The following is a 57671-nucleotide window of genomic DNA, read 5'->3' as shown; positions in this document are numbered from 1 at the left end:
AAAAATCTGGTGACGAGATTTATCAGGAAAACGGGTAATCTTATCTTCAAAACTTGGACAATAGCGTGGCCCTCTCCCCACAATATTACCCGAATACATTGCTGATTTTGTTAAATTTTCCGTAACTAACTGGTGGGTTTCATCATTGGAATGAATTAACCAGCATAATTCTTGTTTTGCAAAAGGTAAAAAATCTTTTGTTGAATACGAAAATGCCAGGGGCATATCGCTTCCCGGTTCTGGTTGAGTTTTGCTAAAATCAATTGAATCACGTTTAATTCGCGCTGGGGTTCCAGTTTTCAAACGAATTAAGCGAAATCCTAAAGCAGCTAATTGTTCGGAAATCCCATTTGTCGTAATTTCACCATCTGGTCCTGATGATTTTTTTTCTTGTCCACGTAAAACAACTGATGCCATATAAGTTCCCGTCGTTAAAATAACAGCTTTCGCAATAATTTGTTCTCCCCCAACAACAACCCCATAACATTGCTGTTGGTTATTAACTAATAATTCATCAACAGGCAATGTTAAAAGATCCAAGTTTGCTTGGTTACTAATAATATCTTGCATATATTTTCCATATTTAATTTTATCGGATTGGGCTCGTAAAGCTCAAACAGCAGGGCCACGCGATGAATTTAAAAGTTTCATCTGCAGGGCTGTTTTATCAGCGGCTTTCGCCATTTCACCACCAATGGCATCAATTTCACGGACCACAATCCCCTTGGCTGGTCCACCAATTGAAGGATTACATGGCATACTAGCAATTTTATCTTTGCTTAGAGTTACCATTAAAGTTTTTTTACCCATTCGGCTGGCAACAAGAGCTGCTTCCACCCCGGCATGACCACCACCAACGACAATCACATCATATTCTTTCATTTTTATTCCCCTATTCACTTTTTAATTCGGTTGTAATTTGTTCCAATTCTTTTTTAATATCAAGACGGTTAAATAAAATATCTTTTTTACTGATTACTTTGTCATAAATAATGTTTTGGTTAGTTAAATCAGCAAATGATAAATCTTGTAAATTAATACTAAAATGATCAGCAATTTTTTGACTACTATCAATTAAAACTGGTTGTAATAAGACTGCTGCTACTACAATTGCATATGATAACCCCGCTAAAATTTCATGCAACTTATCCATTGCATTATCTTTTGCTAATTCTCATGGTTTATTATCTTCAATATATTTATTGGCATACTGACATAAACCTAACACTTCGGTTAGTGCTTTGGAAATTTGATACTTATTCATCGCCAAATGATAATTATCAATTGTTTCTTTAACCTTAGCTATTAAAACATTGTGGAATTCACCTGTGGCCCTTAGTTGACCATTAAAATATTTTGTTACCATGTTAGTAACTCGCGAGACTAAGTTTCCAATATTATTAACTAAATTAGTATTATAAGATTCTAAATACATTTCATAAGAAAACTTTCCGTCGTGATCGGTTGGAATTTCATAACATAAATAAAAGCGTAAAGCATCACGGCCATATTTTTTAATTAAGTATAACGGATTAACGACATTTCCGATTGATTTACTCATTTTTGTATCCTTAAATAAAATTCAACCGTGCGAAAGTAACTTATTGGGCTGACGTAATCCTAAACTTTCTAACATACTTGGTCAATAAATCATATGAAAACGAGCAATTTCTTTTCCTAATAATTGCACAATTTCAACATCAGGATTATTTCAAAATTTCTGGAATAATGTTTCATCATCTGACAAATATCCTAACGCGGTAATATAGTTTGATAAGGCATCAATTCAAACATAAATAATATGGCGGGGATTTTCTAATGTTTTAATTCCCCACGTAAAACTAGTACGAGTTACTGATAAATCAGTTAACCCTGGTAAAATAAAATTATTTAACATTTCATTTTTACTACTTACTGGTTCAATAAAATCTGGATGGTTATTATAATAATCAATTAAAAATTTGCTATATTTTGAGACACGAAAGAAATAGGTTTCTTCTTTAACAATTTTTAAAACATTATTACAAATTAAACAGGTTAGATTTTCTTTGTCAATTTGTGATTCAGTCACAAATTCTTCACAACTAACACAATATAACCCTTCGTATTCACCCGCATAAATATCACCATTATTATATAACTTACTAAAAATCTTCTGGACCGCAGTTTCGTGTTGCGGGTCAGTTGTGCGGATAAATTTATCATAGTCAATGCCTAATTCTTGTCATAGCAATTTAAAATTATCAACAATTTTAGTAGTAAATTCTAGAGGGCTAATGTTGGCCTCCTTGGCTTTTTTTTCAATTTTTTCCCCATGTTCATCACTACCCGTTAAAAAAAATGTTTCGTAATTATCTAATTTTTTATAGCGTTTTAAAACATCTGCTAAAGTAGTAGTGTACGCATGCCCAATATGTAATTCCGCACTTGGGTAATAAATTGGGGTAGTAACATAAAATCGTTTATTGTGATCCGCACTCATTAAGACTCGCTCCTTTGTTTAATAAAACTTATTTACTTAAATTATATCGTAAAGTAAATAAATCTGTTTTACTAATCTTATTCCTAGACATATTTTAAACTAAAATTATAAAAAATAAAAAAAGAATTTTATTCTAATCAATAAATTCTTTTTTATATTGCCTTGTTTATTAAGTTTCTGTTAATAAGATAAGATCCTTCATTATATTAATAACCAAAAGTATTAATATCTAAACAAACTTAAACAAACCTTTTTAATATTCCATTTTTACGTAAATATGTTTCCTTTGATAGTTTTCTAATTTATTTTTTTCCACACAAACATTATTTCACTTTTCCAATAATTTTTAAGAATAAATAAACCTTTTAAATCGCTTAAAAAAATATTAATAAATTAATATTACTAAAATATTAAATTGTTATTAATTATTTTTTATGTGCTCTTTTTAATCAGTTTAATCATTCTCAGATATATTATACCCATAATTACCAAAATTAGGCAAAAAAGTGTTTCTCAATTTTAAACAAAAAAAATGGATAAGATTATTAATGTTAAATTATAATTTTCTAATTTATGAAATTACTTTTTTTTCATAAAATATTAACATATTATATTAATAGGGAAAGTAAATCCGCCCAACATATTTTCTTTCCCATTGATTATCAACTTAATATAAATCTCCATTAATAATCTTTTACCAATGGAATTATATTAACTTCTCAACTCTCAAAATAAATAATAATAAAATAAGTTATGGTTTTCAAACCATAACTTATTTTTTGTTTATTCTAATCCATTTGGGAATTTTAAATATCCATAGGTTGTTAAACCAATAAATACTAATCCAAAAATTGGAGTTAATATAATTAGGAAAACAGCTCCTATTCGGGTTTGATAAAATGCTCTAGTAAAATCAGGCTTATAATAGTCATTAACTGTTGCTGTTTCTTTCCGAGTAACCTTGTCAGCACTTTTATCATAACTTCCTAAATTATTAGTAATTCATGTTTGCGAGTTAGTCGTAAAAGGTGATAATGCAGCATTATTTGCTTTAATAATGTTATCAATTTGGGTATTTAAAAATCATACTTTGTTGTTAACAATATAAGTTCCTAAAGATGCTGTAACAGGAATATTGGTTGGGATAAATCCTGTGGCATCCGTTGTTCCTCCAATAATATTAGCATCGTAGTTATTTTGGTCAAGGATTATTTGTTGATGACTTGCATCTTGGTAAGTTGCACTATCCTTATAATTAGTTTTCAATAAATCACCAAGAGCATGATGACTAAACCATTGAATTCCTGAATGTGTATAACCATAATTATGAAATTTTTTAGCAACACTAATATCAAATTGTACTAGTTCATGTGAAAACTCATTTAAATCAATGTCTTTTTTATCAGTCCCAAAATAAGCTCCTCAGCGACTATCAAAAGAATCATCAGCATATTTTAAATATTCATCTTTAATACCACTATTAATTTCTTGGGTTGTTAAAGTTGAAATTGCATCACTTTCATAGGCACTTTTTAAGGTATCTTTTGCGATCCCAAAAACAGCTCCTTTTGAATCTAACACCACTTTCCCTTTTGGTAAATAATGATCAATTGATCGTTCAACACTATTAATAAACTTTTGTGATTCCATTCCCATTCCAAAGGCACTTAATCCGATTCCTAAACCTAACATTAGAATAAACATCAATAGGGTAACCCCCATTAAAAGGTGCTTAAATTTACTCTTTATAAATGTCATAAAGTACTCCTCTTAGTTCTATTTTTAGTTTTTTTCATTAAATTAAAATTGTTTTAATTAATTAGACAAGTAAAAGGAATTTCTGTCCTAATTAAAAGATAATTATATAACGATATAATTATCTGCTTAATTTTACCAAAAAATTAATTAAATTAAATATCTTGTGGTAATTATTCATCATTAACTGTAGCTAATAATTGAACATTCATTGCTAAGATTTTTTTCGAAGAAATTATAAAAGTAATCGCAAACATAAACATTACAATTACAAACACAATTGGAATAATATAATAACTCATTGTGAAAGGAATTACTAACCCCACATTTAATAAAACAGCACTAACTGCTTCTTTAACAATAACTCATAATAATCCAAATCCTAATCCCCAACCAATTAGCACAAATGGAATAAACATTCCTAAAATCATACTGTTAATTTCTCGCACCGCATAACCTTGAATCCGGAGAGTGGCAATAAATTTGGTGTACTTCGCTAAAAAGGCATCTGTCATTAAGAAAATAATAATTATAGCGGTAATAATTGTTAATACAATAAATAAGGTGGCAATTTCAATAGTAATTGAAGTTAATTTTATTAAAATTTGTTGCTTCATCCCCACATAATCAGCATTCGTGATTGCCGGGGCAAAGTTATCTTTAAAGTTCAACATTGAATAATTTCCATTCGTTGAATTTAAAATATAACGCTCAGTTTGATCAACTGGGTTTTCATTTGCGGAATATTTTCCGTTAAACCAATATGGTTGATTATTAGTATTAACATCCGTTGGATAACCTAACACCTGATTAGCATATTGCTGGTCTAAAAAAATCCGGGGGTGATCATAAGTATTTTGGATGCCAACAACTTGATACTGATAATCTGACAAGTTATATGTTGGAATTTTATCTAAACTAGTAGATTTTAACAACCCTAATGTCATTGCACTGTTATACCATGTTGTTGGGAACCCCGAAGATACTAAATCTCCTAAACTATTTAAACTATGATCAAACCCTAAGTCATAGACCCTAATTAGATAAGAATCACCAACACTTGTTACAATCCCATTTTCAGCACAATCGCCAGTCTCATTACAAAAGAGATGGGTCTCTGTTTGACCAGTATTACTATTAATTTTAATTGGCGTTTTATTTCAAAAACTAACATCAATTGAATCCTTTGGAATTTTTAACATAATATCTTTCATTTGATGATAAGGAATAATGTTTGGATGGTCTGTAGTTCCAATATTATAACCCCAGACTTGTTGACTATTGTCATTTTGGGGTGAATAAGTAAATTTACTTAAATCCATCTGATAAATTTGTTGGTTCCCCATGGCATCATCAGTTTTAAAATATCACCACTCTGGTTTAATATCATACATTTTATTATCTTTTCCTAAGTATTGCAAAGCATTACTCATTGTTCCAAAATTAATTTTATCCCCCACGCCAAGACCGTAAGTTTTAACAGCAGCTTGGTTAATTAAAACCGGAATTGTTTTACTATGAGGATCATATTTAAAAATATCATCATTATTCAGATTCATTTTGTTATGGTCACCTTTTGTATACCCATAACTATTAATTAAAATATTACGATCTTGAACATCGCTCCCATTAATATTCATTAGTTTTGCTTGATAACCGGTATATAATTCATCATGTTGGCGGTCAAATGGTAACGAACCAAAACCAAATGAAAAACGGTTTTTAACGGTACTATCCCGTGATCACATTTCTTTAATTTCCGAAGGTAAAATTGTGTTAGTTGCTTTTTCAACACAATAAGTTCATTTTTGTAAATAACTACCACTTGGAACATTATCAATTGCTTCTTGGCCAAAGATTTGGGGTAACATATTGCAGACAATTGTTTGTAATAAATTAGCAACATCATCTTGTTTAGCCACTGGTGCTTGTTTAACAATATAGTCCAGCATTGCTAGCGAAATGTTAGTTCCCTTTAATTGGGCAATGTTATACAATAACATATTTGTCACATATTCACTATAATATTGTTGAAACTCCGGATCATTCACACCTTGCCAAGAATCCCCACTACTATTTCGCACATACTGGGCAAAAGCCATATCTTCGCCAATCGGATCAGGAGTAGGATTATTTTCATCAAAATCTGGTAAGGGTGAGGTCATGTTATAAAGGGCATAACGAGATAGTGGGTTATTATATTGAACATTATTTAGATTATATTCTGTTTTATATTTAATATTTTTATAATATTCCTGGGAAATATTATTAATTGTTGTCGGAATTAGTAATGATAAGGTCAAAATAGCTGTTGCAACAATAAATGTTAACATAAATAACATAATATTTTTTAAGGATACAGAAATTAAAATTAACCGAAATTTATTAGTAAACCGCTTAAATTTAATCCGACTAACTAATCTACTCAAATACAGGTTTGGTTTAATATTTTGGTTAGCATTTACTAATAAAAGGACGTTTTTTCCTAACATTGTATAACAAGTCAAGAAAACAATTAACCCAATTAAGATAATAAATAATAAGAAAAAGTATAACAGAGGAAACGCATTAGCACTAAATTTAATTGGAATAATAAAATAATTGTTAAAGATATCCATAATTGGGATTTGCAATGCTAAGCCCAAGGCTCATCCGATCGGAATACTAATAATAATTGGGATTAATAAATATAATAAATAGGCAGCCGAAATTTCAAAAGTAGTATACCCATTGGCTTTTAAAATCCCGATTTGGGTTTTTTGTTTTTCAATTATTTTTTTCAATAAGACAAAACTAACAAAACTAATTACTAATAAGAATAGAATAACACAAACAACAGCAATCACTAAGTATAACTTAATTGTGGAATTTAATAAAGTATAACGACGGTTAACATTTGTATTATCAGCATAGGTTTTAAAAATTGAATTATTATGAAGGTTATCATCAGTATTATTATTAATAGCGGTGGTAACATTTCTTAAATTATTAACATTATCCGCTAGATATTTTTTAAAATTAAGAAAATCGGAATCCTTATTTTTAATATCACCAGTGTGCGTTAATAATCCCCGGGAAACATCCTGAAATTCACCATCCAAATAACCAGTGCTATTATTTTCCCCAAATAATTCTTGAAACATTGGATGGGAAATATATAAAATTGCTTGGGAAGCAGTCGAAGGTATCACATCATCATCATAGATTGTTGGATAAATATCTTGGGTATCCCCCCCATAAGCACCAATATATAATTCCTGACTTTGCCCAACACTAATCTTTGAATCAAACGGTAGATCATTAGCCTTAGCATATTGGGGTGACACAATTGCTGTATCACGCATTCCTTTTAGACTATCCCAATAATTTGACTGCTGAATAATCTTCATCTGATCAGGATCATCATAAATAGGAATAAATTTTCCTTCACTATCAATAATTGATGACCATGCCGCAATAAAACGATACTTCTTCCCCGTTGCTGATCACACCACCGCTTGGTTTCTTGTTGCAATTTCAAAATTTGTTAAAAATCCAATTAAGTTATAATATAAGTTAAAGAAATTTTGGTTTTTATAACCACGAAATGGGGCAAATGTATCAAAGAAATCATAAGTATCTAAATTACGAACACGAAATGATCCTTTTTCTAAAATTGCTTGGTTTGATTTGATAATTTCTGGATTTTGGCTATTAGCATAATAAAATTCAAAATTAGATGGCTTTTGGACTGTTTTATTAATAGTATGCACAATAACACCAATATTTCCTCGTAATCCTCATTTTTCTGAACTACTATTATAAGTTAAAACATCATTTCTGATTTCTTTATTTGTTGATTTATCATATGCTATTGTTGGAATATTTTGGGTATCATTTAAAATATTTTTAACTTCCCAACTATCAGTTGGCTTAACAAAAGCGGTGGGGTTTGCGGGATCTCAAGTGGAACCATTAATAAATTTATTGGCAAACTCAGCGGCTTGGTTAAGATCTCAACCAGCAGTTTGATAGTTTTGATTAATAAAATCAATAATTGTTAATTTTAAATTTGTTGTAATTTGGGAATTATTAATCATATCCATATAATTTGAAATTAAAGTAAGTGCTTTAGTTTTTTGCGCACTAGATGGTTTGCCCCAAATATCACGTTGGTAAATTTGTCCAATTGTTGAATTTAAAAAACTTGTACTTTTAAAATTAAAACGGTATAAACTACCAAAAACACCATTTTCAGGATCTTTTTTATCCCACTGTAAATCTAAATCGCTTACTAATGTAGTAGGAGTTTTCCCTGGTGTAAAATTAGTTGCTACTAAGTTAATTGGTAACAAGGCAGCGTCAGCTTTTCCAATTGTTAAAGTTGGAAAATCAAGTTCGGCTACCCCATCACCTGTTGATGCATAGTCTGCATCAAAAGTATATCATGGTGATATCGTTTGCACATTATTAGCATCATAACCTGAAGCAATATAATTAAAGGAGTAATCATAATGAAAATTACCATAGCCCATATAATTATTACCATCAATTAGTCTACTAGAAGTTACATAAAATGTTGTTCCTAATAATGAAGATAATAAAATTAAAATTGTAAAAACAATCATTTGGGCCTTATTTTTAAAAGCAGATATAATACACTGTTTAATCAATAACATTTATAAAAACTCCTTTTTTTCATTTATTATAATTCATTGGCTAAAATACCAATAATAATTTAAAGTAATCTTATCATTACTTTAAATTATTACTGACATTTTAAATACTTAAATATTTAAATTAGTCAGTAATTCTGAAAAATTCTAATATATATTAATACATATTATAGAATTGTTCTACTTTACCATTTGCTAAATCAAAGTTATCAATAGCAACAATTACCCAATAAGGATTATCAGGACTGTTTGAAACATTTTTTCATGTTACATTATAACGGTGATGAACTTGTTGGTAATCTTGAAAATTACCTAACCCATCATAGTTCATATATTCTTCATCAGTCCCATCAACTAATGGTTTTGCATCTGTTCCTTGTTGATATGGATTAAAGTGTTGGTCAATTTTTTCTTGACCTTTTTTATATAATTTAGCAGTTGGATCTCCCATTCCGTTATATTCCATTGTATAACTCATTGTTGAGTCAATAGCCTTACTATCTCCTTTTATTTTTACATTCGAAATATCTCAGTTGTCATCTCCAATTGCATTAATTAAGAAATTATCATGCACTGGTTTCATATCATCAACAACCATAGTTTGAAATGGGGCATCAGGATTATAGAAAATTTTGGCCATTGTATCATATGCTTTAGATGAAGGATTAGTAAAAGAATCTGATAATACTTTAAAAACTGAACCCGGTCTAAATTTTCCATTCTCATTTCCCAATTGTTTTGCCATATATACCTTATCAACATTATTTAAATCACCATAATTTTTATTTTTATATTTTTCTCCTAATTCTAAAATTGTTGATTTGTTATTTTCAAAAGTTTCAGCTGTTGTTCCTAACGCTGATAATAAATCTAAAATATTTAATTTCGAAACAAAGTCTTTATTGAATAAATTATTAGTTAAACTTTTTGATAGACTATTAATTGAACCACCAAGTTTGTCAACTAAATATCCGTGAGTTTTTCCACCATCATTATAACCAACAAAATCCATTTTAAACATTTCTTTTTGTTTATCATTTCATTTTTTTGCAATATTTCCAAATTCAGAAATTAACTCACTCATTTTTCCAAAAATATCATATTCCCCTGACAAAAAGGCTGGTAAAGTAACATTATCTTTAGGCATTGTCATTTCTAATTCAAGACTTAAAAAACCAATAATTTTATCAACTGATTTTTTAAATAAATCTAAATAATCTTTTACTATTTTTTGAAAATTAACATCATCTAATCCTAAACCTTTATATTTTTCTTTATCTGTAGTCCCCATTTGTTGCAATGCATAACCAACTGCTTGGGCAAATAATAAAAATAAATTAAATCCTTTGTGATTATATAAATTATTTACAATTGGGAACATTTGACTCATTAATGCTGTTCCAACAGATGAACCCATTTGCGATTCTGTAAAATTTTTAACCAATGACACATACTGACTCACAGTAGAAGCAATGTTCAATTCTCCCCCCCGTTCAGTTATAAATGATTGTAAAGAACCAAAATATTGTTTATTATTAGGTAGTTTATTTTCATCCGTTGTGGCATCTAATAGTTTCACTCCATAGTGTTCTTTATCCTGCACTAATTTTAAACCTGCAGGATTTAATTTACCATTAACATTATCTTTAATCTTACCATTTAAATTTGGTTGCGGATTAAATAAGTGGCTATCATAAAACAAATATCCATCATAATTTGTTGGAGCTTTTGCCGAAGAAGCAGGACCACGGCTAGCAGCAGTTCCACCTGGGTTTCCTCCTTGATATCCTTTTGTCAAGAAATAATTTGTTAACGCGCCAGTGTCTTGAATTCCTCATGCTAAATTACGACGAGTAATTTCATCACTTAATATTAAATTTTTTCCTGCATTATAACCTGCAGGATTAGAAGTATCATTGCTATCTTCTGCATCAGTAAAATCATTAAAACGTTTATTTTTAAAGAAATCTTGGTAAAACTTATCACCATACATACCCATGACATAACTAGCATAAGTTGCCCCATAGCCATTATAACCTGTTGAGACTGACCCGATTGGCGACATATTATTTAAAAATCCATTAACATATTTCCCTAAATCTACTGAATAATTTTGATCTTTTTTAGTCCCATGTTGACCGTTACCCTTAACACTATAAGAAAATGGAATCCATTCAGCAATTGAGACTGGTGAAAGATACATTGATAAAATTTCGTTGATATTATAGTTTAAATTTTCATGGCGACCTAATAAAATTAATTTTGTAATAAAATCAGTATTGGTAACCATTTTACGAATTTGATAAGGTAACTCATTTAGTTCTTTATCACCAAATGGTCCCTCTTCAAATACTTCAGGATCATAAAAATTATCTCCTGATGTTTTAGCTTTACAGCTAACAATTGATGTTATTGGAGCACTGACTAAAGTAGCAGCTCCTAGTACACTTAATAACTTTCTCATAATTAATATACATTCCCTTCAAAATTTTAATAATTTTTTATAAACATCATAAATTGTTTAAATTAGTAAATAAGTAAAAAAATAAGCACAATAAAATAAACCTCATATCTCAATCAGGATATACAAAAGATTATTTAATTGTTATTCATTGCATTCCTGTTTTCAACCATTAATTACAATAAACTTATCTTTAATAGTTTTGTTGTTTAAAATATTATGAACTAAGAAGAAATGACTAGGGAAAGTTGTTATTAAGTTATCATTATTTTCTAAGTTATTTTCTTCATCGCGCATACTAATAAAATTATTTAAAAAGAAAATAATTAAGTTATGCAAATTATTTAAAATCAGTTCAAAAACAATAACGATACTAATAATGTGTTTTAAAATAGCTCATGTTAAATAATTACTATCAATTTTTGGATGGTTAAAATAACTTAGTTGGTTAAATTTGTTTAATAGCGGTAAAATAAAAAATTTATTAAATAGTTTCTTTGAAGATTTTAAGCGATAATCAGAAACACCTACTACTACAACAAACCACAGACTTAAAATTAATAAGTTAGTTAAAACATATAAATTATCACCAATTTGACTATTAATTAATAAGATAAAGTTAAAAAATACATAACCAATTCCTAAATACAAAATTATAAAATTGATATTATTAACAAGCTTTCAAATCTTTTTATTAACAAACAGCGAAATTACGGTTGAAATCAATTGGAGGAACAATACTCCTTCTAGAATTAAAGCAAACCGAATTGGTAAAACTCAAAAATTACTAAAATTAATTTTAATGGATAAAATTCCTCAGGCAATTAACTGAATCATTAAAATAAAAATTTGAATAATAATACTATTATAACGTTGTAAAAAAGTCATTTTAAAAACATAAGATACTAATTTAAAAGCAATAAACGATCCAATAATTCATAGCGCAAAAACTAAAATTAATTTTTCATGTTGAAAAAGACTATTTATTCTAAAAATGCCAGCATTTTGTGCTATTAAATCCATTTTTAACTTCCTCACTTTTAACAATATGTTTTTGTTCGCTTAAATACTTATTTCATTATTATTTTATATACTTTTTTTATTTATAGCAATTCTTTTTACAACAATTTTGTTTCTTAAAGATAATAAAAAAACTAATCTTTATTAATTACAATAAAGATTAGTTAAAACTTAAGACATCTTTTAATAGATATTATAGAATTGTTCTGGTTTACCACTCGCTAAATCAAAGTTATTAATACCAACAATTACCCAATAAGGGTTATCGGGACTATCCGAAATATTTTTTCAGGTTACTTCATAACGATGATGAACTTTTTGATAATCTTGGAAGTTACCTAATCCATCATATTTAATGTAATCTTCATTACTCCCGGCGACTAATGGTTTCGCAGTTGATCCTTGTTGATAAGGGTTAAAATCATCACCAATTTTAGGTTGTGCTTTTTTATATAATGAAACTGTTGGATCACCTAAACCAGTGTAGTCCATTGTATAACTCATTGTTGAGCCAATCGCACTACTGTCACCCTTAACTTTGACATTTGAAATATTTCAATTATCGTTAGCAATGGCATTGACTAAGAATTTATCATGCACATCTTTCATTTGATCCCCCACCATTGTTTGAAAGGGCGCATTAGAATTATAAAAGATTTTCGCCATTGCATCATAGGCATCTGCTTGGGGATTAGTAAATGAATCTGATAATACTTTAAAAAGCGATCCTGGTTGATATTTCCCATTATCATTTCCAAGTTGACTAGCAATATACATGCGGTCAGTATTGCTTAATTGCCCATATTGTTGACCATCAAATTTTTTCCCTAAAGCTAAAATTTGGTCTTTACTATCACTAAGCGCTTTGGCTGTTGTTCCTAATCCCGAAAGTAATTTTAAAACATTCAAGGATGCTACAAAGTCTTTATTAAAGAATGAACTAGCTAAGGTTGGTTGAACTAAAGAAATTAAATTATAAAATTTAGTAGCTAAAAAGCCTTTTGGTGTGCCATTTTCTTGATAGCCAATTAAATCTAAACTAAATTTATCTTGTTGTGTTTGGTTTCAACCTTGGGAAATTGTTTTTAATTGGTTAATAAGAAGATTTAATTTCCCAAAAACATCCGCATTATTATCCATAAACTTTGGAATTGTAATTCCAACTGATGGACTTAATAATTGGGTTACTCAACTTGTACTATCATTATAACTTCCCATCATTTTTGTCCCGGCTGTTTTCATTGCATCAAGATAATTTTGCACAGTTGTTTGAAAACTACTATCACTTAGGCCCAAATCTTTATATTGAGGATATTTATTAATATCGCCCATTTCTTTTAAGACTTCACCAACAGCAGCGGCAAACATTCCAAATAGTAAGAACCCTTCATGAGATTGGGTATTTTCAACCATCGGAAACATTTGACTAATTAAAGTAGTACCATAAGTAGCTCCAGTTACAGACTCTGTAAAGTTTTTAACTAATGAAAGGTATTGGTTAATCTTTGAAGCACGGTTTAGTGATCCACCTTGTTGAGTAATAAATGATTGCATAGAACCAAAATATGGTTGGTTTTCTGGCAGGACATAATTCCCACTCAGATCAGTTAAAGTGACACCATAGTTTTTGCTATCTTGGGCAACTTTTAAATTTTGTGGTTTTAAAATATCATTAATTTTTTGACCATCACCAATTGTTGCTGAATTTTTATCTGGATTAAAGAGATGACTATTGTAAAATAAATAACCATCATAATTGGTAGTTCCTTTTGGTGCAGAACTTGGTCCAGGTGATGCCCCAATTCCCTGGGGATTTCCTCCGTGAAAACCATTATTTAATAAATAGTTTGTTAAAGCACCAGTATCTTGAATTCCTCAAGCCAAGTTCCGACGATTAATGTCATCACTTAATTGTAAACCAGCTCCAGCATTATAACCAAGTGGTTTTGTAACATCACCATTCTTATCAGAAAAATCACTAAACATTTTATTTTTAATAAAATTACGGTAAAAATCATCACCATACATTCCCATGACATAACTAGCATAGGTTCCCCCATAGCCATTGTAACTAGCATCAATTGCTCGTAAGTTAGTCATGTTATCTAAAAATCCATTAATATATTTTCCTAAATCAATAGCATACTGTTTCCCTTTAACCGTACCATGGGTTCCATCACCAGTAACACTATAAGAAAATGGTAATCATTGGGCTGTTGAGACGGGGGTAATATACATTGATAAAATTTCGTTGATATTATAATTTAAATTTTCATGGCGGCCTAATAATATCAGTTTGGTAATAAAATCAGTATTGGTAACCATTCTTCTAATTTGGACTGGTAAGTTATTTAATTCATTATCCTCAAAAGGATCATTATTATTTGTTGAATTTGCTTTTGGCTTACAACTAATAATTGTTGTTACCGGAGTACTTGCTAAGCTTAATACTCCTAATGCACTTAATAATTTTCGCATTTTATCGACTCCTATCTTTTTGAATTATGTTGTCAAAATAGTTAATAATAACTACACCTAATTATTCTAAAACTTCCTGTTTTCAACCATTAATAATTACAAACTGTTCTTTAATTGTTTTATTATTTAAGATATTTTTTAATAATAAAAATTGGCGTAAAAATCATTGTTCAAAATTTATTGTAGCTTTGTTATGGTGTTCGCCATTTTTTTGATAGTGCGCATTAAAGTGAGCAATTAAAAAATTAATAAACTGGTAAAGATTATTTAAAATTATTTTAAAAACTACAAATAACTTAATAATTTGAATTAAAACAAGTCAAGAAATATACTGAAAATTAAATTTATGATGATGATACGAAGTAATCATTTTTGCATTTTTAACTAATGGTAAGATTAAAAATTTAATTAATAATCCTTTGGAATATTGAAAACGATAATCAATAATTTGGATAATTATAAATGCCCAGATTAAGAACACCATTAAGTTTAGTCCCGTTACTAATGGACGGTCTAATTGTCCGCCGACTAAAATAATAAATTTAAAGAACAGGTAAATAACGCCTAATAATAAAATTACGAAATTAATAATTCGAATTGTTTTTCATAGATTATTATTAGTAACCATCAAACTAAGCATTAAAATTAGTTCACAAAAAGTTATTCCTGTTAAAAGAATAAAGATATTAATTGGTAACGTATTTGCTGGTGAATAGTCAAAGCTAATTGCTAAAAACCCATAGATAAATAACTGTCCTAAAATGGCACTACTACGGGTTAATAATTTATACTGTTGTTTAATATTTTTTAAATTAAAACTATAAAAGATTAACTTTCCACTAATAATAAAAGTTAGTATTCAAATGGTCGATAATAAAAGAACTTGTTCAGAATAAAAAAGATGCTTTAAATCATTTGTAAAAAAAATATAGCCAAGATTATTACTCATTTAATGAGCCCCCTTAGTAAAACACCTTCATAGATTTTTTCATAAGTATATTGTTATTATATCAAAGATTAATTATTTAGTTTTTGCTGGTCAATAATATTTTTAATTTTTAAACTAATATTTCCAAAGGGCAAAACAATAGTATTCTTAATAATTTCCGGATTTTTTAGTTTAAACTTTGTTTTTAGCAATGTTAAATCAACATCATCTAAATTTTTAACGGTTACTTTTAATCTGGTTAAGGTTGCTCTCACTTCTTCAATATTATTAATTGAACCTAAGATACTAATTAAATCATTTACAGAAAACGGAATTTTTGTACTGGGGGTAAATGCCTTACGATAATTAAAAATTTTTTTTCAAAAAATCATCATTAAAATAAATAAAATCATAATTATCATTGCAACAACAATTAAAATAATTTTTAGCGGATCCATCAAATTCCTCTTTTCTTATATTACGCAATGCGCAAATAATGATTTCATTTTTTCTGTCATTGATAAATCATTATCTTCATCATAAACAATATTTAAAGTTTTTTCACTAATTTTAATTTCTAATTCATTGGCACTTAGTTCAAATTCAAAAGTGTCAATAATTAACCGTTTGTCAATTAATTCACCTTCTAACACAATAACTTGGCTATCATCTAAAATTAATGAGGCATTAATAGTAATAAAACGAACATTTGCCACCGGAGCAATTTCTTTCAATTGTCACAGTTTATATTTGTTAGTCGCAATAATTGAACCATTAATAGCACGCATATAACCAGTTGAACCAGTACTTGTGGCAAAAACTAACCCACTACCGCGAAAATATTCGAGTAACTCATCGTTAATAAATATTTTTGTGCGCAAAGTTTTAACATGGTCAACAACTTTAACTTCATTTAAGGCATAGTTAATCTGATTTTTATTATAAGTAACTTCTAGTAATGGTAATTGTTTTAGATGACAGCGATCATTGACAATATCGGCAATTACTTTGGGATAGGTTTCTTTGGTATAGTTTGCATAAAAACCTAACGAACCAGATTTAATAATAACAAAACAAACTTCATCAATAATATCTTGAAATTCATTAACTGCTTTTAGTAATGTCCCATCCCCACCAATCACAAAGACATAATCTGGGTTAATCACATCTTCAACTAAACCATGACTTGTTAATTGTTGGTTAATTTCGTACGCTAAGGCTTGTGATTCTTCATACTCATTAACAATAATTGAAAATTTAAACATTTTAACAACTCCCAGTCTTTATATGTGATTATTATATAACAAAAGTTAAAATAAAAAATATTAGTTATTCACTAATATTTTTAACATCTGTTGGGAACGCTAATTGTTGCTAATTCTTTGTTTCTAAGACATTTGAAACATAATAACGCTCAAATTCATACTGGCGAATTGCTTCTTGAATTTTATTATTTGGTAAGAAAACAAATTTAAAAGTTAAGGTAATAAATTTAAACCCATGTTTTGATTTAAATAATTGTTTCTCCGCTTTTGAAACTTCCTGAAAAGTTTTTGTTTTGCGATCATAATGGTATGATTGGGCAAAATAGAACAACATAATATGTGTCAATGAAATAATTGACAACCCCAAAAAGAACATTGGAATTCATGAGAATGGTCATAAATATTTACCACCCAAATAATTAGTATTTCAAGGCCCAACATTAAAACCACCTTTATTTCATTCTTCACTACCATTTGGGCCAACATATAACATGTTAGTTTGGAAAACACCATCTCAAATTACCGCGACAAATGAAAACATCGTTAGCCATAATAATTGTCAACGTAACATTAACCCACTATAGCGGTGTTCTACTAGACCATATTTATAAACATAAATATAAGCAAAAATAATTAATGAATGTAAGATAAAATAATTATAAAAGAAGAAATTATCTGGTGTTCAATAACCATTAACTGGGGTTATAATTGCTAAGATTGGTAAGATTAATGCTGAAGGTGCACAAATTTCAAAAAAGCGTGCCGAAGGAAAAATTAAAATTAAGCCTGATAAAATTTGGTGAATACTACATAAATGTAATGGCATCATTTCACTTAAACTGCGAACTTGGGAAGGATCCATTGGACCAGTTAACCAGTTGGTATGCAGCACTGTTGCTAAATAAATTGCCATCATAATATAATAAGCAAAATATGAAGCGATTTGATATATTCCAATTGAAATTCGAAACCATTTAAAATTAACAGTCTTTTGATAATATCTTTTAAAAATAAATAAGGAACCAATTAGCAACAAAAAAATTGCAATCCCAATCAACTGGTAAACATAGCTGTGACCTTTTACAAATCACTGTTCACCTCAGGGAACATTTGGCATATAATTACCCGCGGGGTCAAAAAAACCTCATGGTCCTTTGCTTGACGGTATAAAGCGCATTGACATCTCTCCTTATTTATTACTTTTAGTTGATAAGCAATCTTATTTTACTAAAAAATAACATTGATGTAAATAACAAAAAAATCACTCTTCAAGGTGATTTTTTATTTAACAACCAAGTTAACAATTTTATTTTTAACAACAATTTCTTTAATAATCTGGCGATTTTCTAAATATGGTTGTACATTAGAATGTTGTTTGGCAAGAATTAATAGTTGATCTTCACTAGTATCTTTTTTCACTTCTAATTTTGCCCGTAATTTTCCATTAACTTGAGCGGCAACTACGATTGTATCTAAAACTAAGAATTTATCTTCATAGTTTGGTCATTGACTTAAACTAACACTGTACGAATGCCCTAACATGAATCATAATTCTTCTGCTAAATGGGGTGCAAAACAACTTAATAATTTAAGGAACCCTTCCCAATATGGTTGGTAAATTTGTTCTTCATTTTTATAGCAAGCATTAATAAAAACCATTAACTGTGAAATTGCGGTATTAAAGTTTAAATTTTCTAACATCTCAGTAACTTTTTTGACCATTGTATGGTAAGCATAATCTAAAGTTCCATCATTGACCGGGGTAAAATTAGTATTTTTTGCTAAGCGATAAACACGATCTAATCATTTTCGAGCGGAATCTAACCCTTTGGTACTTCATGGTAGTGATGCCTCTAATGGTCCCATAAACATTTCATATAGTCGGAGCGCATCAGCACCATGTGATTGAATAATATTATCCGGATTAATAATATTACCTTTTGATTTACTCATTTTTGTGCCATCTTCACCAAGAATCATCCCCTGGTTAACCAGTTTATAAAAAGGTTCAGAAGTCGGAACTACTTTAATATCATATAAAAACTTATGCCAAAAACGAGCATACAATAAATGTAAAACGGCATGTTCTTGACCCCCAATATATAAATCGACTGGTAATCATTTTTTAAATAACGCGTGAGCTTCCGAACTTTGAATGTCTAACATTGTCCCATCCGCTTGTTTTAGAAGGTATCCTAAATAATATCAGCAACTTCCTGCTCACTGCGGCATAGTATTAGTTTCCCGACGTCCTTTTTTCCCGGTACTATCAACGACTGTTAATCATTCTGAAACATTTGCTAGGGGTGACTCACCAGTTTGGGAAGGTTTAATATTATCAACTTTTGGTAATGTTAATGGTAAATCTTTTTCATCCACTAAACTAATTGAACCATCTTCCCAATGGATCACCGGAAATGGTTCTCCCCAATAGCGTTGGCGAGAAAATAGTCAATCACGTAATTTATAGCTAACCTTTGGACTAGCAACATTTTCTTTTTCTAATACTTCCAGTGCTTTCGTAATCGCAGATTTCGTGTCAAGCCCGTTAAGGAATTCCGAATTAATATGTTCACCATCCTTGACATAAACATTATTATGATGTTCTCCGGCAATTACATAGCTAATTGGCAAATGATATTTTACTGCAAAAGCAAAATCCCGTTCATCATGTCCAGGAACTGCCATCACAGCACCCGTCCCGTAAAATGGGAGCACATAATCCGCAATTCAAATTGGGAGCTTTTTATTATTAACAGGATTTATCGCATAAGTGCCAAGAAATACCCCACTTTTTTCTTTGCTAGTATCTTGGCGATCAAGTTCGGTTTTATTTTTAACATTTTTAATAAATTCACTAACCATTGGTTTATTATCAGTAGTCGTTAAAATAGCAACTAACGGGTGCTCAGGAGCTAATACAATATATTCAACCCCAAAGATTGTATCTATTCTTGTTGTGAAAACATTAATAATTTCTGGGCGATTTTCAACTGCAAATTTAATTTCAGCTCCCACTGATTTTCCAATTCAATTGCGTTGTAATTCTTTAACTGAATCTGGTCAATCTAATTCATCTAAACCCGCTAATAATTTTTCAGCATAGTTAGTAATTTTCAACACCCATTGCTTCATTGGTTTTTTAACCACCGGAAAATGACCGCGTTCAGAAACCATCTTGCCATCAATTACAAGGACCTCTTCATTTGCTAGGACGGTCCCTAAATCAGCTGATCAGTTAACATCAACTTCACGCATCTCTGCTAAATCATGTTTATATAATTGTTCAAAAATTCATTGGGTTGTTTTGAAATAACTTGGATCAGAAGTATTAACTTCTTTCGCATAATCATAAGAAAATCCCAATGCTTTTAGTTGACTGCGAAAATGATCAATATTTTTTAAAGTAAAAATTGCGGGATCATTTCCCGTTTGAATAGCATATTGTTCAGCTGGTAATCCAAAAGCATCCCAACCAATTGGATGTAATACATCATAACCTTGCATACGGCGCATACGACTAATAATATCAGTTGCCGTATAACCTTTGGGGTGACCAACATGTAGCCCCGCTCCCGACGGATAAGGAAACATATCTAAAATATACGCTTTTTTACTACTATTATTTGTTGTCTTGAATACTTCATTCTCTTCTCAATATTTTTGCCATTTTTGTTCAATTGCTTTGTGTGAAAATTCCATTAATTCTAGTCCTCTCTAATCATTGTTTCACTAATCTTATTTAAGATTATAACATTTAAACCTTGAATTTCGGTGGGAAAAATAATTTAATCCGAATTTTCCGCTTAAATTTATCTTTCGCTGCTTTCCCTGATAATCAAACTACAATCTCTTAATAATTCTAAGATTCCTAAATTTTATTTAATTTGATAATGCTATAATAAAAACAGTACTGAAAAGTTATAAGGAGGAACATAGGTAAAATGAGTGTAAAAAGTGCAATTGAATTTCGAAAATCAGTGCGGGTATATGATCCCAATAAAGAAATTAGTGCTAGCGATTTTCAAATGATTATTGAAGCGGGGAGATTAGCTCCAACTTCAAATGGTTTAGAACCCGTAAAAGTTGTTTTCTTAAAAGATAAAACATTAAAAGCAAAAGCGGCCGAACAATGTTTTATGGGACCAAATATTAACCGGGTGAAAGAAGCCCCAATTGCGGCCCTAATTTTAGTTGCCAATGGGAATTATTTAGCATCCCCAGAATTTTTAACTAACCGCTTAGGGAGAATTTTTCAAGGGGATGCTTTAAAACAACGCGTGGAGGGGATGAGTAAATATGTGAAAGGGCAAAAAAATATGGATATGTATAGTGAAGAACAAGCCCATATTATTGCTAGTTTCATGAGTTTACAAGCCGCTGACTTACAAATTGGAACTTCAATTATGGGGGGAGTAATTGAAAGTAGTACCGCCCAGTTCTTAGCGGATAATAATCTTGTTGATCCCCAAAAATATCACATTGCCTTAGGAATGGTCTTTGGATATTTTGATGAAACAAAACCCGGGACTTGTTATCCCCGCGTACGCATCCCCCAAGAAGAATTTGCAATTATTAAATAAAAATGATAAAAATTATGTAAATCTGCATAATTTTTTTTCATAAAATTAAAAATTATTATTACGTTAAATTACTAATCTAAAAATTATTTTATGTTAAAATCAAAAAGTATAATTTTAAAAAAAGAAAGAGGTGTTTGATAAGTGAAACAAGCAGCATATATTATGTTAATTTTATCATGCTGTACCATTGGATTATTATTAATTCCGTTGGCCTGACTAATTCCAATGACCTTGGCAGCAAAAAGAAGAATTGGAAACTCAGAGTCAGCAGTTGGGTTGGGAGTTTGTTCAATTTTATTTGCCGGATTTTTTGGTCTTGTGGCCGGAATTTTACTATTAATTCCCGGTGAATAAATGTTCACCCCAAAAAAAGAATTTACCGACCATGTAAATTCTTTTTTTGATTATTAAGATAATTGATAATAATATGTTAGAATTAACTTATGAAAAAAGAAATGCGTAAATACTTAACAATTTATTGAATTGCCAATGGTATTTTCTTATTATTACAAGTTATTTTAACAATTATCTTGTTAACACTGCAAGATAAGATTAAATTAGCCCACGATACTATTTCAAACATTTTTTTTGGAATCCTTGTCTTTGTTGTTTTATGTGTTGTTTTATACAATTACTTTGGGATCAACCGTCCGAATAAGAAGATTGCCAAAAAAGAAGTTTTGTCAGATTATGAAGAAGAAATTGGATTTGAGGTGATGAAACTACATCCCAAAATATTAGATGAAAAAAGTGGTTATATTAACTTTAATAATCGTCGGGGTTATCTTTTCCTCCTAATTAGTAGTCTTAATATTTTTTACAGTTTAATCCTAGCAATTATTTTACAAGTAATATAAAAAAATGGTAATTAAGATAATTACCATTTTTTATTATTTTAATTTAATTGTTGTTCCTGATTTACCATTTAAAGCATCTTTTGCTAATGAAAGTTCAGCAATTACCGCTGCTTTTTTAGCATCAAGTTGCGCAAATTTCATGGCAGCTTGTACTTTTGGTAGCATACTTCCGGGAGCAAATTGGTTTTCTCCAATGTATTTTTCGGCTTCCGCAATTGTTAAAGTATCTAATGTTGTTTGGTTTGGTTTTCCGTAGTTAATGGCTACTTTAGGAACCGCTGTTAAGATCATTAATTGATCAGCATCCACTAGTTCAGCTAATTTCGCACTAGCAAAGTCTTTATCAATAACAGCATCAACACCTTGATAACCATCTTTACCTTTCACAACAGGGATTCCCCCCCCACCCACGGTAATTACAACATGACCTTGTTTAATTAGATCTTTAATAATATCTTTTTCAACAATATCAACTGGTTGGGGTGAAGCAATAACTCTTCGTCATCCCCGCCCGGCATCTTCTTTTACAGTAAAGCCGTTTTTACTTGCTAAATCTTTTGCTTCTTGTTCAGTATAAAATGAACCAATTGGTTTCGTTGGGTTTTCAAATGCTTTATCGTTAGCAGCAACTTCAACTTGGGTTACAATTGTTACCACATTTTTTTTGATATTTCTGTTGTTTAACTCATTTAAAATCGCATTTTGTAAATGGTAGCCAATATAAGCTTGTGACATTGCCCCACATTCCGGGAATGGCATCATTGGAATTTTACTATTTACTTTAGATGCTTCCGCAAAAGCATTATTAATCATTCCCACTTGTGGACCATTTCCATGGGCAATCACAAGTTCTTTACCATCCGCAATAATATCCACCATTGCTTTGGCTGTTACTTTCACTATTTCATGTTGCTCAGCGGGAGAATTTCCTAAGGCGTTTCCTCCCAGAGCGACAACAATTCTTGACATATAATCGTTCCTTTCTGATATTAATTAACATCATTTGATTTGCTATTAATTTAAGCTTTTAAAATTAGGAAAAGAAAAGATATTACCATATCTTTTCTTTCAATTTTATTAAATATTAATCTGTTGTCCAAATTAGAATCACATTCCACCGCGTTCAATTGGTAATTGTGCTCCAATTACCAGCAAGACAATTGCTAAGGCAGTTAATCCGATTAAGTATGGCCACGCCACTTTTAGATATTTATCTAATGAGACTTTACTAATACTTAACGCTGCCATTAAAATAAAGCTGGTTGGACTGACAAGGTTAATAATTCCGTTTGCAAACGAGAATGCCGTAATTGAACCTGACCATAATCCTGGTTGAATTCCTTCCGCGACTGGCCCAATAATTGGGAATACTGCGGCGGCAAATCCCGATGTTGATGGAATAATAATTGAAATAATTAAGAAGAAGAAGAATCCAACAATAATGAACCCTGTTGTTCCTAATTTTTTCATTGGCGAAGCAAGCGCATTAACTAAGTTAATCTGCATTCCAGTTTTGTCTAGAATTCATCCAATTCCAGCAGCAGTTGCAATAACTAAACACACTGATAGGATATCGCTTGACCCCGCGATAAATGTTTTAACATATTCTTCTTCTCCTTTTCAGTCAATTGCCGCAATAACAATTGAAGAAATTAAGAAGATAACCGCCACTTGTAATAACGAGAAGTCCCCAAATGGACTAAAGAATCTCGCAATATAAGGAGCATGTTCTTTAATTCAATCATTAGCATTGGTTGTCGCATTATAACCAAATGAACTCCATGATACTAATGAGAAGATCATGACGATAAACGTCAACATAAAGACAATCATAATTGCTTTACGTTTTTTAGTGAATTCTGGAATACTATCTGGCATTCCAAATTCTTTTAAGTAAAATTCACGTTCAGCATACACCGGTGATTTTTCAGGATTTTTTCTAACACGCATCGCATATCACATTACAAAGGCAATTGTGCCAGCTGTTAGTACTAATCACGCAATGATCCGTCATACAATCCCCGCTGAGTTAGTAATTCCAAAACTTGCAGTATCGGCTGGTGTAAATGAAACCCCAATTACGAATGGGTTTAAGAATGAACCAACACACCCTACTCCAGCTCCTAGTAAGATTGTCATAACTGATGTTACAACATCAAATCGAGCTGCTAGCATTACGGGAATTAAAACAGGATATAACGCAATTGTTTCTTCTCCCATTCCGTAAGTTGTTCCTCCAATTGAGAATAAGAACATTAAAGCGGGAATAATTCAAATTTCTTTCCCTTTCATTCTTATAATTAAACGACCAATCCCCGCGTCTAACGCTTCGGATTTAATAATAACGTTTAAGAATCCCCCTAGGACAAGAACAAATAAGATGGTGTCTAATTTACCTCCAAAACCTTCTAAGGGTGCTAAGAATAGGTCAAAAACCCCGGCCTTCCCATATTCACCAGTTGCTGGATCATATGGTTTGGCTGTCCCTGGAATTCATGACACAATAATTACAATAGCAATAATGAAGAATAAGATGGTAATTGCCGCAGGCAATTTAAATTTTCTTCGTTTGCCACTTTTAAGAGCAGGCATTTAATCCCCCTCCTTTCATTAAATTAATTTTTCAAATCAAAATAATAACAATAAGCAAATGTTTAAAAATTCACCATTAACCTCTTAAAGTTGCTAACATAATTGCTTTAATAGTATGTAATCTATTTTCCGCTTCTTCAAATACTTTTGAGTATTTTGAGGTAAATACTTCGTTAGTTACTTCTAATTCACCATTTCCCCCAAATTCTTTAATAATATCTTGGGCAGTATCAGTATTTTCATCATGGAAACTTGGTAAACAGTGTAAGAAAATTACATCTTCTTTCGCTTGTTTAATTTTTTCCATATTAACTTGGTAAGGTGTTAAATCAGCAATTCTTTGTTTTCAAACTGATTTATCTTCTCCCATTGATACTCAAACATCAGTTGCAATAACATCAGCGTCTTTGGCAGCTGTTTTGTGATCTTCTGTTAAAGTAATTGATCCCCCATTTTCTTTCGCAATGTCTTGACATTGTTTTAATAGTTTAGCATCTGGTCATAAATCTTTTGGGGCACATGCAGTAAAATGCATTCCTAATTTTGCACTAATAATCATGTAACTGTTTGCCATGTTGAATCTTGAGTCACCAAAGTAAACAAATTTAATTCCTTTAACATTTGGTCCTTTAACTTCTTGGATTGTTAAAACATCAGCTAACATTTGCGTTGGGTGGTATAAGTCTGTTAACCCATTTCACACTGGTACTCCTGAATATTTTGCTAAATCTTCAACATCACTTTGTTTGTAACCTCTAAATTCAATTCCGTCAAACATTCTTCCTAAAACTTTTGCAGTATCTTCAATTGATTCTTTTTTCCCCATTTGGCTTCCTGAAGGCCCTAGGTATACTGCGTTCATTCCTAAATCAGCAGCGGCAACTTCAAAAGCACAACGAGTTCTGGTTGAATCTTTTTGGAATAATAGCACAACATTTTTTCCTTTTAAAGGTTGTTGTTCAGTTCCTGCATATTTAGCTTCTTTTAGCATTCTTGATAAATCTAATAAATAGTTGATTTCTCTTGGTGTGAAATCTAATAATGTTAAAAAACTTCTTCCTTTTAAATTTACGGCCATATTTTTATGACTTCCTTCCTTTTCTTCGTTATTAATTAAATATCTTCTCTTCAAATTGGCATTGTCATACAACGTGGTCCTCCACGACCTCTTGATAATTCAGCACTGTGAATTACGTGTACTTTAACACCTAATTTTTTTAATTCGGCGATTGTAATGTGGTTACGGTTGTAAGCAATAACTTCCCCTGGTTTAATTGTAATCACATTAGTTCCATCGTTTCATTGTTCTCTGGCTTGGGCAATTGGATCTTCCCCTCCACATTTTACAATGTGAATTTTTTTGCCAACAACATCTGATAAGTATTCATCTAGTTGTTTGTTAATTTCTGTCATCCCGTCTTTTGAAATTTCATAAAGTTTAAATTCACTCATGTTATCAAAGATTAATGGGTGTGCAATAAATTTATCATAGTCAATATTTGTAAAGACTGTATCTAAGTGCATAAATGCTCTGTTTTTAGTTTTTAAGTCAAAAACAATAACTTTTTCATAAGAAATTTCAGGACTTTCGATAACCCTTTTAGCAACTTTTTTAATTGCATCAATACTTGTTCTTTGTGAAGCCCCAATAATTAATGTTTTGTGGTTTAATACTAAAACGTCCCCTCCTTCGATACTTCCTTCTTCGTTACGATCGTATCAGAAGTTTACTTTATCTTTAAATCTTGGGTGGTGGTGTAGTACTAAGTCCGCAAAAATTGTTTCACGTCTTCTTGTTACTGTGAACATTTGGTGGACAGTAGCTCCGTTTCCAACTGAGGCAAATGGGTCACGTTGAAATAATAGGTTTGGTAATGGGTCCATTGCTAATGGGTAACCATCAGTATTTTCAACACCTAATTCATATTTTGTTACTCCTGCGATCATTTTATTTACCATATCTTGGTCTGAAAGTTTATCTAAATATTTTCTTAATGGTTCAATGTGTTCTGGTTTTGCTCCTGATTCTTTTAGGAACCTATCTAACAAGTCAGTTCTTAAATTTTTGTCTTGGGCAATTGTTTCAGCAACCATTTTTTCAATGTATAATACTTCCACACCATTATCTCTCAACACTTTTGCTAGTTCATCGTGTTCTTGTTGTGCGATAGGCAAATCTGGTGTATCATCAAATAACAATCTTTCTAATAAATCTGGTGTTAAATTTGATAATTCGTCTCCGGGACGGTGTAACATAACACTTTTTAATGTCCCAATTTCAGAATAGACATTAATTGCATACTTATCTTTCATTTTAATTACCTCCTAAATAGAAAAATCTAAGTATTAGATTTTGAATAATCTAAATATCCCTGAAGGCTAATAAAAACATACGCGAAAAATAATCTAGAAAAATAATAATTTCCTACAAAATGTTTTTTATAATTTGATGATTCCCTAAAAGTTTTTATCATTAAGTTTTTGTCACTACCTTGTAACATATGTTTTGATTTCCTTCTATTTGTATTTAACCACTTTTAGATTTATTTGCAACCATTTTACCGAAAAGTATCTTCATTTTTATAATATTTTTATTGGGAAAAAGAAAAATTTTGGTAAATTGGCGACAAAATAAGAACCAAAATTAATGAAATAAAAAAGTTAGCCTCGTGCTAACTTGTTTTATTTACTAACTTGTGCTTGTGAATTTTTCTTGGCTGCTTCCTTACGAGCTTTTGCTTTCGCTGCTTTTTTTGCTTCCATTAGTTTCACTCTTTTTTTCATTGACATTGCCATAATTTAATATTCACCTACTTACTTATTTAAATTTTAATCGTAATTTATTTTAATAATTCTTTAATTTGATCTTTGGTTGCAAATCCAACATGACGATTCATTTCTTTTCCGCCTTGGAAAATCAATAATGTTGGGATTGATGCGATACCATATTCTTGAGCAATATCCTGTAAATTATCAACATCAACTTTTGCAAAATGAACATTAGAAACTTCACCAGCTAGTTCTTCATAAATTGGCGCAAGCATTTTACATGGGCCACATCAATCAGCATAAAAGTCAATAATAGTTTTTTCATTTTTATTTATTAAATCATTAAATTCTTGCATATTTTCTAAATGCTTAATTGCCATAAATTTCTCTCCTTTGCATTATATTTATAATATAGTATCATTATATCTCATTTTTTAAAATTTTATCTCTTAAATATAGGGCTGGTCCGTTTTCTTTATTTGATAATGAAATTTCTTGGGCTAAAGCCTTAATTTCATCAATTGCATTATTAACCGCTACGCCAGTACCAGCCTGTTTAATTAACTCAATATCATTGTAGGAATCTCCAAATGAAAAGGTATTTTCAATTGGAACTCCTAAATGATGGGATAAAAATTTTAAGGCACTCCCCTTTGAAATTCCTTTTGCTGAAATTTCAAAAACACGATTATTATACTGGGTAACATCTAATAATGGTAATAATGCCTTTAACTCATCGACTAGATGGGCTGCCGCACTATCACTTAATGGTTCATGGGCAATCACACTAGCGTGGGTAATGTCCTCGGTAATCTGGTCGGGGGCATTAATAATTTTATAGCTGGTTTTCATAACCTTTGCCCAGTAAAATGAATTTTCACCCTTTTCATAAACATAAGTTCCGTTGTTACTAAAAAAATGAACTTTATATTTATTGTAAGTAAATTCAAATAATTTTTTAATTTCTTCATCTGTAAAAATCATCATTCATAAAAATGAGTTGGTAGCAAATGAATAAGCAGCAGAACCATTATTTGCTAGGACATAGCCATTATATTTATGAACTTTTAGTTTTTTTGCTTGGCGAATAGCATCACTCGCCAGACGGCCCGTTGTAACTACAAAGGGAATTCCTTTGTCCTGGATTTGTTTAATTGTTTTCTTAGTAATCTTGCTAAACTTATGATTGTCTTGTAATAAAGTCCCATCTAAGTCAGCAAAAATGGCACGTTTCATATGATTCCTCCTTAATTGATTGTAAAGGCTCCTATCTTTATTCCTATATCTTAATTTTACTATAATTGTTGTTAGAAATGATAAAGTTATGATGTTTTCTATCATAATTTTGCGATAAAAAAAATCACTCCATAGTGATTAAACATTTATTAATTTTAAATAATGGTCCGGGTTAAGGGACTTGAACCCCCACGAGTTGCCTCGCCAGATCCTAAGTCTGGTGCGTCTGCCAATTCCGCCAAACCCGGATTTCCTCTGGTATTAATATTTTATTAAAAAATTGGTCTCCTGTAAAGGACTTGAACCTTTGACCCACTGGTTAAAAGCCAGTTGCTCTACCAACTGAGCTAACAGGAGAGAACAATGGTGCTGGCTAGAAGAATCGAACTCCCAACCTACTGATTACAAGTCAGTTGCTCTACCAGATTGAGCTAAGCCAGCGTATTTAAAAAAATGGTCGAGTGTAACGGACTTGAACCGCTGACCACCTGCTTGTAAGGCAGGCGCTCTCCCAACTGAGCTAACACTCGACAATGGTGACCTGTACGGGAATTGAACCCGTGAATGCATGCGTGAAAGGCATGTGTGTTAACCGCTTCACCAACAGGCCAAAGATGATTTTTAAATATACTTCCTTAAAATAAAATGGCGCCTAGTGCAGGGCTCGAACCTGCGACCTGTCGGTTAACAGCCGAATGCTCTACCAACTGAGCTAACTAGGCATTGTTGAATAATCAACCTTATTCATTATATATAAATTAATAAAATCGTGCAACTATTTTTCTTGTTTTTTTAATCTTTTATAGTTTATTTAAAAAGCGAACTAATTTTATGTAAAGAAGATGACATTTTCGGAAAAAGGGAAAAAGGCTTTAAAAGCTGTTAATAATTTTATTTTTTTCGTAGTTTGGTCATCTAAATATTCACCTGCTAAATCTATTAAATCCTTACGGTATTTTTCAACAATATTAGTTCATGAGAACCAACTAATAATTAACAAAATTAAACCAACAATCGCAAGAACTTGAATTGCGGTGGTGATGCTATCAATATCTAAGTTATTATTGTTAATCACATTACATAAAATTATTAAAATTGTTGTTGTAATAAAAATTACAAAGACAAAACATAGTAAATACGAAACAAATTTTAGTCAAAAAAATGAACGGTTTTTTTTAGTTTTAATTTGAAATAAATAATAAAAGTGAAATAACATATCATAAATTTTTAAAACACTGGGGTCATTTAAATCACGAGTTCTAATTTTAATAGTATTACTAATGTAGTTAAAATTCTGGGCCTTGCCAATAAATTTAAAAATTCCAATATTAACATCTTTCAAATCATTATCATCTAACATTTTTCGTAAAATTTCTTTAGGATAATATTTTGTTCTTTGCCGTTTATAAGATATATCTACTAAACCAATAATTATCATCCCTAATATTAAAAGACCTAAAATTATTAAAAAGACAAAATACCCTAAGCCCGCCATATTATTTTCTAGTCCAAACATGTTATTCTCCTTTTATTTATCCTTCAATTATTCTCGTATTAATTATATACATTTCTCAGCGGAAGTGGGCAAGAAATCACTAAAATAAAAACATTATTTTATTAAATAATGTTTATTTTGAATTAGTAGTAATAACTTCATCAGTAATTAATTTACCATCTTTATCAAATGATTTAGCACAAAATCCAATGCCATCAATCATATTTGGTGTACAAGCAAAATTCTCTTGAATTTCTTGCATTTTTTTTAAAATCTCTTCTTCAGTTAGGTTTGAACCTTTTAATGCTTCCCCCATGGTCGTCATCTCCTTATTCATAAATATTATATCACTATTCTTGAACAATGAAACTAGCACTTATTAACTAATAATTTATTAAAAAAATCAATAAGGGCTTTGGCAGTAAAAAAATATAAAATAAAAAGCTTGAAAACCTCATTACTCGTTTGATAATCTAGCACTTGGGTTCGTAATGTTGTTCAAAATCTTTCTTGAATTGTCAAAAATTGGTGAAGGGTTTCACAACTTAAAATTTCATTAAAAATATTCGTTAAGATATTTACCGGAAAATCTTGGTATTTTGTTAACTCTAAAATAATTCCTACATTTAATTCTTTAACAGTGTCAATGAAGGCTTGGATAATTTCTTGTTGCTTAAGTAATACCTGGTCTAATTTTTCACAAAACAAGGTGATCCCATGGCAATATGACATCACCATTCCAATTTGAATCATCATTTCATCTGACAAATCTTGGTTATCTTCTTCTACAATTAGCACTAATAAATTGATAAAGTGCTGACTATATTCTTCAATGGTAGCACTGTGTTCAAGCGTTTCATTTAATAATTTTGTTAATTTAACATTCCGATAACTTTGCTGTTGATAAAATTCATTAAACTGATGGTGTTTTTCTTTTAACAAAGCTAACCCATTAAAATTAACCTCACTAATTGTTCTTACCCACATTATGTTCCCTCCTTTATCAACTAAAATATAGCATAATGTTATTTTGATCATTAAAAAATATCCCTAACATGCATAAAAAAACATAAACAAAATTTGTTTATGTTCTAATTTCAGTTCATTGTTTTTAACATTGGATATCGCCGGTCCATAAAAACTTTATTTAAGACAAACGCGGTAATAAACATTGCAACTAAACCAAAGAAACTAATTAAGTAGTCTCCCACATTAACAGTTGCGGAAACATAGGCGAGCATATTTCAGATAATTTGCTGGCGAATCATATCAATGACATATGTCCCAATTGGAATCGAAATAACTCAACTAATAATAATGATTGGTAAATAAACCAAGAACATTCGGTTGAAAATTCACAAGTTTGAATATCCTAAGGCTTTAAAACTGTTTAGCACTTTTAAGTTATCTTTTACAATAATATTCGTAATAATAAAGATTTGGAAAATACAGGCGACAACTGAGGCAACTAAGATTAACAAATAAATTAAGAATAAAAGAATTTGTAAATTAACTGTTTTCTCAAACATATTAGTTAAGTTTTGGGTTCCATTATAAATAGGAGCGGCATCATATGTTTGGGGATTAGACGGATCAATTGCATAATTATTATTCCGCTCATAAAAGCCAATATAGCGGTAAGTTTCATTTTGACTAAGTGATGAATAAAGTTGGTTTAAATCTTTTTGACCCAATCCCTTTGTAGCATAGTCATTAATTAAAATCATATTTTTCATTCCGTTGTTAAATTCATCCATTACAATATAAAACGTAACTGATTTTTCGTTAAAATTGCTGGTAAGGATATCTCCAATATTAACTCCCCTTAAAAATTGGAAACCTTTATTGACAATAATGGGATAAACATTGACTTTAAAATCAGATGGTTTTCAACCGGGGGTATGGGCATAGAACCAATCCCCATTCTGAATTAGCGATTTAATTTCATTTATTAATAAAATTGCTTCCTTAACATGACTATTCATTGTGTACTGGTTTGGGTGAAGGGCATAATATAATAAACTTTTCTGGGAATCACGATCATCAAAACTAGTAATCTCATTAAAGAATCATTCCATATTGGTTTTGTTTTCTAAACGGGGAACAAACAATAAATTATCATTTTCATATTGATAAAATTGTGTCGCATTACCCCCAATCCAACTAAAGTTTCAGGGTTGAATATAATTTTGATAAAAACTACGAATTGAAATATCAATTGGTGAATTTTCATTAGCTTTTTTATAACTTTTTAAGAAGTTTTCAGTATCACCATAATTTAACGCAAAATTAGTTGATAAATAACTATTTAGAGCAAATAATTCTTGTTGTTGCTTACCATAAATAATTGGTTGATAACCTAAAGTTAAAATTCCATTATTACGGCTTAGTTCTTCAATAAAATAATAATAGGCGCTTGAATTAATAAAAGAAGTAATTTGATCGTAATGGCTTGTCCCCTTACAATTATCCACATATCATCCATAACTATTTGCATTTAACCATAAATATTTTAGACTTTTGAAATCCGTACTACCATCAACAAATGGCCCACAAACAGCTTTGCCATTTAGTTGATATTTTTTCAAGACTAATTCCGAAGTAGTTATTTTTTGTGAGGGATCAAGGATATTATACCCCGCAACACCACTAGTAATCACATCTTGGGGACTATCATAAACTAAATAATCATAGGGAGCTTTGTTATTTAAATAACGATAACTATTATCATACTGATAAGCATATTTTCAATTCATGTTGTAACGTAAATTAAGATTAACTTGTGAAAAGTTAATAATTGTTGTTAAACCAGTAAAAAGCATTGCCCCCGTTAAGGTGGTTACGATAATTGTTAATAATAATTTTCATTTCGCATCATAGGCAAATTTTAAACTGATTTTTTGCTTAAAGTTTAGCTTAATAAATCCTAAAAACTTCGTTGAGTAGCCTTTTTTTGGGATTGGAGCTTTCACCACTTTTGGTTTCATTAGAACCAGGGGTTTTTTCTGAACTTCTAAGAAGATGAAGATAAAAGCATACCCACAAACAATGGCTGTTGGAATGACAAAATCATACAGCACAATTCTTCAGTTTGGAACTGAAAAATAAGTTGTTAGTTCTAAAAAGCCACTATATGTGATGTTAAGAATAAAGGAAAAAATCCAACTAGTTCCCATCGCAATCGTGGAAATAATAAGCATTAAAACAAAGAAACATAATAATAAAAGTGTTGTAATAACCGTTGTTGAATAACCCTGGGCTTTTAAGTTTCCAATAATTTCACGATTAACTAATAATAATTTATTAACAATCATACTAATCATAATAAAAGATGAAACAATTAACAGAATTGAAATCGCCATTAAAATTGATCAAATAATTTCTTCTTTATTAATAATTAATAATAGCATTGAATTTATTTCATTATTAGGTTTACTTCTTAAATTAATATTCCCATTCTGATAAATATTGGCAAAGTTATTCCAACTTCCTTGTTTATTATCCTTAAAACCAGGATTTAACTGATCATCAGCAAAAGCACCTTTAATTGTTCACTGGTCTTCCACTAACCGGGTAATATTTGGTAAATATGATTTCAATTTAAGAAAATCTTGGTTTCGCATCCATAAATAGGGATTATAAACAAAATTACCATTGTTGACATCTTGGTTGACAAATAAACTAGTTCCAAATCCTAAAATTCGATAATAATTATTATAAATATTAATAACATCACCAACTTTTAAATCATTTTTCCGTGCGTAACTCGGATTAATAATAATAGGAGCAATCCCATCCGGTGCATTATAATTTAAAAATTCTTGATAATTCCCCTTCACCATAATTGGGGTTGACCAATAACCCGTTTTAATATTTTGAATATAATAGTACTGCGCTTTAAAAATATCATAAACATCTAAGGTTTCATAAATAAAACCCTTATTAATGACCGAACCTAAAATAACAGTATTCATTAATTTTATTTCTAACTCATGAATACGATCTTGGTTATTTTTAAAATCTTGATACTGGTCAGTGAAAAGTGTATAACCTGATAGATCTTTTGTTTTGGCATCCGTACTAACAAAGGGCATTCAGTCCCCATTTGTTTTACTATAACTAATTAATTCATTATATTCAGCATTAGTTAAAATAAAATCACTATTTGGTAAAATATCATTACGAAAATTAATGGCTAGGGTATCACTCTTTTTTAATTGCTGTTGAAAATATTCATTATTACTATTTGATGCTAACCATTGGCCAGGATGGGCTGTTTTGGAATCTAAAATAATTTGGTAATAATCATTGATTTTTTTAAGACTAAAATTAGCTTTTTGCATTTGATTAAGATTAGGATTGTTTTTATCATCCAAATAATTAATATTAACTAAACTATATGATAAGTTATTGGCACGGGATTTAATTTTTAATTTATCATTAATGGTAAAAGTTACATTAGTATCATATGAGCCCTGCCCAATTTTATCTAGTTGGCTATAAGCTAAATTATGCGATAAGATTAAACCACAAAAAATTGTGATAATAACAATCAGCATCATAAATAACCCTAATACTTGTAAAGTATTTTTAGTAAAGCTCTTTCAAAAATTTTTAAATAAGTGTCTAATCAAAATCATAGTTTACTCCATTTATTTTTATTAAATTAATATTTTTTTTATTTGCAAAGGTGTAAAACTTCACCATAGTTTATTTTTAATAAACTACCACAAAGTTTTACTCAATTGTATTTTTTGCTAATTTATTTAGGGCATTTCGAGCGGCAATTTGTTCAGCTTCCTTATGAGTGTAACCTTGGCCTTCGCCATAACGCACCCCATCAATTTCAGCTACAATCCGGTAAAGAATTTTGTTTCCTTCCGGGGGCATAATTTCTTCAATTAATTTATATTCTAATGCCCGCGAATCACTAGCTTGTAAGAATTCTTGTAACTCTGTTTTGTAGTCCCGAATCTTATCTAGGAAGGCTGGTGAACCAGCAAAGTCAATTAAGGTGTCGGAAATAAAATGACGAGTTGTTTCTTCACCGGTATCTAAATATAAAGCGGCAATCATTGATTCATAAATATCAGCAAGAATGCGGTCTTTTTCATACCCTTTGGTTTTAATTTCTCCCTTTCCTAACAAGATAAATTGTGCTAAATTCATTTTTCGCACTAATTCCGCTAAGGTTGATTCACGTACAACTTTACTTCTTAAGTTAGTAATCTCCCCCTCATTTTTATTAGGATATTTCCGAAATAAGTATAACGAAATTTCTTTGGCAAGAATAGCGTCTCCTAAAAATTCTAACCGTTGGTATGTGTATGATAAGTTGTTTTCATTTGCATAAGAATTATGAGTTAAGGCTTCTAAATAGTATTTTCCATTTTTAATTTCAATGTTATATTTTCGAAAAAAATCTTTTAATTCACGCACCAAATTTTCTGGTGTTTTATTTTCAAATGACATCTAATCACTCCTTTAAACTAGTTTGTTTCCTTAATTGCTTCTCTAATTTTATTGGCAACATCATTATTAATAGCAGTTCTAGTCATTTCTAAGGTACTAATCCATGATTTTTGATCACTACTACCATGGGTTTTAATAGCAATTTGGTTAAGCCCCAACATTAAAGCGGAAGCATTATTTCGATAATCAAAGGTTTCCTTAACGCCTTTAAATGCTTTTCTTAACATCAGTGCTTTAATTTTACGAATAATATTTTTTGTTAATTCTTTTTTTAAAACTGTCATTAAATTTTTGGCCATTCCTTCAATTGCTTTCAAAGCAATATTGCCGGTAAAACCATCAGTTACTATAATATCAACAAGATCACTCGTAATGTGACGAGATTCAATATTTCCATAAAAATTTAATTTATTATTAGATTTTAATATTTGGTAAGCTTCCTTATGGTATTCTTTACCCTTGCTTGCTTCTTCCCCAATATTTAATAAACCAATTTTAGGATTCGACAAGTTTAAAATTACCCGGGCATAAACATCGGCCATAATTGCAAAGTTTACTAAATCTTGGGCATCATTTTCTAAATTAGCGCCCACATCGAGCATCATAACATACTTGCCCTTCGTAACGGTTGGAATAAAAGGCATAAAAGCAGGGCGAGAAATTCCTTCAATTTCTCCAATAATAAAATGACACGCTGCTAAATAAGCAGCAGTTGAACCACCCGAAACAAAAGCGTTAACTTTTTGTTCCTTTAGTAATTCTGCACTCCGCACCATTGAACTATCTTTTTTCCGCCTAATTTCTAGGGGTCCTTCAGTCATCGCAATCACTTCTGAAGCATGGAAAATTTCATAACGTGCTGGATCTAATTTGTAAATTTTTAATTCATGTTTAATTTCTTCTTCGTTTCCTACAAAGACAAAATTAATATCATGATATTTTTTAAGAAAAATTTTAACCGCCCCAAGGATTGGTCTGATCCCCAAATCAGTCCCCATCATATCAATTGCAATTTTATTCATGATATTATCTACTCCTTATTTCTTTTTAATTATAACAAAAGAAGTATCACATTGGTAATTTATCAAGGAAAAATGATTATTCTCTTATTTGCTAATAATTTTCACTAATCCTAATTTAATTTTTCCTTTGGGATCAATTTCTAACACTTTTACCCGCACTAAATCATTTAAATTAACAATATCTTCTGTTTTGCCAACGTGTTTATCAGAAAGTTTTGAAATATGAATTAAACCATCAACACCTTCTTTCAAGTTAACAAAAGCACCAAATTTTTCAATTTTAACAACTTTTCCTTCGTATTCTTCGCCAACCGCTGCTGGTCACACAATATCTTTAATAAATTGGTATGCTTTTTCAATTGATTCATAATTTTTATGATAAATCGTAACTTGCCCATCATCTTCAATGTCAATTTTAACATCATCAGATTTTTCAATTAAGGCACTAATAACTTTTCCTCCGGTTCCAATAACTTCTCTAATTTTATCAATAGGAATCATAAAGGTTTTCATTTTCGGAGCAGTTGGTGCTAACTGGTTACGCGGAGTGGCAATTGTTGCTAGCATATTGGCCAGTACTATTTTCCGGGCTTTTTTCGCAGCTAATAACGCTTCTTGTAAAATTTCTGCACTAATTCCCGTAATTTTAATGTCCATTTGTAAAGCACAAATTCCCTTTTCACTCCCAGCAACCTTAAAATCCATGTCACCTAAGTGATCTTCCATCCCTTGAATATCAGTTAAAATCGTGTACTGATCATTTTCCATTACTAAACCCATCGCAATACCGGCAATTGGGGCACTAATTGGAACACCGGCTGCCATTAACGCTAAGGTTGATGCACAAATTGATGCTTGCGAAGTACTACCATTTGATTCCAGAACTTCAGAAACTAAGCGAATTGTATAAGGAAAGACTTTTTCACTAGGAATAATTTGGGCTAAGGCCTTTTCCCCTAACGCACCATGACCAATTTCTCGACGCGAAGGTGGCCCCATTCTTCTGGTTTCACCGACTGAAAATGGGGGAAAGTTATAATGGTGCATAAAGCGTTTTCCCTCTTCATCAGTAATACCATCAATAATTTGGTTTTCTCCTAACGCGCCTAATGTGACAATCGTCATGACCTGTGTTTCACCACGGGTAAATAAGGCACTACCATGAACAACAGGTAATAAATCAATTTCACTTGTTAATTGGCGAATTTCATCAACTTTGCGACCATCCAAGCGCTTTTTATCAATTGTAATTTGACGACGCACTTCATCACGAACAACATTGTGTAAACAAGTATTTAATTCTAACATTACTCGTTTTTTTTCTTTTTCATTTTTATATTGTTTTTCTTCATATACCATTAATGCAGAATTATTAATATTTTCAATTTGATGATAACGTTCTTGTTTACTTGCAATATTTGCTGCGGCAATTAAAGCCGACTGATAATTAGTTGCCACAAAATCTTGAATTTCTGGACGAATACTAAATAATTCAACTTGCATTTTTTCTTTACCAACTGCTTTGACAATTTGGTCTTGAAATGATATTAATTCTTTTACAACATTGTGACCTTTTAAAATGACTGCTAATACTAAATCTTCACTAATTTCTTGGCAACCTGCTTCAACCATATTAATGGCATCCCTAGTTCCCGCGACAATTAGTTCCATTTTGCCATTGTTTAATTCATCTAAAGTAGGATTAATTATTATTTGGTCATTATTATCAATTGTTACTAAAGCGCCTGCAATTGGACCATTAAATGGAATTGGAGAAATTGAAATTGCTAAAGAAGCAGCAAATAATGCTGCAATTCGCACATCATTATCATTATCAACGGCCAAAACATTAATAACAACTTGGACTTCGTTCCGAAAATCTTCAGAAAATAATGGGCGTAACGCACGATCGATTACCCGTGCTGATAAAGTTGCATATTCACTTGGTTTTCCTTCCCGTTTTAAAAAACCGCCAGGAATTTTTCCCACCGAATATAGCTTTTCTTGAAAAACAACTGTTAACGGAAAAAAATTGTTTTCACTAGCCTGGTCACTTACGGTAACCGCTACTAAAACAACTGTATCTCCATATCTTACTAGAACACTACCAGCTGCTTGTTTTGCTAATTGGCCATATTCAACGATTAATTTCCGACCGTTTAAAATTGTTTCATAAACTTTTTTATCCATACAAAAATATTATTCCCTCTCTGTTACTGCACACAATTCAATCTTAAATATTTAAAAATATTAAAACCATATTTATTTTAACATACAATTATTTTATTATTTGGTTATTTCATCAAATATTATATTAAAATATAAGAGAGATAGATTGAGGCGGTGAACAAAATGAACAATCAAAATAGTATTTATATGGATAATCAAACTTTCGAAGAGTTAAAAGATAAAGCATTGTTAGTAGATGTGCGAACAGAAGTTGAATTTAAATCATTGCAAGGAATACCAGGCGCACAAAACATTTATATTTATGATTTATTACAAGATCCAAGTTTATATTTAAAAGATAAAGAGCAATTAATTATAACCCTTTGTAATGGTGGAAATCGCAGCAGTGATGCGGCGGCACAATTACGAGAACTTGGCTATAAAAATGCTTTTGTATTAACCCATGGTATTTATGGATATTATCGGTGAAAAAATAAACAAGAAAAATAATAAAATTAAAATAAAAGTGCAAAAATTCTTGCATTTTTTTTTTTTTTTTAGAATAAGAGTAGGAATTTTTGAAAAATTTCAAGAATTCATCAAGCAAAGGAGGAACACAATAGATTTACAAAATAACCAGTACAAAGCATACCAACTTTTAGTAGCCATTTGCTGAGTTACTGGTATTCTAACATTTTTAACAAGTTTATTTATTTGAGTCCCAATTACAGTCTCAGTGAAAAGAAAACTTCAGCAAAATGAAAAAACTCGTAGCGAAGGAATTATGGTCTTAGCATTTACTTTGTCATACTTCTGACTATTATTTATTTTTATACCAATGGGAATTTTAGCGGCGATTTGATTAATGGATAATTATAAATAAGGATAAATAAAAAATGGTTTTGCAACCATTTTTTATTATAAGTCTTTCATAAAATCAATATCCATTTTATAAGTACTAATTTCTTTTAATTCATTTAGTTTTTGGCGTTCTTCAGTTGATAATTTAGTTGGTACCGAAACAATAACATTAACAATTAAGTCCCCTCTTTTATTTGAACTTGGTGATTTAAAGAAACCATAGTTAGGAATGTTAAAGACACTGTTTGTTTTGGTATTGCTTGGTAGTTTTAACCGAACTTCCCCATCAAAAGTAGGAACAATAATTTCACCACCTAATAAGGCATCTAAATAATTAACTGGTAAATCTAAAAATAAATCATATTCATTAACTCGTTTAAAGTATTTATTTGGTTTTACCGAGACATCTAAGTAAATATCCCCACGCGGTCCGCCATTATAACCATAATTCCCTTTTTCCCGAACTCGTAATTGTTGGCCTGGCATAATTGATTTTGGGATTTCCAAGTCAATTTTTTCTTTGGCTTGGTATCTTCCTTTCCCGCGACATTTTGGACATTTATTAGTGATTACTTTTCCGGTTCCTTTACAATCGGGACAGGTTTGTTGAGTTTGAATAATTCCAAATAAACTACGTTGTTCAACATTCACATAACCATAACCATCACAAGTCGTACATGTGTGAATATCTGTTTTAGGGTTTTTAGCCCCCGTTCCGTTACATACTTCACAAGTTTTATCTAAGGTCAGATCTAAATTAACAGTTGTTCCAAACATCATTTCTTTTAAAGAAATGGTTACATGGGCCCCAATATCTTGGCCTTTCATGGGACGCGTATCTTGTTTTTGCTGTTTACGATGGGAACTACCACCGCCAAAGAAATTTTCAAAAATATCGCCAAAACCACCAAAGCTACTAAATCCACCTGAAAAAATATCTTCAAAACCACTCGCATCAAATCCTTGCCCAAACCCTTGCTGTTGGGCTCCGGCATGACCAAACTGATCATACATTTTCCGCTTATTTGGGTCTGATAAAACTTCGTAAGCTTCATTAACTTCTTTAAATTTTGCTTCCGCATCTTTTTCTTTTGAAACATCAGGGTGATATTTTTTCGCTAATGCTCGAAAAGCTTTTTTAATCTCATCGTCACTAGCATTCTTGCTGACTCCTAACACCTCATAATAGTCTCTTTTATTATTCATTGTTATTGTAACCTCCTATAATTATTAACTACAAAATGAATTAAAAGATAACTAATAGCTAGTTATCTTAATTAGTAATTAGTCTTTGTTATCTTCATCTTTGTTATCATCGTTATCTGGCTTATCTTCAATTTCATCACTACCACTTTGACCTTGTTGGTCTTGCATAAATTGAGCAGCTTGCGCCATTGCTTGTTCTAATTCATTCATTTTATTTTGCAATGTTGCATAATCTTCTTTTTCAACTAATTCTTTGATTTCATTTACCATTGTTTCCATTTGAGTTTTTTGTTCATCACTCATTTTATCTTTGCTTTCACTTAACGCATTTTGGATTGTTGTAATATATGCTTCAGCTTTATTACGCAATTCAATATTTTTTAATCTTTCTTCATCACGAGCTTTGTTTTCTTCGGCTTCGTTAATCATTTTTTGGATTTCTTCTTCACTTAATCCTTCATTATTAGTAATGGTAATTGTTTGTTCTTTATTAGTTTTTAAGTCTTTCGCTGAAACAGATACAATTCCGTTGGCATCAATTGAGAATTTAACTTCAATTTGAGGAATTCCTTTTGGCGCTGGTTCAATTCCTGATAATTGGAAACGACCTAAAGTTTTATTATCAACAGCCATTGAACGTTCACCTTGTAAAACATGGATGTCAACAGCTGGTTGATTATCAGCAGCAGTTGAGAAAATTTGTGATTTACTTGTTGGAATTGTTGTATTTCTTGGGATTAACACGGTGCTTACTCCCCCTAAAGTTTCAATTCCTAATGATAATGGTGTCACATCTAATAATAGAACATCTTTAACATCCCCAGCTAGGACTCCCCCTTGAATTGCGGCCCCAATGGCAACGACTTCATCTGGGTTAATAGTACGGTTCGGTTCTTTTCCTAATTCTTTTTTAATGGCTTCTTGTACCGCAGGAATACGAGTACTTCCCCCCACTAATAATACTTGGTCAAGATCACTTGGTTTCATTTTTGCATCAGCTAATGCTTTTTTAACTGGTTCAATTGTTCTAGCAACTAAGTGTTTTGTCATATCATCAAATTTGGCTCTTGTTAATGATAAGTTTAAGTGTAAAGGGTTACCATCACGAGCAGTAATAAATGGTGCAGCAATTTCAACTTGTAATTGTGAAGATAGATTTTTTTTGGCTTTTTCGGCTTCTTCTTTTAATCTTTGCATTGCCATTTTATCTGTTTTTAAATCAATTCCGTTGTCTTTTTTAAATTCCTCAACCATTCATTCAATGATAACTTGGTCAAAGTCATCTCCTCCTAAATGGTTATCTCCGTTTGTTGATAATACTTCAAATGTTCCATCAGCTAAGTCTAAGATTGAAACGTCAAATGTTCCTCCACCTAGGTCATAAACTAATACTTTTTGTTCTTTATCAGTTTTATCAATTCCATAAGCTAATGCAGCAGCGGTTGGTTCATTAATAATTCTTTCAACTTCTAAACCTGCAATTTTTCCAGCATTTTTAGTTGCTTGACGTTGAGCGTCATTAAAGTACGCAGGTACTGTAATAACTGCTTTTGTAATTTTTTCACCTAGTTTTTTTTCAGCATAAGTTTTTAAATATCTTAAAATTTCTGCTGAAATTGTTTCGGGTGTTCATTCTTTCCCGTTAATTTCAATTTTTTCGCTAGTTCCCATTTTTCTTTTAATTGAACTAACTGTATTAGGATTAGTTACTGCTTGGCGTTTCGCTGAATCTCCAACAATAATTTCATCATTTTTAAATGAAACTACAGAAGGTGTTGTTCTTTGTCCTTCTGGATTTTCTAAAACTTTAACATCTTTTCCGTCCATTACAGCGACACAAGAGTTTGTAGTTCCTAAATCAATTCCAATAATTTTTGCCATAATATCAATCTCCTTTGTTATGTTTCTATCTTATGTATACCTATTTTTTAATTCTTTTTCTATATTATTTTTCTACGTTAACAGCGGCATGTCGTAAAACCCGATCATGAATTAAATATCCTTTTTGTAGGACTTTTGCAATTTGGCCTGACTTAACTTCGCCAGTTTCAACAATTTCAATTGCATGATGGATTTTTGAATCAAATTCATCACCCACGTTAACTTCAATTTCTGTAATACCTTCTTCACCAAAACTTAGTTTTATTAATTTGTAAATCATTTCAAATCCCATTAAGAAATTTTTAACTTCGGGAGTTACATTTTCAACCTGTAGTGCTCGTTCAAAATTATCAAGAGCGGGTAATAATTTTTCCCCAATCCCCGCTGCTCGATACTTACGAATATTTGCTTGTTCTTCTTGAACTCTACGTTTCAAGTTTTCACTATCTGCTAATACTACTAATTTTTCTTCACGAAGACGGGCATTATCTCTTAATAATAAATCAATTTCTCTTTCTAACTCTTCAATCACAACCATTGGACTAACTTTTTCTTCTTTAACTGATGGTTGTTGCTCTGCTGATGGTTCTTGTTCAGAACTAACATCTTGTGATTGTTGTTTTAGTTGCTCTTGAAAAGTTTCATTAACCTTTGCTAATTCTTCTTTTAAATGGGCAATCTTTTCTTTTAATTGATTTGGTGATGAGTTTTCTCTCTTCTCATTTGACATTTCACTTCTCACCTTTCTTTTCTATTTGTTATAAACCTCTTTTATTTTATCTGATAATCATTCTAAAATTTCATAAACCTTATCGTATTCTAATCTTTTGGGCCCAACCAAAGCAATCCCACCTTCTTGGATATTATCAACACTATAAGTAGTTGATAATAATGCAACATCATCATTGTTAAATCCTGTTTCTTTCCCAATTTGGACACTTACTTTGTTTTCTTTTTCCTTTGACTGCTGTTTTTGGAAATAATCAAAGGGGGAAATATTTTCAATAAATTTAACAATTTGTTTAATCCGCTCGGGATTATTATATTCCGGGTTTTGCAACATATATTGCATCCCATGGGTTGTATAGGTTGGTTTCACAATACTTGTTAAAGCATTGGCAAATTGTTTTAAAATCATTTCATAATGCTTAACTTGTTGTTCTAAGATTGGACGAATAAGATCAAATTTCTTTTCGATTTCATTAATCTTGGTATTTTCCAAGCGATCATTAAATAATTCAATTGATATTTTAAGATCACTAATTGAAAAATCTTCGTTGGTAACAAACATTTTGTTTTCAACATGACCGTTGGATAACACAAAGACCACAACAGCGCGATCATTACTAATTGGCAATAATTCAATTTTTTTCAGTGATTCTTGTTCAATATTAGGACCAACCACAACTGTTGTTAAGTTTGTCATTTCACTTAGAATCTTACCAGTTTGATCTAATACATCATTGATTGACATATTACGGTTAGCAAATAATCCTTCAATCCGATTTTTAATATCATCAATATTTTTGCTATCCATTAAGTTATCAACATAATAACGATAACCCATTGTTGAAGGAATTCTTCCTGAGGAAGTGTGTTCTTTTTCTAAATAGCCCTCTTTTTCTAAGATAACACACTCATTTCTAATTGTTGCTGATGAAGCATCAATTAATGGTGATTCCATAATAAATTTACTTCCTACAGGCTGTGCTGTTTTAGTGTATTCTTCAACAATACATTTTAAAATATTTTCTTGTCTTGTTGTTAACATGCTAACACCTCCTATAGTTCAATAAAATTAATTTTGGCAATTAGCACAGTTTAGTGCTAACAATTAATATTATAAATTATCATTCTAATATTACAAGTGCTAATTTAATTTTGAACTATTTTTAATGACAATTTCTTTATTTTCAACAGCCATTGTATACGACTTTCCTTCTTGGATTTCTTCACTAATAATTGCTTTGGCAATTACTGTTTCAATATTTTTCTGAATATAGCGTTTAATTGGACGGGCTCCAAATTCCCGATCATAACCTTCATCAATAATTTTTTGATAAATATCATCCGAAAAACTAATTCGAATATTTTTTGTATTTTCAATTCGAGTTGTTAATTCAGTTAATTCTTTATCAACAATTTCTTTAATAACCTCTTTTGATAAGGCATTAAAGATAATAACATTATCAATCCGGTTTAATAATTCTGGTTTAAATTTACGAGCTAATTCTTTCTGAATTAATTGGCCAACTCCTTCATTGTTTTCTGACAATAAGTATTCAGAACCAATATTTGAAGTCATGATAATAATTGTGTTTCGAAAGTCCACAGTTTTACCAAGACTATCTGTAATTCGTCCTTCATCTAAAATTTGTAACAAAATATTAAAGACATCAGGATGAGCTTTTTCAATTTCATCAAATAAGACAATTGAGTATGGACTACGACGAACAGCTTCCGTTAATTGTCCACCTTGTTCATAACCGACATAACCTGGTGGAGCTCCAATTAATTTACTTACTGAATGTTTTTCCATATATTCTGACATGTCTAAACGAACCATTTGTTTTTCTGAGTTAAATAAAACATATGCTAAACTTCTAGCAACTTCGGTTTTCCCAACTCCGGTTGGTCCTAAAAATAAGAAACTACCAATTGGTTTATTAGGATCTTTAATACCACTCCGGCTTCTTAAAATCGCATCACTAACCGCATCAATTGCTTCATTTTGTCCTTTAACTCTTCTTCGTAAAATTTTATTTAAATTTAATAATTTTGTTTTTTCAGATTCAACTAGACGGTCAACTGGAATTCCCGTTCATTTTGCCACAATTGAAGCAATTTCCCGTTCAGTGACGTCTTCTTTTAGAAGGTGTGACTCAGAAGCTTTTTTCTCTTGTTCTTCTAGCTGTTTTTCTAAAGCTGGTAATAATGAGTAACGAATTTCCCCCGCACGGTTAAAATCACCACGTAATTGGGCTTGTTCTAATTCTGTTTTCAACTGTTCAACTGTTGATTTTACTTGCTTTAATTGCGTAATGCTTTCTTTTTCTTTTGTTCATTGTTTATGTAAGACTTCTTGTTTTGATTGCAAAATTTTTAATTCATTATTAACATCTACTAATCTTTCATTTGAAGCCTTATCTGTTTCTTTTTTTAAAGCGGCATTTTCAATTTGCAATTGTAAAATTTTCCGGTTTAAATTATCAAGTTCTGTCGGAACTGAAGCAATTTCCGTTTTAATAGTTGCTGATGCTTCATCAATTAAGTCAATTGCTTTATCTGGTAAAAAACGATCAGTAATATAGCGTGATGATAAATTTACAGCGGCCACTAAGGCATTATCATGGATTTTAACCCCATGGTATGACTCAAAACGTTCTTTTAATCCCCGTAAAATTGAAATACTTTCTTCAATTGATGGTTCATTAACCATTACTTTTTGAAACCGACGTTCTAAAGCAGCATCTTTTTCAATGTACTGGCGGTGTTCATCTAAAGTTGTGGCCCCAATACAGTGAAGTTCACCGCGGGCTAGTAATGGTTTTAGTAAATTACCAGCATCCATACTTCCTTGCGTTTTTCCAGCCCCTACTATTAAATGCAATTCATCAATAAATAAAATAATGTCACCATTTGATTCTTTTACTTTATTCATTACTGCTTTTAATCTTTCTTCAAACTCTCCTTGATATTTAGCACCGGCAATTAGAGCTCCCATGTCCAGTTCATAAATAATTTTGTTTTTTAAGTTACTTGGAATATCACCTTTGACAATTCTCTGGGCTAGTCCTTCAACAATGGCAGTTTTTCCAACCCCTGGTTCACCAATTAACACAGGATTATTTTTTGTTTTTCTTGATAAAATTCTAATTACCCGATTAATTTCATCATCACGACCAATAATAGGATCCATTTTCCCTTCGTGGGCTAATTTATTTAAATTTTTAGCATACTTATCAAGGACTTTCGGATCTTTCCCCGGCTCATATTGCTGTGTAAATTCCATAATAAATACCTCCTTTATCACTAATAAACATGACAATTGTCAATTAGCAATTAACTATTCTAAGTGCTAATAACACTTATATCATACCAATCCTCATTAGCATTGTCAATTATTAAGTGCTAAATTTTTATCTTTTTTTAGCAAAAATATTCCCTTATTATATAATAAGTATTGTAGCAAGCGAATAATAGAGGAGGTAACAATGAAATTACAACACTTAAATAAAAAACGCTTAATTTTAATTGATTTAGACGGAACAACCTTAATGGATGATGGTACATCAATTCATCCCAAAACAATTGAAGTATTAAAAAAGGCAACTAATGATGGTCACCATATTTGTATTATTACTGGGCGACCACACCGCGCTAGTATCCGATTTTATCGAGAATTAGGTTTAACAACCTTATTGACTAACTTTGACGGTGGACATATTCATGATCCATTAAAACGGGAATTTAAACGAATTGTTTTTTCAATTTCATATGATGTAATTATGGATATTATTAATAATCCCCAAATTAAGAATTCCTTAGATAACATTTTGATTGAACATTATGATAAAGCAATTTGTTGAAAAAAAGATGAAGCAGTTGAAAACTACTTCCATTTAGATGACGTGGCTGATGATGAATACTTCATCACAGATCCCTTTGATAATTGAAAAGGGCCAGCTAGTAATATGGCCTTATATCTAAAAAACGATAATGATAAAGACCAAGTTTTAAGAATGTTTGATAATTATAAAAATTCAGTCCGAATTAATATTGGAAAAAAACTAAACAGTAATACTATTATGTTAAACATTAATAATAAATTAGTTTCCAAAGGATTTACAGCTAATATCTTAGCCCAATATTATAATGTTGACATCCGTGATGTCATTGCTTTTGGCGACGAAATGAATGACCGTGAAATGCTACAAACAGTCGGTTATGGAATTGCAATGAAAAATGGTAATGATAACTTAAAAGCACTGGCGCGGGGAATTACCCATTTAACAAATAATGAGGGTGGTGTTGGTGATTATCTTGAAAAACTATTAAATGGTGAAGAAGTATAAAAAAGTTTGAATCTGAGATTCAAACTTTTTTTTATTACAAAGCATATTCTTGTTTTAACGCATTGGTATAAAAATCATTTAATACTTGCCAATTTAATCCTTTTTGGTTATCTGGTGTTAAAAGTCATTGGGCAAAAGCTTCAGCAAATAATTCACCATTCCCACCAGTGTCACTACCTCCACGACCATAACCAGATTGTACAAAAGACCACGCAGCCAATTTTTGTTGCAAAGGATAACCATTTCCGATCCCGGCGCGTTGGCCTAAATAACGAACTAAATAATCATTTGGGCTTTCATTATAAATTCTAACTCTTGTTGGTTTACCATAATTAAGACTTTGACAAGTAGGAATACCCCCAAGGTTTTTATTAAAATACTGGCGATCAGACGCATAAGTTCATGAATAATTTGATAATGCATGGCCCATTTCATGCACTAATGTATTAATATCCATTTTTGTTGACCAATAACCAATATCATATTGTTGTCTTGCTAAATTAACATCAGCGGCCCGGGGCCCTAACACCATACACTGATAAACCCCATATGAACTTCAACCCCCAAACTTTGTTACCGCAACAACTTGGGGATCAACCATTGAACCTGTTTCAAGATTATATAAAATTGATTTTAACATCTTGTTTCCGTATAAGTTATTAAGTTTATTAAAAAAATCAAGGGTATTATTAGCAAAAGCAATTTTATCACCAGTTGTTGAATTAACTAAACTAGTAAAATCTAAATCATAATTATTTTTCAATTCACGTTCTAAATCACTAACACTATTGAAAACAATTGGAACTGATAAATCTTGGAAAGTATTAATTGCGGTTTGGCTAGCTTTATAGACCATATTACTTTCACAAGCTTTAATTAAATTAAAATCATCTGTTGTAAAATCATTATAATTTAACTTTTGTTTTTGCAAGATTTTAAAATTTGGGTCTTGTAACTGGCGAATCAATTCTGCTTTTTGACCACGATCAGAACTAACTTTGTCTGGAGAATGCTCTTCGTACAACAAACAAGCACTATATTTATTGCCGGTATCTTCTGTTTTAACTTTTAAAACATACCAAACGACAACTCCTAATACTACTACTAGCACAATCCCAATTATTAAAGTAATTATCATTGATCAATTAACTGCTTTTTTGGCCATAACATTCCTCCACTTACTTAGTTTTTTCTTTTAATTTACTTAATTATAACATTTGTTGAAGTTAAGGCAATATTGGCGGTTCAACCAATTACATAAACTAACATAATAACCACACTAATTGTGACTAACATTATTTTATTATTACTAATTTTTTTCCGCGTATTTAAAATTAGTAATCCTGTTAATAACGCTTCAATACAAATTATTAAGAAATATTCATAGCGAAGATTAGTTGTGGCAATGGTTTTATACTCTCCTTCGTTAAAATAGGCAATATCGGAAAAGAAATTAAAGAAATAATGAAATAAATTGGCACCAACCGTCGCACTGATGGCAATTGTTCCTTGCCCTAATTTTGCTAAAAAGAATAAGGATGTTAATTCTGGTAAACCTGTAACATATCCTAATAACACACCTCCAGCCGAAGTTGAGGGGATATTATAAACACTGGGTGCTTGCATAATTTTAACGGTAAAAGTTAATAAAAAGGCAGAGATAATAATTAATCCTGTTCCTAAACCAAAAATAGTATAAATCCGTTTTAACTTTAGATGACTCATAGCTACTTTTTCAGTATCTAAATCAATTTCGGTTGTTTGTTCTTTACTAGCATGTTTAGTAAATAAAACAAAAAAGATAATATAACTAATAAAAATTACTAAGTTAACTCACGACAAGCGGATACCTGGAATCGTAACTCGCATAAACGCAAATTCCTTAATTGGAATTAAGGTAATTACTAATAATAAATCAAACCCTAGTAATAACCACATCATAATGTTATTTCATTTGGTTGTATTAGCAAATAATTTTTTTCTTAAAAAAATAATATTTGCTAATGCTAAACAAAAAGTAATTACTGAATTTGAACCAATTACATCTGATACCGATAACTCTGGGTGACCAATAATTCCCGAAACTAAGGCAGCGGTTAATTCCGGGCTTGCACTAATAAAAGATAAAATAATCCCCCCAGCAACAGCGGTTCCTAACCGCGTTCGTTGGGTAAGAGCCGATAAATATGTTGAGGACAATTTTGCGCCAAAAAAGGTCCCTGTGGCAACTAATAAAAAAATAAATCAAATAAAATACTTAATTGGATGCCAATTTTCTATTTGATTTAAAATGCTTAAACTATCATTTGCTAAAAATACTATATGATTAACCATAATAATACCTCTAATAAATTTCTCTCTTAATTTTATTTAAAACTAACCCTCATCTCCTGAGTTTTAGTTTCACTAATTATAGACCTTTATCTTAAAATAGCAATTCAATTTTAATTAAAAATGAATAAGATCATTCTTATTCATTTTCATCATCTTCAGATAAATTTTTGATATCTTTTTTATCAATTTTTTGTCAATTTCCCGTTTTTTCCTTACTTAGTTGTAATCAGATTTGATAATTTGGATCCGCAGGATTATTTGCTGCTTTCCGCAATTTTAATTTTTGTTCTAAGGTTAAATTTGCCAAATCAAAAGTTTCACCATCAGCAATTTCAATTTTTTCACTATCTACTACTGTTTTAGCTTTTTTAGCGGCAGCTAAAATTTCTGCCATTGTTTTTTCGGCCATCTGACTCTCACCTCATTATTTAATTACATATTATAATTATATCTAAGAATTAAAATTAAAACAATTTTAAAATGATGGTCAAAAAACAATATTATAGAAGATTATTAACTAATTAATTATTAACTAATTATTTGCAAAAACTATATTCAGTTAATAAGTGCTGAATATCCTTAACAATTGGATATTTTGATACAATCTGATGATAAATATTATTATACCCTATAAAAGAATTAACAATAAATTCATTGTTTTCAACTGTTAACGGTTTTAATAATGCTCCCCCAGTTAAACTAGCGGCAAAGAACATCGTATTATCATCTTTTACTAAATCATTTTCTCGTAAAATTAAACCGTAACTTAATTTTTTTAGTTGCATTCCCTTTGCTTCAATTTTCATTCTTTCAGCAGTTTCTTTCTCCGATGGTCAAATTTGTTGATATGGTACCAACCGATTAAACATAATATGATTAGTAGCAATTGCCAAAGAAGCCATTAAGACTCCCTCAGGCGCACCACCAATCCCATATAATAAATCTGCGCGCCCTAAAACAACATCAATGGCTCCTAAGACATCTCCTTCTTTAATCCGAATAACTTCGATTTTATTCGCTTCCATATATTGAATAATTTCTTGGTGGCGAGGTTTATCTAAAATAATAACTTTTAAAGTTTTCTTAATTTTTAATAAATTATCTAAATTTCACTTAATATCTTTTGTAAAATCAATATGCCCTTCATCTTTTTTAGCAATAAATAGTTTTTCCATATACATTTCCGGAATTTGTAACATTGAATCATTTTTAGCGATTGCAATACAAGAAATTGATCCCTCTTCATTTTTACTAGCCGGAGCAGTTCCTTCAATGGGATCAACTGCAATATCAATTGTAATGGGATGATTATTAGTAAAAGTTTGGCCTTGATAAAGCATCGGTGCTTCGTCTAATTCCCCCTCCCCAATTGCAATTTTAGCTTTGGCATTATGGTTAGTTAATAATAAATTAATAATATCAACAGCTTTTTTATCCAGATTATTTTTATCTTGTTTTCCAACTAATTCATAAGAAGCAATCACTGCTAATTCAACTGCTCTTAAAAAAAGTAAACTATTGGTTTCCATGTTTTTTTCAATCCTTACTATCTTTTTTTATTGATACTCTTTTTAATTAAAACATTTTTTTAGATAAATATTAATAAATTATGAAAATTTTTAAGAACAAAAATAATAAAAAGGGATATAATAACTTTGTTATTGTATTAATAAAAGAGTGAGTGTGATTAAATTGAAAGAAACGAAAAAGCAAAAGCTAGCAGATGAAGAGCTCTACGAAAATATTAAGAAAAATATTCGGCAAACGGAACGAATGATGAAAGAATATATTAATGAAACCACCGAATATAAAAATCAACTAGAGCAAAAATTATTAAAATTAAGTAAGAACCCTGATCAGTCAAAAGAATTTAAATTAAAATTACAATTAGAACAATTTGACTACAAAGAAAAACAAATTATTAATAAATTTGTTAATAAAATAGTTGCTTATGAAAAACAACTTGTTGAACTTGAAAATAAATTAGGTGTTAAAGAAAAAATCAGTGCTCTTCGGAGCGAATATAATGAAGAGCAAATCAAAAAAGATGAATTATCACTCGAAGCAAAAAACTATCTTAAAAAAACACAAAATAAAGGTTATATCTATCTTGTTTTAGCTGGTTTAATTTGTACCATTGCTTTTGATTATTTCTTAACTCCTTCAAAAGTTCTCCCCCCAGGGTTAGGAGCGGTCGGGAAAATCTTTGCCCAATATATTTTCCCACCCTTAAATGATTCAAATATTAACAATGCTAACTTAATGTATTATGTTTTTTACATTGTTAATAATATCCCTTTAATTATTTTCAGTTGAATAATGGTTGGTCGGAGATTTACCATAAATACGTTAATTTTTATGGTCTGTCAAACGGCTTTCCATATTATTATTAACGGGATTGGAGATTACCATGGAATCCCTGTCATTAATTCAACAGACTTCCATTTTTTACAAAATTTAAATGATATTGACAAGTCTAGTGTTCGAGATTTATGAATTTTCTTCTTTGGATTAATTGGAGCGATTTTAAACGGAATTGGATATGGTTTCTTATACATTGGTGATGCTTGTCCAGGGGGAACAGACTTTGTAAATAACTATATTTCAAGAACAAAGAAAAAACCAGTTGGGAATGTGTCAATCCTAGTTAATACCTTGGTAATGTTAATAACATGAGCAATGAGTTATGCAGTTAAAACACCAACTCCTAACCCTGATTTTATTACCTTCTATTTCTCAGCACCGTTCTTTGCGGCCTTTATGGTTATTATTGTCTGTGGAATTGTCTCAAATAAAATTTTCCCCAAATACCGCAACACAACTTTGATGGTGATTACAAGCAATCCCCAAGTGATTATTGACCGTTTACGAGAAAATGGTTATCGCAATAATACCATTTGAAAAGTTTCTAAAAATCTTAATAACGAATTTTCGGATAATAATTATATTGTAATGATTACTATTTCGTTAATTAGTTTTAAACGAGTGCGCGAAACTATTTTATTAGCTGATCCTGATGCAATTATCCGTGCTCAAACCACTTATAAAACTTATCAAATGCCCCACAAAATAAAAGATTAAATAATCCTCCTTGGATTATTTTTTTATTCTATAATATATCTAAGAAAAGGTGGTTTAGTAAAATGCAAAAAAAAGGTTATACTCATATATATTATGGTGATGGTAAAGGAAAAACTTCTATTTTAAACGGAATGACAATTCGTGCCCTTGGTTATAATTGAAATGTTAAATATTTACGATTTTTAAAAAATCGTCAATCCGGAGAAATGTTATTTTTTGAACAAATTAATCATCCCCACTTGGAAATTTACGATTTCTATTCTTCTAGTCAAAAATTCTTTTGGGAAATGAATGACCAAGAAAAAGCAATCTTAAAAGAAGAGATGCGCGCGGGGTTTGCTACTTTGCAAAAATTAGTTCAGAGTGATAATGTTGATTTAATTATTGTGGATGAATTATTAGGATGCATTGTTAATGGTTTGATAACTGAAGAAGAATTAATTGCGGTTATCAAAACAAAAAAGCCAAATATTGAATTGGCTTTTTCTGGGCATCATATTACCCAAAACTTAATTGATAATGTTGATCTAGTAACTAATGTTAAATTAATTAAACATTACTTTTATGAAAAGATCCCTGCCCGAAAAGGAATTGAATTTTAATTTCCTTTTTTATTTAATAATGCTTCTAAGTCGTCAATTAAAGAAGTTAATTTATTAATTAAACCATCATAAACTTTTTCATCCGTATAATCAATTCCGATATCTTTTAAAATCAATAATGGTTCTTTACGACCCCCTTGTTTTAAAAAGTTAATTAATGTCTCAGGGTTATTATTTAAAACATCATTATATAGTTTGAATGAGGCAACAATACATGTTGCATATTTATAAACATAATATGGTGAATTAAAGAAATGCAAGATTCTTGTTCACCCATAAGGTTTTGAATTTTCTTCATACTTATCAAAGACTGAACTTCCAAAATCATTACTAATTTTTTCAAATAAATCTGCTAACTTATCAGCATCTAGCGGCTCATTATTTTCAACCATTTTATGGGCAGTTCATTCAAAATCAGCAAATTGAATTTGACGGAAGAAAGTCCCAGTAATTTCTTCAATGCGATTTTGCAATAAATAAATTTTTTCATCATCACTTTGCGCATTTTTATATAAATAATCAAATAATAAGTGCTCATTAACAGTTGAAGCTACTTCCGCTAAAATAATTGGATAGTTTGATAAGGGGCGAGGATTATTTGCATCTGCTAGTAAGGTGTGCACCGAGTGACCAGCTTCGTGGGCCAATGTATTGACTGATGAGATTGTATTATCTCAGTTCATCAAAATAATTGGTTCAACACCATTACCCCCGGATGAATATGCACCGGCTCTTTTATTAGTATCCTCAAAATAATCAATTCGATTGTCACTTCATGCAATTTCTAGTTGACTCAAATATTCTGGCCCTAACATTTTTAATGATTCACGAATAATGTTTTTTGCTTCTTCAACTGAATATTTTTTATTAACACTAGGCACATTTTTTACTAATTTTAAGCGACTATCTGAGGCATAGTATTTATTAAATTTAAAATATTTTTTCAAAATTTTATTATAACGAACATTTAAATGACTTGTTTCTCGACCATACTTAATTAAACTTTCATAAATATCTTCCGTAACATCATCACTTGATAATGCTGCTTGTAAAGTATTTTTATAACCTCTTAATTTTACTGACTCAACACTTCCTTGTAAAATTGCTTCATAAACTCTTGCAAAGGAATGTTTTTTATCTGTTAAATGTTGGACAAATAATTTTGCGGTTTCTGCTCTTAATTTTTGATCATTCAGCGGGTCTGTCTCTTCAGTAATTTCACTATATAATGCTTGAGTTAATTCTTGTTCTTTCCCTTGATAATTTACATAAGCTGGTTTTTTGTCAGCATATGCTAATAAATCATAAATATCATAAGCTGCCCCGCGACTACGGGATACTAATGATAGAATTTCTTCATCTCGTTCAGATAATATATGTTGCGCTTCACGAAAGAATTTACGATATCCATATTCATATTTCTGTAAATCAGAATCAGATTTAATTCATCCCATAATAGTTTCTTCACCAATTGCTTTTAATTCCGGAGAAATAAAAGCTAATTGACTTGAAAGTTCATTAATAGTATTGGCAAAGACTCCGGATAATTCCTGATAAACCAAATTAGTTGTATCAATATCACCCATATGTAGATACTGTCCTAATTTACTGGCAATTAAATCAATTTCATCATCTAATTGGAGATATTTCTTAAAAATATCTTTATTATTTAATTTTCCTTTAAATGTTATAATTTCTGTTAACTTTTCAACAATAATCTTCAGATCTTTTTTTCAATCATCAATTGTGGGATATAAATTTGTAAAATCTCATTTATATTGGGCTGGTGCTTCATTTCTTTTCATTTCCTATCTTCTCCTTTATCTGCATAAAATATTATTCTAAGTCTTATTATATCTCAAATAATTTGATTATATAGTAAATAGTGCTTTGTTTTAATGCTATAATTTTATATATTAGATTATTTAGAAAGAAGGATGAGTAAATAATGATTGTATTAAATGATAAAAAACAAGATCTAACATTAAAAGCTATTTTTGAAAATGATCAAGTAAACGATTTAGTAATTAAAGAAAATGAAAGAACAACTTTAATTTCAGAAGATAAAACTATTTATGTTTATTTTGAAAAACCATTAACTTTCAAAGCAGCATATAAGTTTATTACTAATTTTACTAAAACTAATAAATACAATATTAATATTGATGTTGATAGTTTTAAAAAAAATGCTGAACCCAATAGTCACTTATTTAGAGCATTAGCAGAAGGTTTATATTATGGTTTAAATAAAAACTATAGTTTAAAAACAACAAATAAAAAGGAAGAACAAGATGTAATTTATAATTTAGTTCATAATTGCCCTAACGCAAATGATAAATTTATGGAAATTACAACAAAAATGGAATATGTTAATTTTGCAAGAATCTTACAAGATACTCCCCCAAATTTAATGTATCCTGAAATCTTTGCAAAAAAAGTTGAAGAAGAGGCTAAAAAAATCCCAAATTTAAAAATTGCAATTTTAGATAAAAAAGAAATTGAAAAAGAAAAAATGGGATTATTATTGGCTGTTAACGCTGGGAGTTATTTAGAACCTCGAGTTGTAGTTCTTGAATACCATGGTAATCCAGATAGTAAAGAAAAAGTAGGTCTAGTAGGAAAAGGAATTACTTTTGACAGTGGAGGATATAACCTAAAACCATCAAATGCGTTAGTTGGAATGAAGTTTGACATGTCAGGAGCTGCTATTATGTGTGCGACAGTTTTAGCTTTAGCAAAAGCAAAAGCAAAAGTTAATATTTCAGCTGTTGCTTGTTTAACAGAAAACCGCATTGGAGGCAAAGCTACTTTAACAGAATCAGTAATAACTTCAATGAACGGTAAAACAGTTCAAATTGATAACACCGATGCTGAAGGGAGACTGGTTTTAGCCGATGGAATTACTTATTCAATTCGTAAATTAAATGTTAATAAATTAATTGAAGCATCAACTTTAACTGGAGCAATGTTAGTTGCTTTGGGAAGATTTATGACCGGAGTTTTTGCTAATAATGATGAATGATATGAAGAATTTAAAAAAGCTAGTGAAAATTCACACGAAGAAATTTGAAGAATGCCAATTCATGAGGATAATATTGCAGTAATGCGTCAAACACCTATTGCTGATTTAACAAATGCTGAACCATCAAGAATGGGAGGAAGTTCAACAGCAGCTGCCTTTCTATGTGAATTTGTAGAAGACAAACCATATATTCATTTAGACATTGCCGGAACAGCTGATACCGGAAACGGTCATGGTACAGGGGTAATGATTAAAACAATCTTTGAAATGTTTAAATAAATAAAAAACTAAGTTTAATGAATATGTCAAGAAAAGTAGACATATTAAAAATAAGTTATAGGAATGATTTTCTGTATTCAACAGGACTCAT

At 30.5% G+C, this 57671-nt stretch carries 44 protein-coding genes and 6 tRNA genes (1 of these 50 running past the window's edge); 9 read left to right on the top strand and 41 right to left on the bottom strand.

Annotation, left to right across the window (positions count from 1 at the left end; all coding sequences use genetic code 4):
- The 12 genes from mnmG to leuS all read right to left on the bottom strand — a co-directional run.
- Window positions 1-882: the 5' portion of a tRNA uridine-5-carboxymethylaminomethyl(34) synthesis enzyme MnmG gene (gene mnmG, locus QPK10_RS04810; RefSeq protein WP_368486869.1), read on the bottom strand. Its footprint begins 1002 nt before the window's first position; only the first 882 of its 1884 coding nucleotides appear in the window; it begins with the start codon at window positions 880-882; the stop codon falls past the left edge of the window.
- 10 nt (window positions 883-892) lie between these two features.
- Window positions 893-2482, bottom strand: coding sequence for a methionine--tRNA ligase (gene metG, locus QPK10_RS04805; protein WP_368486868.1), 1590 nt, complete (start codon window positions 2480-2482; stop codon window positions 893-895).
- A 783-nt stretch (window positions 2483-3265) separates the two neighbouring features.
- Complete coding sequence (locus QPK10_RS04800) at window positions 3266-4240, bottom strand: hypothetical protein (protein ID WP_368486867.1); 975 nt, start codon at window positions 4238-4240, stop codon at window positions 3266-3268.
- A gap of 170 nt (window positions 4241-4410) precedes the next feature.
- The gene (locus QPK10_RS04795) at window positions 4411-8895 is read right to left on the bottom strand and encodes an FtsX-like permease family protein (RefSeq protein WP_368486866.1); all 4485 of its coding nucleotides are present in this window, start codon (window positions 8893-8895) and stop codon (window positions 4411-4413) included.
- 154 nt (window positions 8896-9049) lie between these two features.
- Window positions 9050-11356 carry a hypothetical protein gene (locus QPK10_RS04790; protein ID WP_368486865.1) on the bottom strand — a complete coding sequence of 769 codons (2307 nt, stop codon included), beginning with the start codon at window positions 11354-11356 and terminating at the stop codon, window positions 9050-9052.
- Window positions 11357-11497: 141 nt separating this feature from the next.
- Complete coding sequence (locus QPK10_RS04785) at window positions 11498-12376, bottom strand: hypothetical protein (RefSeq protein WP_368486864.1); 879 nt, start codon at window positions 12374-12376, stop codon at window positions 11498-11500.
- A gap of 180 nt (window positions 12377-12556) precedes the next feature.
- Window positions 12557-14851, bottom strand: coding sequence for a hypothetical protein (locus tag QPK10_RS04780; protein ID WP_368486863.1), 2295 nt, complete (start codon window positions 14849-14851; stop codon window positions 12557-12559).
- A gap of 61 nt (window positions 14852-14912) precedes the next feature.
- On the bottom strand, window positions 14913-15800 hold the full coding sequence (locus QPK10_RS04775; protein ID WP_368486862.1) for a hypothetical protein: 888 nt from the start codon (window positions 15798-15800) through the stop codon (window positions 14913-14915).
- Window positions 15801-15868: 68 nt separating this feature from the next.
- Window positions 15869-16237: a PTS sugar transporter gene (locus QPK10_RS04770; protein ID WP_368486861.1), complete on the bottom strand. Its 369-nt coding sequence runs from the start codon at window positions 16235-16237 to the stop codon at window positions 15869-15871.
- 15 nt (window positions 16238-16252) lie between these two features.
- Window positions 16253-17044, bottom strand: coding sequence for an NAD(+)/NADH kinase (locus tag QPK10_RS04765; protein ID WP_368486860.1), 792 nt, complete (start codon window positions 17042-17044; stop codon window positions 16253-16255).
- Window positions 17045-17153: 109 nt separating this feature from the next.
- Window positions 17154-18221: a hypothetical protein gene (locus QPK10_RS04760; RefSeq protein WP_368486859.1), complete on the bottom strand. Its 1068-nt coding sequence runs from the start codon at window positions 18219-18221 to the stop codon at window positions 17154-17156.
- 104 nt (window positions 18222-18325) lie between these two features.
- Window positions 18326-20746: a leucine--tRNA ligase gene (gene leuS / locus QPK10_RS04755; protein WP_368486858.1), complete on the bottom strand. Its 2421-nt coding sequence runs from the start codon at window positions 20744-20746 to the stop codon at window positions 18326-18328.
- Window positions 20747-20988: 242 nt separating this feature from the next.
- Here leuS and QPK10_RS04750 point away from each other — a divergent pair, with 242 nt between their 5' ends.
- From QPK10_RS04750 to QPK10_RS04740, 3 genes are all read left to right on the top strand, one after another.
- Window positions 20989-21627 carry a nitroreductase family protein gene (locus tag QPK10_RS04750; RefSeq protein WP_368486857.1) on the top strand — a complete coding sequence of 213 codons (639 nt, stop codon included), beginning with the start codon at window positions 20989-20991 and terminating at the stop codon, window positions 21625-21627.
- A gap of 141 nt (window positions 21628-21768) precedes the next feature.
- Entirely contained in the window at window positions 21769-21981 is a 213-nt protein-coding gene (locus QPK10_RS04745) for a hypothetical protein (RefSeq protein ID WP_368486856.1), read from the top strand.
- 89 nt (window positions 21982-22070) lie between these two features.
- Window positions 22071-22484: a hypothetical protein gene (locus QPK10_RS04740; protein WP_368486855.1), complete on the top strand. Its 414-nt coding sequence runs from the start codon at window positions 22071-22073 to the stop codon at window positions 22482-22484.
- A 33-nt stretch (window positions 22485-22517) separates the two neighbouring features.
- Here the strand turns inward: QPK10_RS04740 and arcC are convergent, their stop codons facing one another.
- From arcC to QPK10_RS04645, 19 genes are all read right to left on the bottom strand, one after another.
- Window positions 22518-23453, bottom strand: a complete 936-nt coding sequence (arcC, locus tag QPK10_RS04735; protein WP_368486854.1) for a carbamate kinase — start codon at window positions 23451-23453, stop codon at window positions 22518-22520.
- A 132-nt stretch (window positions 23454-23585) separates the two neighbouring features.
- Complete coding sequence (locus QPK10_RS04730; RefSeq protein ID WP_368486853.1) at window positions 23586-25076, bottom strand: YfcC family protein; 1491 nt, start codon at window positions 25074-25076, stop codon at window positions 23586-23588.
- 76 nt (window positions 25077-25152) lie between these two features.
- Window positions 25153-26154, bottom strand: coding sequence for an ornithine carbamoyltransferase (argF, locus tag QPK10_RS04725; protein WP_047791056.1), 1002 nt, complete (start codon window positions 26152-26154; stop codon window positions 25153-25155).
- 35 nt (window positions 26155-26189) lie between these two features.
- Window positions 26190-27389, bottom strand: coding sequence for an arginine deiminase (locus QPK10_RS04720; RefSeq protein ID WP_368486852.1), 1200 nt, complete (start codon window positions 27387-27389; stop codon window positions 26190-26192).
- A 527-nt stretch (window positions 27390-27916) separates the two neighbouring features.
- Window positions 27917-28225 (bottom strand): thioredoxin, encoded by a 309-nt coding sequence (gene trxA / locus QPK10_RS04715; RefSeq protein ID WP_047791054.1) that lies wholly within the window; start codon window positions 28223-28225, stop codon window positions 27917-27919.
- A gap of 40 nt (window positions 28226-28265) precedes the next feature.
- Window positions 28266-29081, bottom strand: a complete 816-nt coding sequence (locus tag QPK10_RS04710; protein WP_368486851.1) for a Cof-type HAD-IIB family hydrolase — start codon at window positions 29079-29081, stop codon at window positions 28266-28268.
- Window positions 29082-29244: 163 nt separating this feature from the next.
- A tRNA-Leu gene (locus QPK10_RS04705) sits at window positions 29245-29329 on the bottom strand.
- Between the two features lie 33 nt (window positions 29330-29362).
- A tRNA-Lys gene (locus tag QPK10_RS04700) sits at window positions 29363-29438 on the bottom strand.
- 7 nt (window positions 29439-29445) lie between these two features.
- Window positions 29446-29522 (bottom strand) — tRNA-Thr (locus QPK10_RS04695).
- Window positions 29523-29535: 13 nt separating this feature from the next.
- A tRNA-Val gene (locus tag QPK10_RS04690) sits at window positions 29536-29611 on the bottom strand.
- A gap of 4 nt (window positions 29612-29615) precedes the next feature.
- A tRNA-Glu gene (locus QPK10_RS04685) sits at window positions 29616-29691 on the bottom strand.
- A 36-nt stretch (window positions 29692-29727) separates the two neighbouring features.
- Window positions 29728-29803 (bottom strand) — tRNA-Asn (locus tag QPK10_RS04680).
- Between the two features lie 107 nt (window positions 29804-29910).
- Window positions 29911-30597, bottom strand: coding sequence for a hypothetical protein (locus QPK10_RS04675; RefSeq protein WP_368486850.1), 687 nt, complete (start codon window positions 30595-30597; stop codon window positions 29911-29913).
- Window positions 30598-30709: 112 nt separating this feature from the next.
- A complete protein-coding gene (locus QPK10_RS04670) occupies window positions 30710-30892 on the bottom strand; it encodes a hypothetical protein (protein WP_368486849.1) in 183 nt (60 codons plus the stop codon).
- A 53-nt stretch (window positions 30893-30945) separates the two neighbouring features.
- Window positions 30946-31563, bottom strand: coding sequence for a hypothetical protein (locus QPK10_RS04665; RefSeq protein ID WP_368486848.1), 618 nt, complete (start codon window positions 31561-31563; stop codon window positions 30946-30948).
- A 104-nt stretch (window positions 31564-31667) separates the two neighbouring features.
- Window positions 31668-35216 (bottom strand): FtsX-like permease family protein, encoded by a 3549-nt coding sequence (locus QPK10_RS04660; RefSeq protein WP_368486847.1) that lies wholly within the window; start codon window positions 35214-35216, stop codon window positions 31668-31670.
- Between the two features lie 97 nt (window positions 35217-35313).
- Window positions 35314-36048, bottom strand: coding sequence for a ribonuclease III (gene rnc, locus QPK10_RS04655; RefSeq protein ID WP_368486846.1), 735 nt, complete (start codon window positions 36046-36048; stop codon window positions 35314-35316).
- Between the two features lie 17 nt (window positions 36049-36065).
- Window positions 36066-37070 carry a phosphate acyltransferase PlsX gene (gene plsX, locus QPK10_RS04650; RefSeq protein WP_368486845.1) on the bottom strand — a complete coding sequence of 335 codons (1005 nt, stop codon included), beginning with the start codon at window positions 37068-37070 and terminating at the stop codon, window positions 36066-36068.
- Window positions 37071-37154: 84 nt separating this feature from the next.
- On the bottom strand, window positions 37155-39260 hold the full coding sequence (locus tag QPK10_RS04645) for a polyribonucleotide nucleotidyltransferase (protein WP_368486844.1): 2106 nt from the start codon (window positions 39258-39260) through the stop codon (window positions 37155-37157).
- Between the two features lie 162 nt (window positions 39261-39422).
- Between QPK10_RS04645 and QPK10_RS04640 the strand changes: the two genes are divergently transcribed.
- Together QPK10_RS04640 and QPK10_RS04635 are read left to right on the top strand one after the other, a co-directional pair.
- On the top strand, window positions 39423-39749 hold the full coding sequence (locus QPK10_RS04640; RefSeq protein WP_368486843.1) for a rhodanese-like domain-containing protein: 327 nt from the start codon (window positions 39423-39425) through the stop codon (window positions 39747-39749).
- A gap of 226 nt (window positions 39750-39975) precedes the next feature.
- Window positions 39976-40122, top strand: coding sequence for a hypothetical protein (locus QPK10_RS04635; RefSeq protein WP_368486842.1), 147 nt, complete (start codon window positions 39976-39978; stop codon window positions 40120-40122).
- Between the two features lie 35 nt (window positions 40123-40157).
- On the opposite strand, the gene dnaJ is transcribed toward QPK10_RS04635, so the two are convergent.
- From dnaJ to QPK10_RS04610, 5 genes are all read right to left on the bottom strand, one after another.
- A complete protein-coding gene (dnaJ, locus tag QPK10_RS04630) occupies window positions 40158-41306 on the bottom strand; it encodes a molecular chaperone DnaJ (protein WP_368486841.1) in 1149 nt (382 codons plus the stop codon).
- 78 nt (window positions 41307-41384) lie between these two features.
- Window positions 41385-43187: a molecular chaperone DnaK gene (gene dnaK / locus QPK10_RS04625; protein ID WP_368486840.1), complete on the bottom strand. Its 1803-nt coding sequence runs from the start codon at window positions 43185-43187 to the stop codon at window positions 41385-41387.
- Between the two features lie 64 nt (window positions 43188-43251).
- Window positions 43252-43917, bottom strand: coding sequence for a nucleotide exchange factor GrpE (grpE, locus tag QPK10_RS04620; protein ID WP_368486839.1), 666 nt, complete (start codon window positions 43915-43917; stop codon window positions 43252-43254).
- A gap of 21 nt (window positions 43918-43938) precedes the next feature.
- The gene (gene hrcA / locus QPK10_RS04615) at window positions 43939-44958 is read right to left on the bottom strand and encodes a heat-inducible transcriptional repressor HrcA (RefSeq protein WP_047791041.1); all 1020 of its coding nucleotides are present in this window, start codon (window positions 44956-44958) and stop codon (window positions 43939-43941) included.
- Between the two features lie 99 nt (window positions 44959-45057).
- Window positions 45058-47199 (bottom strand): ATP-dependent Clp protease ATP-binding subunit, encoded by a 2142-nt coding sequence (locus QPK10_RS04610; protein WP_368486838.1) that lies wholly within the window; start codon window positions 47197-47199, stop codon window positions 45058-45060.
- A 202-nt stretch (window positions 47200-47401) separates the two neighbouring features.
- On the opposite strand from QPK10_RS04610, the gene QPK10_RS04605 reads away from it, so the two are divergent.
- Window positions 47402-48262: a Cof-type HAD-IIB family hydrolase gene (locus QPK10_RS04605; protein WP_368486837.1), complete on the top strand. Its 861-nt coding sequence runs from the start codon at window positions 47402-47404 to the stop codon at window positions 48260-48262.
- Between the two features lie 34 nt (window positions 48263-48296).
- Here QPK10_RS04605 and QPK10_RS04600 read toward each other — a convergent pair whose 3' ends face one another.
- The 4 genes from QPK10_RS04600 to QPK10_RS04585 form a co-directional block, all read right to left on the bottom strand.
- Entirely contained in the window at window positions 48297-49427 is a 1131-nt protein-coding gene (locus QPK10_RS04600; protein ID WP_368486836.1) for a hypothetical protein, read from the bottom strand.
- Between the two features lie 35 nt (window positions 49428-49462).
- Entirely contained in the window at window positions 49463-50596 is a 1134-nt protein-coding gene (locus QPK10_RS04595) for a sodium:calcium antiporter (RefSeq protein WP_368486835.1), read from the bottom strand.
- A gap of 136 nt (window positions 50597-50732) precedes the next feature.
- Window positions 50733-51005, bottom strand: coding sequence for a hypothetical protein (locus tag QPK10_RS04590; protein WP_368486834.1), 273 nt, complete (start codon window positions 51003-51005; stop codon window positions 50733-50735).
- 127 nt (window positions 51006-51132) lie between these two features.
- Window positions 51133-52125: a fructose-bisphosphatase class II gene (locus QPK10_RS04585; RefSeq protein ID WP_368486833.1), complete on the bottom strand. Its 993-nt coding sequence runs from the start codon at window positions 52123-52125 to the stop codon at window positions 51133-51135.
- 163 nt (window positions 52126-52288) lie between these two features.
- Between QPK10_RS04585 and QPK10_RS04580 the strand changes: the two genes are divergently transcribed.
- Window positions 52289-53677, top strand: a complete 1389-nt coding sequence (locus QPK10_RS04580; protein ID WP_368486832.1) for a YitT family protein — start codon at window positions 52289-52291, stop codon at window positions 53675-53677.
- 62 nt (window positions 53678-53739) lie between these two features.
- On the top strand, window positions 53740-54279 hold the full coding sequence (locus QPK10_RS04575) for a cob(I)yrinic acid a,c-diamide adenosyltransferase (protein WP_368486831.1): 540 nt from the start codon (window positions 53740-53742) through the stop codon (window positions 54277-54279).
- On the opposite strand, the gene pepF is transcribed toward QPK10_RS04575, so the two are convergent.
- Complete coding sequence (gene pepF, locus QPK10_RS04570) at window positions 54276-56084, bottom strand: oligoendopeptidase F (protein ID WP_368486830.1); 1809 nt, start codon at window positions 56082-56084, stop codon at window positions 54276-54278. The genes QPK10_RS04575 and pepF overlap by 4 nt on opposite strands.
- Window positions 56085-56227: 143 nt before the next feature.
- Between pepF and QPK10_RS04565 the strand changes: the two genes are divergently transcribed.
- Entirely contained in the window at window positions 56228-57580 is a 1353-nt protein-coding gene (locus tag QPK10_RS04565) for a M17 family metallopeptidase (RefSeq protein ID WP_368486829.1), read from the top strand.
- Window positions 57581-57671: the final 91 nt, after the last annotated feature.

The sequence above is a fragment of the Spiroplasma sp. DGKH1 genome (assembly GCF_040940205.1).
In the GTDB taxonomy this organism is placed as follows: domain Bacteria; phylum Bacillota_I; class Bacilli_A; order Mycoplasmatales; family Mycoplasmataceae; genus Spiroplasma.
The sequence above is the reverse complement of the archived record's forward strand: the minus strand, read 5'-3'. Positions and strand labels throughout refer to the sequence as shown.